Source organism: Variovorax brevis, assembly GCF_030317105.1.
Taxonomy (GTDB): domain Bacteria; phylum Pseudomonadota; class Gammaproteobacteria; order Burkholderiales; family Burkholderiaceae_C; genus Variovorax; species Variovorax brevis.
On record NZ_JASZYG010000016.1, the window covers coordinates 57,672 to 115,342 of the forward strand.

The following is a 57,671-nucleotide window of genomic DNA, read 5'->3' on the forward strand; positions in this document are numbered from 1 at the left end:
AAGCTCTCGATGACAGCGCCGGGCACCGATTCCCTCACGGCTTGCCGAGCGACCTCGCTGCCGTATGAAACCGCTGCAGCGGGCGAGTCGATACCCGCGTTGACCAGATCAGCGCTGGCCTCCCAAGTTAGGCCCAACTCATGAAAACGGCCAAGGCTATGTGCCAATTCGCCCATCAGTTCCTTGGCAGTAGCGGCTTCCCTGGCTTCGATGACCACATCGCCGGATTTGAGCCGGGCACCAAGTGATTCTTCGGGAAACTGGGCTTCGACGCGGGCCTGCCATTCAAAGGCGCGCACGCTGGCTGCATCGTCGACGCTGACGCCCTGGCCTCGCGCGCGTTCACTGAGCTTGAGCCAATGGCTCGCTGGCCAAGCGGCCATTGACCCAACGTGATCGGCATCTGAATCGACGCGCTCGATCAGCAGGCTTGCCGCCGCGTCGTCGCCTCCGGTCAGGGTGAAGAGTTGGATTGCCAGCACCAATGCGTCGACTTGTGGCTTGTTGACCGAATCGCAGTCAACGATGCGCCGATATGGTTCGAGATCGTCGAAGCGGATTTCTGCATACACCTCTGACCCCTTCAGCGCGACCGCCTTGTCGATCAGGATTCGCGTTCCTGCGAGCCGCAGCACGCGGGCGTAGGGGCTTGGATCAGGTCGATTGGGGTTGATCGATCGCAGTTGTCGAAGCTGGCGCAAAGCCTCGATGACAGCCCTTCGCTGCACCTTGTCGAGACCGGGGATCAACGCGTTCCTGATTCCCCAATTCAGCGTGTCCATCCATTGGGTTTCCGGTTGCCCGACCACCTGTTCCGGCTCAATGCGACCGCGCGCCTGTGCTTCGGCAAAGAAGAACTGCCACAGTCCATTTTCCGTCAGATGGGGGACATCGACCTCGGAACGCATCCGACGGTCGAACTGGCAACCAAGCACCCACTGCATAAGCGGCTCGGTTGCAAAGGCCGTCTCCCGCGCAAGAAATTCGAGGTCACTGCCGACGATGTCGATGTCTTGCGGCGGCAGCGGGCCCCCGGCGCTGCCCTGGCCCTCGAGCAATGGGCCCACCGCGTCTGACAAGCGGGTCCACAGGTCGACCGGGTCGGGCAGGACGAGTTCGAAGTCCACCTTCTGGTCGCGCACTGCGCCGGGCCGCTCCTGCCTGGCCAATGCAGGCTGACCAACTTCCTGCCTGACTTCCACAATGAGCCAGGGCGCAGCGCGGCGCGGGCGGTCGCCGGTGATGAACTGGGTCAATTCGTAGTCGATGCGATAGCTGCCATCGGCCTCGGTCTGGACGCGCTCACCGAGCTGCTGCGGCTTTCGCAGATCGCGGTCCCATGCCTCGACGATCAAGCTCTGTGGCGCGTGGCCCTGCGAGTGGACTACGCCGCGCACGACCCAGTCCACCCGGCCCATCTCGACGTCGAGCCGTGTCCCCGAAGGCAGGCCATCGACTCGATGCGAGCGGCCGATGACTTCTCCGCTGCGACTCAAGGCCCGCACTATGAAGCTGGCCCTTGTTGAGGCGCCGTCCGCGGCCTGCAACTCGGGTGCAGGGATATGCATCCGGTACTTTCCCATGGCATCGGACACTGTCTCGGCGATGGCGGACTCAGAACGCACGTAGTCGGCATAAGCGACAACGCGGACACCAGAAACGCGCTGGACATTGGCGCGACTCCTGCCGGATGCATCTGACAGCACCAATGCGCCGAGGAGCTGAAACGTGCCTTCATCATCAAACGCTTGACGATCACGCAGCCAAGTATTCAAGAGTTCGGCTGTGGGCGCGTCTACATTTGATTCAATGCTCATCCCGGCTGACGCACGTATGCTTTTCACACGTTCAGTGGTCACCCTGCCGTAGACGCCCCGAGCCAATTCGTCCTCGAGGCCGGCGAGAATCTCATCGTTCAATTGCGCGCCGAGCGGAATCACCTTGACGTTGACCAGGAACACTAGCGCTTCGATGAGATTCGTAACCTGCGGGCCCGTGTCATTGGGACGCAAGGGCGAGGCTATAGGGTGCATGGTCGACCTCCTTTTTTGTGGTGGCAGGCGGCGTGTTGAGCTTGCGGCAAAACTAACTCGTCGAAAGCCTGACCAAGTAGTGCAAACCGCGCGGCGTCGATCGTTTGTTGGCTCAAGGGCTCGGTGCGTGGCGCCATGGCCGGCCCCAGAAGCGTCTTGGCATTGCCGTAGCGGATGCGATGGATGTAGCGATGGGCAAGGCGTGAAGGGTCGTCGGCAACGCTCCGTTGCTGCTCGTGGGCCTGCGTGAGATTGAGGACAGTGCCGTCTTCGGCCTTGCAGTCATAGACGACGGCATTGCCCTTGTCGTCACGCGTTTCGCCGATGAGCCAGCTGAAGATGCGCGAGGGGTCGGCCGGATCGACGATGCGGTGTGAAGCGTCCTTGCCGTAGACGCAGAGAACGTTGTCAGGGGAGATCGACCGCCAACGCGTATCGCCATCGCTGCGGGTCCATCGCTCGACGCGCGCGAACAGGCCCTCGATGCGCGGTCGGTAGCGGCGAATCACGTAGTTCGGCACAGACTCGCGATCGTCCTTGATCGCTCCCGCCGCTTCGAGCACCGGGACGAGATCGTCAGCGCCTGAGATCAGGAACGTGTCGGTCGCATCCCGGTAGAGCGGCAGCCCCTTATCCGTCTTGCGCGTGATGGCCGGAAGCGCAAGGCTCCAGCCGAATCCGAAGGGGCCATTGCCTGACCCTGATCCGTAGCTCAGTGCGAGCTGAGGACCGAATCCGCCGCGGTTTGGCGAGGCGGGCGGCGGAATCGAAAAAGTGGAAGAGCCCGTGACCGGATTGGCGGCGAACTTCTCGCCGATAGCGCGGATGGCGCCACCGCCCTTGGGCATCGAGAGTTCAGGCGGTTTCACCAGAAAGCTCTGTTCGGTGTCCTTGGGACTTGGGACCGCGGATTTCTCCATCGTCGCGCCCTCCTCGGACGTGGGCCAATGTAATGCAACACGAGCTCGGAGACGTCAATAATTTGATGGAGATATTGGTTGCACGCTTGTGGCGCGTTGGCGCACTGCTGAGGGGCATTCGAACGACTGCCTTCCACCCGGCTCTGGTGCAAAGTTTCGGAGTAGCGGAGTGACGTCTCCAGTGAGAGCCGGCTCCGCTTGTCTGAACACGCATCGGCCTGAGGTAAGTGGATTGGCTGCGGTTTGACTCTTTCAATCTTCAGATGCTATGGAGGACTCCCTGCCACTGGCGAGCCCCCTGTTTGCGCTAGAACGGGAGTTCTCAGTCAACGAAACCGAAGGAGCGCAACATGGCTGCACCCGAGACGGACCTTCAAGGCAAGGACAGGACGACTGCATGTGAGCTTTACATGAGCTTGGAGCTCGGTGACAAACACTGGAAGGCTGACCCTCGGAAACGGCAGCCACCGCCCGAGCCGCTGTACGGTGGCCGCGGGAGATGAGGCCTCGGTGCTGGAACGCATCGGCAAGGCCAAGCAGCGTTTCGGACTGAGTGCGGAGGCGGCGGTGCACAGCTGCTATGAGGCGGGCCGCGACGGCTGGTGGCTGCACCGGGGGTGTCCGAATTTTTGTGTTCGAGGCGGTTGGTGATTGGCTCTCGACTTATTTCTCTTCTGTCTTCAGGCCCCTGCCAGGCCGCCGGAGGCGCCCCGGTTGAGCCATGTACTCATGGTTCAACCTCCTGATTTTGCGTTGCCTTGGCCCGCGTGCGTGAATCGCTCTTCGTAGAGGATCGCGAATTGATTCATCGCCTCCTTCCAGTTGTGCGCCGCTCGCCCCCAGTCGGCCGTGATGTTGCGCAGCGCCAGCCAGATCAGCTTGGAGGCCGCGTCATCACTGGGGAAGTGCCCGCGCGACTTGATGATCTTGCGCAGTTGCGCGTTGATGCTCTCGATGGCATTGGTCGTGTAGATCACCCGGCGGATCGAAGGCGGGAACGCGAAGAACGGGATCACCCTGTCCCACGCCCGGCGCCACGCCGCCACCACGGTCGGGAACCTGACACCCCAAGGGCCTTGCGCGAAGGCGTCCAGTTCGGCCTGTGCCGCCTCGGCGCTGGCAGCCGTGTAGATCGGCTTGATGGCCGCCGCGAGCAGCTTGCGATCCTTCCAGCTCGCGTAGTCCAGCGAGTTGCGAATCAGGTGCACGATGCACGTCTGCAGCGTCGTGGCCGGGTACACCGCCGCCAGTGCCTCGGGCATGCCCTTGAGGCCATCGGTGACCGCAATGAGGATGTCGCCCACGCCCCGGGTCTTCAGGTCGTTGAACACCCTCATCCAGAACTTGGCCCCTTCGGTGCCCTCGATCCACAGGCCCAGGATGTCGCGCGTGCCGTCGGGCAGCACGCCCAGGGCCAGGTAGATGGCCTTGTTGCGCACCACCGCGTCTTCCTTGATCTTTACGCGCAGGGCGTCGAAGAAGACCACCGGGTACATCGGCTCAAGAGGCCTGGCCTGCCAGGCGCCGACCTCGGCCATGACGGCATCGGTGACCGAGCTGATGAACTCGGGCGAGACCTCCACGCCGTAGCTCTCCTGCAGGAAGCCCTGGATCTCGCGCATGGTCATGCCGCGCGCGTACATGGCCACGATCTTGTCGTCAAAGCCGGTGAAGCGGCGTTCGTGCTTGGGGATGAGCACTGGCTCGAAAGAGCCTTCGCGGTCGCGCGGCACCTGGATGCGCAGCGGCCCGTCGCCGGCCAGAACGGTCTTGGCGCTTTTGCCATTGCGCTGGTTGGCGCCACTGGTATCGGGCTTGCTCGCGCCGCTGGGGTAGCCGAGGTGGTGCGACATCTCGGCACCCAAGGCGCGCTCGATGAGCGCCTTCTTGAACGCGGCTGTCGCCTCGAGGACGGCTTCGCCGGTCATCGGCCCGCTGACGAACTGGTCAATCAGCTCTTTTGGAATCGACGGCAGCGCCGCCATCCTGGCGGCGATCGCCGCGTTTTTCGCTTTTGTTTTGCTTACTGGCATACATGCTTCCTGTCGTCATGTTATGCCTCGAACACAAAATTCAGGACAGGCTCGCTGCACCGCAAACAGGCACAAACGCCGGCGAGCGAACCTCGACGACTTCGCCGCCGGTGGACGGCGCAGTACCCTTGTCCTTCTGACGCTCGCGTATCCAGGTGCTGAGCTGGTTCGCGTTGACGCCGCACTCGCGCGCCAGCTTCGTGACCGACACGCCCGGTCGCATGCACGCCTCGATCAGCTCGCGTTTGGCGACCGGATCGTAGACGCTGCGGCCATCGCGCTTGCGACTGATCACCAGCCGTTGCGCCAAGTCCCCGACATCGAATTCCATTGACATAACAAACCCACGTAGTTAGGTGGGTTCGTAGACTCTCAGCATCTCTCGCGACCTTCAAGGACGTGGTTTGCTGACCGCATACCAACGATCTGGGGTCTTTCGTCAAGGGGTGGGCCCACCCTCACGACCTCATCATCGAGAAGCAAATCGCAAGTCGATACGGAATGGCTAGGCCGATGTTCGATCCGAGCGCGCCCTGCTCCCGAATTGGTTGAGAATATCTACGAAGTAGCGCTCTGAAAAGCCAAAAATAAAAGCCCAAACGAGCGATTTGGCGTAGTCGGTTGGTCCAGAGGGTCTCCAGTAGCCCAGAAAGGTTGGCAGCGTCATGCAACCGTTGCCTCCCTCTGCGCAGCGGAATGCAGGGAACGTTGACCCCTGAAGCAGCCCTGCTGCGAACATCCCATAGCCGGCCACAGCAGCAATGAGTCCTATGAGCGGTGGAATGGACGAGTAAGCAATCAAGTATGGATTAAATGTTCCAAAAAGAACTACGTACTGCGTTCGCGGAAAGATGTCCTCAAATGCGTACAGTCGCCGCAGGCAACTCACGAACCCTCCCATAGCACCCGCCATCGCTACAAGAAGCAAAACTGGCGCTTGTCGATCAGCATCATCTGGTTTGCCTGGATGCAAAGTCGGGTCCGCGAGTATGACAGCGGTGGCAAGCAAGGCAGCCACTGCGGCAGTAACGACGAAAAGCCACAGGACCATTAAACGATGTGCATCGAGTTGATCTTTCGGGAAGGGGTCGATTTGGGCGGTTGGAGTTTGCGAGTCAACTTGCATGCTGGTCTCCAAGGCTCGAGTAAACCCAGGAATTCCGGGCGCATGAATACTGTGACCGTCGTTGAATGGATGCGCAAGCGGTCCCTAAGATGCCAACGAACCGCAGTCAATCACCAAATCGCGATGCTGCCGCCGTCGAGAAGTCAATTACCGCACTCAGGCGCAGTCCTCTTGCCTTGGTGGCGACCTCCAACGAATGTCCCGCCCTGCTCGCGCAACTTGAGGCCGTTCAAAGGCAGCGGAACAGCCTTGTGAAGGGCTCGCGCAAGTCAGCGTCAATGCCGTAGGTGCAGGGTGGCAGAGCGGTGTCGGACTGCGCCTGCACAAGTGCGCGGGGCCGAGCGGCCCATAACGGCTCTGGTGCGAATTTTCGACGTGGCCGAATCGCCGCGCGAGTGCGTCGCGCCGGTCAGGCAGAAAGCACAGCATTCCAAATCGCAGGCGCAGCTTAGCCTCGAAGACGAAGCCGGGCGAGATTGAACTGTCCCTTGCGAATGCGATGCAGCAATTCCACGCCGGCGTCACCGCCGCTCTGTCGAAGACTTTGAAGCCGAGCATGGGGTTGATGCGCGACTTCACGCCCCGATGGTCCTGCTCGATTATGTGGTTACCTGGCATGCTTTGTCTCTCCCGCCTTCCCGGCGTACGGGTCGATGCCTCCGGCGGAGTATCGTTTCCGCACCGGGATAGGGGCGACGGGAGCATGTCTTTCGGGCAGGCCGGAGTACCTGATGAGCTGCGAGCTCGGGTTGTTAACTGGCTGCCCCTTCGATCTGCCCGGTTGCGCTGCGAGCGCGAATCCGTAGGTGTCGTGTTGCCCGCGAGCTTCCGCCGTGTGCTCATCACTTCAGGAGGCGCCTATGAGAGTCATCGCCTTGGATGTTCATCGCAACTTCGCGCAGGTCGCGATCCGCGAGAACGGCCTCGTGAAGGATCACGGCCGCTTCGCCATGGCCGGCGATGCAGTGCTGATTGTTGCCGCTACGCTGACCAAGGAAGACGACGTCGTGTTGGAGGCGACCGGCAACACGGCGGTCATCGTCCGGCTGCTGACGCCCTTCGTGCATCGCGTGGCCATCGCCAACCCCATGCAAGTGCGGGCAATCGCCTGGGCCAAGGTGAAGACCCTCAAGATCGACGCCGCGACGCTCGCCCGCCTGCACGCGGCGCAGTTCCTGCCCGAGGTGTGGATGCCCGCCGAGGAGGTCGAACTGCAACGCCGCTGCATTGCCGAGCGGGCCAGCTCGTGTCGCAGATGACCCGGCTGAAGAACCGGATCCAATCCATCCTCCACGTCAACCTGATCGCACGCGAGACGGGACGCATCTACAGCAAGAAGGGGCGAGCGCGGTTGGAGGAACTGCCGCTGCCGCCGGATCAGCAGCGCGTGGCGCTGCGCCATCACGATGAGCTCGACCGCCTTGCAGTGGAGCTGGCCGTCATCGACAAGGAACTCGCGCAGCGCGCGCTCGACGATCCAAACGTCAAGCAGCTGATGACGATCGGCGGAGTCAACTCGATCGTGGCGGCCAGCGCCATCGGCGACATCAAGCGCTTCTCAAGTCCCGAGAAGCTCGTGAGCTACTTCGGCCTGAATCCGAGCGTGCACTAGTCCGGCGACCACCCCGCCTACCACGGACACATCATTCACCAAGGCCGCGGCCACGCCCGCGGGATGCTGGTCGAAGCAGCCTGGGCTCTGGCGCAAGCCCCGGGGCCGCTGAGTGCCTTCTTCCAGCGCATCAGTCTCAAGCGAGGCAAGCAGGTCGCCGCTGTCGCGCACGGTCCGTACTACCAGGTCAGCTACACGCGCAAGGGCAAGAGCAGCACCAAGTTCGTTAAGCAGAAGGAGTTGCCCGCGGCGCGCAAGCAGCTCAAGAACTACGAGCGGATGAAGCTCCTGACGGATCGCTGGATCGACCTGGCAACAGAACTCTCAACTCTCCGGCTCAACAAAGAGATCGATTGAATCGCATCGAGAACTTGGCACTCTCCAGGATCTACATGGGAGAATCGCAAAAGGCCGATTTTACCTGACGGGGTTCATCGCGGAGTTTCGCGATGGCAGTCTCGCAACCATCGAATCACTGTTCCGAAACTATTCGCCTGAATACTACGAGAGCGTCAAGGCGAATGATCGGGCCAACACCGGCACCGGTCGATTCGCGTTCTGGCTGACTGGCGCGCTGCGTTGCCCCTTCGGCGAACTGATCGAGTACCACCACTTCGCGTACTTCAGCATCTTCGAAGTCGAGCTCATGCTCTTCTTCCAGGACGGGTTCCTGGTCGGGCAGCGAATCATCCACCACGAACGCATCAAGCACGAACCCCGCGTTACCGAGTCGCCCTGGGACAGGGTTGTGCGACGTGCAAAGACGCGCCATCTTGTCCATGCGCGCCCGCCACCTCGTCACGAACAGCAGCAGGCGAAACAATCTTGAACCACGGACCCATGCTAAGAATCCATGGAACGAGCTGGACGCCCGAATGCATGGCACAGTTGATGAGTGATCTCAAGGTGCCCGTCGGAGGCTGAAGTCCTTGGGAAGCGCCGACGAATTATTCATGCGCTCCCATCCTTTGATGCGGTGCATCGGAATATGCAGCGGCCAATCAGCAGGCAGTGCCATCCTTCATGACCAGTCCACCGCTTCGGTGGACGGCGCGTATTCCTCGGCTGTTCCGTTCACAAGCTTGTGCGTGATTTTAATCATCTGGTCTTGCCCAATGGCCTCCAGAACGTCGTCGAGCAACGCTGCGTCGATGTCCGCAAGTTGCCGTGCCAACCCGTCTTGAACTATCCGAACCCGCGCCCCCCTATTTTCGGAAGGATTGCTGGATAGTTTGCTCTTCGCTGTCTCAATGATCGCGTGGTTGCCAAGCGTCCTGGCTTCTCCGAGGGAGCCGAGATGACTCCGCAATTGCAGGATGCTGAGGGCGGCTTCATAGCTCATGAACATGTCGTTCACGCGCGGATCACACTTGTAGTAGCGAAGGAGCGCGCTGCCCTCTCCAAGTGAGGGCCTCCACCCGCACCACGATTCCGTCCGCCTCGAGTTGGCGCAAGTACCGGTGGACTATATCCGCTGGTTCTTTTTAAGAGCCGACGCATCCCAATTCGATAGTAGCGGCGCGCAATGTCGCTGGCACTTTCGGGCGACGCTTCGGAGGATCGGATGGATTCCAACAGCTTGAAATATGCCGTTGCCACCATGGTGCTTCCCCTTTCATGCCTATGATCACTGGACGGTTATCCAAAGTTTGACATGGACGTTACTGGGACAGTGCAACCCGTTGGGAATGGAATCGTCCATCTTCGGAGTCGAGCGTATTGGCCGCGCCGCATTGACACTGGTATGACCGACTGAGCTCGTTTGGCAGAACGTGACCGGTCATTTCGGTCATCGTGACCGACGCCGATGAGGGCGTCGCCAAATGTCGTTTCGGTATCGTGACCGCCCGTTTCGGCGATCGTGACCGCCGGTCCGGTGGCGGGTGCTGCGTAGGGGGTGAAGTCTAGGGTCGGTGGAGTGGGGTCAGGTCAGGATTTGGCCTCCTGAAGCGTCTTTTTCGACTAACTCGCCACACCTGCGTTGCGTCCCGTGCGACGGGATTCACCGTCGAGCGTGAAGCGCAGGCCATTCAAGGACGACCTTACGTCTTCGCCCGGTGGTTGCCGCACGCCCCGCAGCAGTGCGCCGTGCTCCAGAAACGTGCGCCTTTCCTCCTGCAAAATAATGATGTCGCGGAACTCTTGAGCGCAGTACATTGCCCCACGTCCGAGGAGGGCGTGACGATGGAGAAATCCGCGGCCCCGAGTCCTAAGGACACCGAGCAGAGCTTTCTGGTGAGGGCGCCAGAACTCTCGTTGCCCAAGGGTGGGGGCGCCATCCGAGGGATCGGTGAGAAGTTCTCCGCCAATCCCGTCACCGGCACCGGAGCGATGTCGGTACCAATTGCACTTTCGCCCGGCCGCGGCGGCTTCGGTCCTCAGCTGGCGCTAGGCTATGACTCGGGGGCGGGCCACGGCGCGTTCGCCTTGGGTTGGCAACTTGCGCTGCCAAGTATCAGTCGCAAGACCGACAAGGGGTTGCCTCGCTACGGGGATGAGGAGGAGTCCGATGTCTTCTTGCTTTCGGGAGTGGAAGATCTGGTCCCGGTTCTCGACGCCGGCAAGCGTGTTGTCCAACTGACGCGGCTCGCGCGCAAGGACTACAACGTCCGTCTCTACCGACCGCGCATAGAGGGCTTGTTCGCCCGCATCGAACGCTGGAGCGAAATTGGGAAGCTGGAAAACGCCTTCTGGCGCACACTCAGCCGCGACAACATCGCCACTTGGTATGGACGCGACGAAGAAAGCCGCATTGCCGATCCGGACGACCCGACTCGCATCTTCCAGTGGCTGATCTGCCAGACGCACGACGACAAGGGCAACGTCGCCGTCTACGGCTATGCCGCGGAAAATAGCCTCGGTGTTGACACAGGCGCCACATGGGAAGCCAACCGCCGGCCCCAGGCCCGGCAGGCCAACCGCTATCTGAAGCGCATCCTGTACGGCGGTGCGACACCCTACTTGCCGGTGCTCGACCCCGAGCTGAATGAAGTCGACTTGCCCGGCGATTGGATGTTCGAGGCCGTCTTCGACTACGGCGACCACAGCGGCCCATATCCCACGCCCGTTCCTGATCGGACCACGTCCGCCAATCCCTGGCCGGCACGCGTGGACGCCTTCTCCACCCATCGCTCCGGCTTTGAAGTTCGCACGTATCGGCTGTGTCGTCGTGTGCTGATGTTCCATCACTTCCGCGACGCGCCCGGAGTTGGAACCAATTGCCTTGTGCGTTCGACCGAGTTCGAATACGAACTGCCGGATGCACCAATAGATGTGACCCGTTCCGGCTACACGGTGTTGCGCGCGGTCACGCATCGGAGCTATCAGCGCAAGCCAGGGTCCAACACCGATTACGAATGGCGCGGAGTTCCCCCGGTCGCCTTCACCTATAGCCGGCCGGTGGTCGACCCGACCGTGCGCGCCATAGATGCCGGCCAGCTGGACAACCTCCCGGTAGGCATCCAAGGCCCTGGATACCAGTGGATCGACCTCGATGGCGAAGGCCTGTCTGGAGCGCTGGCTGAGCGGTCCGGCGCCTGGTACTACAAACCCAACCTTGGTGGCGGCCGCTTCGGCACCACGCGGTTGGTCGTAGCGCAGCCGACGATGGCCCTTGCGGCTGGCAGCCGCCACCAGTTCATGGACCTCGCCGGCGATGGCGAGATCGACGTCGTGGATTTCAGCGGCCCAGCACCGGGCTTCCATGAGCGCGATCGCGATGAGGGCTGGAAGCGCCACGTCCCCTTTGTCAGCCTGCCCAATATCGACTGGCAGGACCCCAATTTGCGCTTTGTGGATCTCACTGGCGACGGTCACGCGGATGCATTGATCACCGAGCAGGAAGTTTTCACCTGGTACCCCTCGCTCGACGAGCGGGGGTTCGCGGCCGCCGAGCGCACACGCCAGGCGAGGGACGAAGACGCCGGACCCCGGCTTGTGTTCGCTGATGGCACCCAAACCATCTTCCTTGCCGACATGTGCGGCGACGGCTTGACCGCCCTCGTGCGCATCCGGAATGGCCAAATCTGCTACTGGCCCAATCTGGGCTATGGCCGTTTTGGCCGCAAGGTGACGCTGGGCAACTCGCCGCGGTTCGACCACAGCGACCTCTACGACCCGCGACGCATCCGGCTCACCGACATCGACGGCAGCGGCCCCGTCGACATCATCTATCTCGGTCGCAATGGCGCTCAGCTCTACTTCAACCGCAGCGGCAACAGCCTGAGCGATGCTCGTCTGGTCGATCTGCCCGTCGCGACCGAGAACCTCGGCGCCGTGCAAGCGGCCGACCTGCTGGGTAATGGCACCGCCTGCCTGGTGTGGAACTCGCACCTACCTGCCGACGAACGGCGGCCCGTGTGCTACATCGACCTGATGGGTGGCGCCAACGAGACGCAGGAGGAGCACTGCAGGCATGAGAAGCCACACCTGCTCATCGAGGTGAACAACAACCTCGGCGGCAGCACCGAAATTGAATACACGCCCTCGACCCGCTTCTACCTGCAAGATCGGCAAGCCGGCACGCCGTGGATCACGCGGCTGCCGTTCCCCGTGCATTGCGTCAGCAAAGTCACCGTGCGCGACAGGTGGCGCGGCACCGCCTTCAGCAGCACCTACAGCTACCACCACGGGTACTTTGACGGCGCCGAGCGCGAATTCCGCGGTTTTGGTCGGGTTGAGCAGATTGACGTGGAGAGCTACGGAAAATCAGCGCAACACAATGCCGCCAGCCCCTACATCACACAAGACCAAACGCTCTACCAGCCCCCAGTGAAGACCATCACCTGGTACCACACCGGGGCAGCAGCAGACCGGCAGCACCTCCTCGATCATTTCGAGCACGAATATTTTCCGCGTCGCTTTGCCGAACGATTGCCCGACCCCGCCAATGAGCCCAATGCCTTTCACGAACGAGTGCTCCCCGAGCCCCAGATCCCGCCCGACCTGACTGCTGTGGAATGGCGTGAAGCCTTGCGTGCCTGCAAGGGTATGGTGCTGAGGCAAGAGGTCTATGCACTCGATGTGGAAGACATCGCGGCAGCCCCTGCGCGGCACACCCCCGTGCGGCTCTTCTCTGCCGCCACGCACAACTGCCACATCCAGCGCCTGCAAGCCCGGGGCGACAACCTCCACGCCGTGTTCCTGGTCACTGAGAGTGAGGCGTTGAGCTACCACTACGAACTGGCGTTGCCCAAAGACACCAGCCAGCTCAAGCCCGACCCGCGCATCGCCCACACCCTCAACCTGCGGCATGATGAATTGGGCAACCCGCAGCAGTCCATCGCCATCGGCTATGGCCGCTGGCAACCCGGCGACCACGGCACGCTGCCTCGCTCCGACCTCATCACGCAAGTTCAAGGCGAAGTCCACGTCGCCTATTCCGAGACGCGCTACTCCGGAGACGTGGTCCTTCCAAAGCGCCCTGCGGGAGCAGTGCAAGCCGTTCGCGACCACCGCCTGCGTCTGCCCTGCGAGGTACGCAGCTACGAGATCACCGGCCTCGCCAAACCCGCCAACACCTACTTCGACATCGCCAGCTTGCGCCAGCACGCGCTGTGCGAGGACTCGACCTACCTGCCGGTTGTGCCCGTTACGCTGCCGGCGCAGTCGGCCATCGTCGTCACGCCACTGCAATACCACGAGCAACCCAAGATGGGTGGTCCGCACCGTCGCATCGTCGAACATGCGCGCACGCGCTTCTTCGACGATGGCGACGACATCGAAGGCACGCCGAAGACACCCACCGCCGCTTTGACTTTTGGCCAGCACGGCCCGCGCGGCCTCAAGTACGAAGACTACAAGCTCGCCCTGACCGACGAGTTGCTGCAAGCCGTATTCACCCAGGGAGACGCGGCCGGGAACATCGATGACAAATTGGCCTGGGATCTGGAACCTGGCACCGTGGCCCGCAGCCTGCTCGATACCCCCGCCATCAGTGGCTACATACCGGGTACGCAGATTGACGCTGCCCTCACCGGCCAATACTGGATGCGCTCCGGCACTGCTGGTTTCGATGCCGACGCTGCCCGGCACTTCTACCTGCCCGAGCGCTACACCGACTCCTTCAACAACACGATGGAGCTGCACTACGACGCACTGGACCTCTACGTCGAGTCTAGCAAAGACGCGCACGGTAACGAGACGCAAGTTCAGGACTTTGACTTCCGGGTGCTCACCCCACGCACGATCATCGACACCAACGGCAACCACACCCAGGCAGCCTTCGACATCCGCGGCCAGGTGGTCGCCGTGGCCGTCAAAGGCAAGCAGGTGAACGGCCGGTGGGAAGGCGACCACCTGGACAGCTTGACGACGGCGCTGGTCAATGTACCGCCCACTCAGGTCATGTCCTTTTGCACCAGCCCAGGCTTTGACAATCAGAAGCAAACCCAGGCTCGACTCTGGCTTGCGGATGCAAGCACCCGGTTCGTCTATCACTTTGGCGAGGGGGAAGACGCACAAGGCCACATCACCTGGGCAACCTGCCCGGCAGGCGCCTGCGCCATCACGCGTGAACAGCACGTGGGCCAGCTCGCAGCTGGAGGGCAAAGCCCTCTGCAAATCGCCCTCGAATGCTCTGATGGCAGCGGCAACGTGCTCATGAAGAAGGTGCAGGCCGAGCCCGACCCGCAGAGCACCGCCCCCGATCCTCCGAGGCGCTGGATCATCAACGGCCTGACCGTGCTCAACAACAAGGGTAAACCGGTCAAGCAATACGAACCCAGGTTCGTGGACGATTTCGGCTGCCAGATGCCCGAAGCCAACGGTGTGACGCCCGTGATGTACTACGACGCCGCAGGCCGCCTGGTCCGCACCGAGTTCCCCGACGGCACCTTCAGCCGCGTGGAGTTCTCGCCCTGGAACGTCAAGACCTTTGACCAGAACGACACCGTGCTTGGAAGCGCCTGGTACCAGACACGCAACCAATACCCACCCGCAAGCCACTTGCCCGTCAGCGCACCCCCGGACCAACGCGCCGTCTGGCTCGCCGCACGGCATGCCAACACACCGGCACTCACCGTGCTCGACAGCCTGGGCCGCGAGGTCATAGCCATCGCTCACAACCGGGTCAAAAGCCCGAGCGGCATGCACACCTTCGACGGCCGCCGCTGGAAAGACGAGCACGCCCTCACATACACGAAGCTAGATGCCGAGGGCAAGCCGCTGTGGATCCGGGACGCACGGGGCAACCTGGTGATGCAGTACCTCACGCCCCCCAAGCCCACCTCACTGCCGGTGAGTGCAACCCAATGGCTCGCCGCAGAAAACGTCCCCGCCACCGCCACGCCCTGCTACGACATCGCCGGCAACCTGCTCTACCAGCACAGCATGGACGCGGGCGACCGCTGGATGCTGATGGACGCCGCCGGCAAGCCCATGCTGGCTTGGGACTTCAACGAGCGCCAGGACGATGGCATCAACGTCTTCGACGAACGACGCCTCATGATCGCCGACTACGACGGGCTGCACCGCCCCACCGCACTCTGGCTGCGCACGTGGAGCCGGCCCAAGGGCTCTGCCCAACCCTTCATCGCAACCCCGAAGGAAAAGGTCGAACGCTTCGAGTACCAGGACGCCCAGCTCAACGACTCCGCCAACCTCAACGGCCAAGCTGTGCGCCATTTCGACCCCAGCGGCCGCGTCGAGACCTTGCGGCTCGACTTCAAGGGCAACGTGCAGGCAGTGCGGCGCAGGTTGGTCAGCGATGCCAAGGCCTCACGCATCGACTGGGCCGCCGATGTCAACCCTGACGGCACGTCCAAGTTGGAGGGCGATAGCGAGAGCTACACCCAGATCACCGAGCACGACGCGCTGGGCCGAATGACAAGACTGTTCAACTGGCACCGCCCAGGCCAGCCTGTGGCGGTGTACGAGCCCACATACAACGCACGCGGCGCGTTGTTCAGTGAAGACCTCGTCGTGCGGGCGACCAAGACTGCAAACGGCTATGACCCTGCCTCAGGCAAGCGGACCACAGCCATTGCCGCCATCCACTACAACGCTAAAGGCCAGAAGACCGATCTTGCGCTCGGCAATGGCACGCTCACCCAATATGAGTACGACACAGACACCTTCCGCCTGCGACAAATTTTCACTACCCGTCCAGCCGACAAGCGCCTCTACTCGCAGCGGCGTGCCAACCTGACGGACCCTGGTGTGGTGCAGGACCTGAACTACACCTACGACCCGGTAGGCAACATCACCGAGTGCGAAGACCAAGCCTACAAGCCGGTGTTCTGGAACAGCGGCATCGCCGAACCTCGCAGCCTCTACGAGTACGACGCCCTTTACCGCCTGGTTTGGGCCCAGGGCCGCGAAACAGCACAGGGTGGCGACGCGGCGCGAGACGGCACCGAGCCCGCCTATGGCAACGGCTTCCCGGTGACCAATCAGACCCTGCGTCGCTACACCCAGCTCTACGAGTACGACGCGGTTGGCAATTTCATCACCATGCGACATCGCGTGCCCAGCGACACCACGAAGAGTTGGACTCGCCATTACGAAACCGCCGTCGACAGCAACCGCCTGCTAGCCACTTGGCAAGGCAGCAACCGAGCGACCGCCGCCGTCGCCGACTTCCTTTACGACCTTCACGGCAGCATGCGTAACCTCGGCCCCGTGGGCGCGCAACACCACTTGCGCTGGGACCATCGCGACATGATTCGCAGCATTGACCTCGGCGGCGGTGGCGGGGCCTGGTACCAGTACGACAGCGGCAAACAGCGGACACGCAAGCGCATCGAGAACCAGAATGGTCTCGGAGGCTACTGGGAGCGCATTTACCTGGGCGGCTACGAGCTCTACAGGAGGTACAACGCTGCCAATCTGGTAACACCCGTCGAGGAGATCGAATCGCTGCATCTGTTTGAAGGCGAACAGCGGGTGTTATTGGTCGACGACGTGATTCGGGCAGATGCCAATGCGCAGCCTGGGCCGAACGGCCTGAGCATCAGGCCGAAAACACTCTTTCGTTACCAATACGGCAATCACCTCGGCTCCGTCGGCGGTGAACTGGATGAAACCGCACGAGTAATTTCTTATGAGGAGTTTCATCCGTACGGAACGACCGCCTATCGGTTGATGGATTCATTCGCCGAAGCGCCAGCGAAACGATACCGATACACCGGAATGGAGCGGGATGAAGAGAATGGGCTTGTGTATCTTGGCGCTAGGTTCCTACAGGGAAGCCTCGGTCGTTGGGTCAGCGGTGAGCCAAGCGTGCGCGAGCGTATGCTCGCCTCTGCGTATTGCTATTGCCACTGTTCTCCAATTAATCAGTCAGATCCACAAGGCCTGGCGCCTGGCAAGGCCGTCGAAGACACTATTCAGGAACCGGATACCAGCGGCGTTCAAGTGCCAGGTTTCCTCAAGACCAAATCGCTTGGGGTAAATGCTTCTAAATTCCTGATCGAAACTGACTTGACGGCAATGAGTGGCACTGCTCGCGGTGCCGCGAACGTCGCGAGCGAATTCGAGATTCCTTCCCGTACCTTCCTCGGTACTGGCGGTACGGGAACCGCCATAAGCGTTACTGGTGCACTACGAGGTATAGGTCTTTCAAGTGACATCCGCGTGGAGCACTTCAGCGAGTTCTCTTCGCGTTTCGGTCGCCCGAAAGCTTTCAGCTTGTTCGTCATACATGAAGAGACCGTTGCGCAACTCAGACAGCACGGCCAGCTACCGTACACCCTCATCGGCGAACAATTGGAAGAAGCGGCGCGCGGCGTCGGCCTTCGAGTCGGAAGTTGGAAAGTCGAGCCAGGTTCCCATGGCTTTGGTTACAACGTATCTGGACGCTTTCAGGCGACGTGGCTCGGTACGGCTCGGTACGCTGCTTCTCAGGCGTTCACTGGAGCGCAATTATTGGCGGGCAAGTTCATAAAGGCCTTTGGCGCGCAGCTTATTCCTGGATATCAGGAAATATCGCAATTCGGTGAAGGTGCTCGCTTTCCGTTCCTTAGCGGCGGATGGTTCCTTCTAAGATATGCATTGCGAGCTGCGACAAGCGGCGGATCGCTATCCATCGGCCAAGCAACAGCGGCACTAGCCAGAGGATCGAGGGCGCTTGCAGCCTCTGTCGCGACAAGGGCGGGCGCGACAGGAGCCGCAGTGCTAGCCGCAGCCGGTTCATTTGCGCTTCTTGGCTTTACGGCGCATGCTGCGGCAACAGATCAAACGGGACCAATTGACATTGCCGACCGATACTACGGAACCGGCTTCGGCAACATGCGTGGCTGGTTCGAGCGGTCGCAATCGGTACCGCGATGGATGAAGGACCTAGATAGTTGGTCCGTAGACACTGCCGGGGCCATCGCACACAAGATGGGACTTTGGTGACGACTCCGCACGCTACACATCGCTTCCTCCATTTATTGAGAATCCCAAGCTCGCACGCGGGCCAGGCGCTCCCGAAGAAACAGGGTTGCGCTACAAGGTGAACGGCAGCCGTGAAGAGTACTAATAGTATGTCTGTTGCCGTGAAGGAGAGTGTGCAAAAGTGTGGGAGGCTGATTCCGAAGGTCACGCATCCGAACTCTCTGGGACTAACTGCCTTATGGCGGATGGCACGAGAGCCGTGTGCCCGTCTTCGACGCCTTGGCCAACGCCACCAGTCGACCTGGCGACAGCTCGCCGTTGAGAGCAGCGACGCGGACCTGCGCCAGGCAATGGGCCCCTTCGTCGGTCCATCGCATTTGCTGCTTCTTCGCCATCCGATGGCTCACCACCAGGTTCACTGCCGACTCTGCGATGCTGCTGCTGATAGGCAAGCCCCTTCTGTGACGCGCCCCGTAGTTCACCAGTGTGCCGGCGTTGTTCTCGATGTAGCCAGACACGCGCTGGAGATTCCACCAGAGCGTCGAGTATTCGTAGCCCTTCCTGGCCATCAACGCGGCATCGAGCGCTTTGATGCGCGCCACGGACTTGCCGCCCTTGCCGTGCCAGACGAACCATTTGGCGCTGCGGATTTCGCTCTGCACCCAAGCTCGCTCCAGCGGTTCGATCATCGCGCTGCCGAACACCGAGTTCTCCGCCGCCTTGAACTTCATTGCGATGTGAAACCAGTCCAGTATCCTGCCGCGGGCAAGTTGGCTGCCCTGCACTGCCTTGGCGAACTCGCCCGCGTCATCGCTGATCACGGTCACCCGCTCGTTGGGCCCGACACCGCTTCGGGCGAGGAACTGATCCAATCGCGCGGCCCCCGAGGGCACCTGCTTGTGCACATACGCATACACGCGAGGGCCACGGTCGGCAAACGAGGCTCTCCCCGCAACGATGTTCACGTGGCGTTGCGGGATCGGTGCCGGCGACCAAGGCGACCGAAGCTTGGCTTCGGCGCGCGCAGCTTGGCGGCCCTTGGGGCTGCTGTGGTGTTTCAACCATGCCGAATCGACGCTGACGCATGCGACGTTGGTGGATTCGCGTCGTGGGACGATGATGTCGGTGATATCGGCCGCCTTCGGCTGTTGCGCGATTTCGCGCTCCACCTCGGCATCGAGTTGCCTTGCGACCGCGTGAATCCTTTGCCGTGTGCCGCTGAATGAGATCTGCCTGTCGAGCGGAAGGACCTCCTTGAGCAGCGCCGTGGCCTGCCGGTAAGGCAGATGGGCGGCCCATTCCACCTGAAGGTATTCCAGTTCCGGTGTCACCCGCTTGGGCAGCGCCTTGCAAAGCGGGCTCATGGAACTGCGTGCTGTCCCCGGCGCCGCACGGCAGGGACACGACCACAATCTCGGGCTCCTGACGGCCACGTTTCCATACACCGTCCGCACCACAATGCTGCGACTATCCTTGTGGCTGAGCGTCGTGCCGCACCGGCGGCAGTTCGTCTCGCCCGACATCCACCCGTCAACTTGCTGCGAGACCAATACGTCTTGGGCCCGGGCCAGCAGGACACGGCCTTCAGCAAGGGTGAGGCCCAACTTGGAAAGACTGCGGTCGCCCCGCTCGAGCACAGCCAACGTCACGGCACCGTCCACTGCGTCGCCGATGTCGCCGGCCTCAGCAATTCGTGCCTCAATGATCAAGCGCATGGTTTGCCTCCGACCGTTCGATGGCCGCCAGAGTAGCGAAGATGGCCGCCTCATGAGCAACTCGAAGCAAGGCCGCCGTCCCTTGCAGCCTCCCACACTTTTGCACACTCTCGACTCCGCCGATGCCGAGGAGATTCGTCGCCCCTTCATCCGTTCTCGCTGGTAGTCCACCAAGTCTTTCCTGTTGTTCTCAAGGAAGCCGAGTAGCGCCCTGGCAGCGCCGTGAGCGGTCTCTGCACACTGCCTGTAGAAAGGTTCGAGTGCCTCCAATTCCTCTTGCAGGGAAGCCACCAGCGTTCGAGTCATTTTGATGGCGGCTTCTCCCGTTCCTCTCCACAGCGCATTGCGGATCTTTTTCCAGAGCCGCTCGCATCGTGAGATCAAGGGTGGGCGTTCGCCAGCGAAGTACCACCGTGCGTAGATTGGGCCCTTCACTGCATGCAGCTTCATTCCTAGATGGAACCAGTCGAGGATCTTCGGCGCGACGCGCGGCGCGACCGAGGTCACCAGTGAGCGCATGCCCCTTGCGCCGTCAGTGACGACATCGACGATGTGTGGATGGTGTCCAGCCGCTTTGCTCGAGTGCAGCAGCGATCAGCACCATCGTGAGCGTTCGCCGCTGAAGCGCACAGACGAAACGCCGGCCCATTGAGACCGTCCAGCTCGACACGACCTGCAACGACCTCGAACTTGGCTGCATCCTGATAGGCGATGCTGCCGCTGGCGCAGACGGCCGACGACTACGAGGCGCTACTGCCCTGGAACATCGCGCTGCCAACCTCGTAGCCCAACCCCTGCACATTGACGGCCTACCATGAAGCTGTCCCGCGCCAAGCTTCGGAGACTGATCGGGGACGCGACCGTCGAGGCGTACAACGACTCCGAGCAGCGTGTCGGCTTCCTGATCATGATCCAGGAAAACCTCCAATTGCCGTTCAAGACCTATGTGCTCGGTATCGAGGTGCTCGTCGAACGGGTCGACATGACCGCGAGCGAGCAAATCGTCGCGATGTGCCGCAACGGGCGGACGCGGCAGCGAATTCAGATTCTCGACCTACCACTTCCGAGTCCATTGCCCCGTGGGCGTGGAGTGGATCGAGGCCTCCGTCATTGGGACCGCAGCGTCAACTAGACCCCTTCGCCAGGCGGCGCAAGGACGGGGTTCACTGATCGCTTACCTTCAATCAGGCGGAGCACGATCTGAACGAGCATCACCATGGCCTCATCGTGCCACGGTGTTCGGTCCGAGCCAACCATCTATCGGTGAGACGACGGACAGAATTTTTGCGGACCACAGGGGGCGTCCATTACTTCACGCGCGCCGGCCGTGGCGGGCCGCAACCCCGTGCTGTACAAGCTACGCATCTCCCTCAGGTCTCAGGGCGATTGGACCAACCTACAGGTCCTCGAGCAAACCGCGGTCAAGCGCGAACTGGTGGCGGAAGGTATTCGGGTGGCCTGCAGTAAGCGCGATCGTGTTGAGCAGCCTCTTCCACTCACTGGCGTTAGGACCGAAGCGCTCGGAGAGGTCCCGAACCTCGTGAACGTGGCCCCAGTGCGGTAGCGCCATGAATTCATTGACGACTCGGTTCACCCGAGCGTGAAAAGAGGCGTTACCTGCCATGCGGCTGATCGTCCATACCTCCACGAGACCAGTGAGATCGAACTGCTGCATGCCCATTAGCGCGACGGTCGGACGAACGAAGCGAAGATTCAGAATGAGAATGAGCGCGTGGTCCTCTTCGTTGCGGACCGCATCAGCTTCATCGAGGATCGCCTCAGCGAACGGCACAAGTTGTTCGGCCGGCACGGCGTACTCTTGGCTGTGGATGAGACGTTCGAGCGCGGTGTGTTCTTGCTTAGCTCCGCCTGCCGCACCGCAGTTGGGCTGTTCCGTCAAGATCGTGTAGCTCTTTCCGACCTCGGTGCCCGGCGGCCGTTGAGTAATGTTGGTAAAGAGATTCTGGACTGCATCGAGGATCTGACGGCCAGATATGAAATAAATGCCGATCCGCCACAGTGCACTGAGCAAATCCGGCAAAGCATTGGCCAGTGCTTCGTCGACTGCCGCCCCGTCCCCTGAGGCGGAGGCACTGATTGCGGCGACGATGTCGTCCACGCTGCCGGTGAGCCGCCCGATGGCATCGATGTCCTCCTCGAGTTCAAGAAGCTCGCCAATGCGCCACAACTGACCTGTGAGGATGATCTCAGTGATGGCGCGACTTCGTTCCAAAAAATGAAAGCCAAGACCGTTCATGACGAAGGCCAGCGCTCCTGAGCCAAGGCCTATGAGGCCTGCAGGACCCAAAAAGGCGGCAGTGCCGAACAACGTGGTCCATAGGGCTTCGGTCAGGGTCCCCGCGCTGCCAGACGGCCGGGCCCTCTCGCGTATGGGCGCGGAAGTGGGCGTGCGCGTAGTGACCCAAGCCGGGCGGCCTATAGAGGGATTGACGGAAACCTCGTAGTACCACGGCAAGATCCCTGTGTTCTCAAGAATTTCCGTTCGGATCTCGGCCTTGACCGCCTCCCAGCTCATGGTGCGGGTCTCCTCCTGCAGCATATGCAACGGGACGGCCTCAATAATCATTGAATAGACGATGCCAGCCTGCCCCATAGCGACAAGGCAGGCGTTGAACAAGTGGTCGTCGTATCTCAATTCAAGGCAGGGATCGAGCACCCCGCGTGCCATGAGGTCACGCATGGCCGCCTCGTTGGTGACGGGCTTGTTCCTGCGCTCGATCCACCACTGCTGCCCGCCGTTCGCCACGAGGTGGAGCGCCCGGACGAGATCCGGGATTGGAGGGAGGTCGACGGTTGCGCCATGAGTGCCGGTGTTAATCGCGCCTGCGAGCGACTGGCCGCGCGAGCCGCCGAGATTAGGGATAGCAAGAGGCAACGTAATAAAGGGGGCGCCGGGAAAGGGTGGAGGGTCGAGCTTGCAATTCAGGTCCCAGAGCTTGATTCCGGCCTCAACATGAACGAGTCGGGTCCAGATGGGCAATGGCGGTGCGGTGTCTGGGTCGAGGCCGTTTGCCGTTGCGACCATGCGGTCGATGCGTTGGCGGGGCCAATCGGGCAGTACAGACTCGAGGGTGTCCAGGCGGGCTGCTCCCAAGACGTCGGAGCGTATGTTGTTCAGCCCGGACGTGTCGATGACCAGCGGCGGGATTAGTGGTGTGGAGGCTTGCGGGACGGTGCATTCGGTGTAGGACCAGCGGGTCCCTTCGACACCAACGCGCACCCCCCTGCCCATGTTCATGCGCTCTGCCGTACGAACAGCGTCGACCAGTCCACTCAGGGTGGTGGGGCGTACTGTGCTCGTCACACGTCTGGTCACGTTTCCGTGCCAGTTTTCGTAGGGGCTTACGATGCCCAATGGCACGAAGCCGTCGGACGGTTGCCTCTGAATTCCCACTCGGAGTTCCCGTTCGTCCTGCCCACAGCGGCTTCTCGCCACCAATGTGGCGTGGAGGCTCCCGTCGCCTACCAGATCGGGGATGCGCAAGACCTCGCTCCCGGCTCTGGGATCGAGGGTCAAGGCAACTCGGCGGCGCAATACCGGGTCGGATGCCCCCGGCGGCCGCTCGGTGATTTCAACTGAGAGATCGACTGCGCGGGCGTTGCACACCTCCCAAGCCAGTTCTACCTCCTCCCCTGAGTGAAGGCACTTTGCTGGACGGTGCGTAAAGGCCCAGATCTTCGTGCGACCGCCCAGGAAGATTGGTGGGTGCGCGGGACGGACATTGAAGTCCAGATCTACACCGCAAACGTTGACAGGCTCCGCAGCAGGCACCAGTAGCTCCAGCTCACCGCAAATGGCGTCGTATGGGACTAGCACGTCGATGTGGGTGTCACTGAACGCCGAGGCTGTCACAAAACGGCGAGATGGACTACCTTCAACGGCAAAACCGACCATCGGGTCGAATCCCCCCGGAGAAAGACCGGTCCCGTAAAGCGTCAGGGTCTCGCCAGGGCACGCGTCGGAGGGCTCAACTCGCTCGATGACGACCTCCGCGGCGCTCATCCTCTCGGCGACGGCGACGGCGATGTCCGGGATGGCTTCTGGGCACCAGTCGTCAACGGGCACTTCGATTGGATCGTGCCAATCCCCAGGGTCGGGATACGGGATGGGATTCCCCTCGGGAAAAGGTGAGGGAAAGGGGTGAAATCCGGGCATGCAAAAGCCACCGAACTCGCCCAAGGTCAGTTGAAACAACCTTGCTGCCCCTGGCACACCGAACGAGGCGGCACGAGCGTCCCGCAAGAGGGGCCGGAGCTGGGCGATCGCCTGCAACTGGCCATGCACGGCCTGCAGTGCGCGCCAAAGCCGGGTCAAGTCGTTTCCGCTAACTAAGGCCGCGGCGGCGACCATCGTTACGACGACCTTAGCCTCGACGAGACGGTTTCTGTCAATGCGCCGCTCGTGGGGCGGGTGCTTGCCATGTGCCAACTTGATGAACAAGGCCTCTAGCTCTTGTGCAGGAGGCGGCGTTCGTGTTGGATAGCGCGCGGCGTTCCAAGCCTCGAAGTGCCTCAGGTGTTCCCGAAAGCGCGTTGCAGCTCCGGCGCGAGCTTCGAGCACGTCCTGCGCCAAGTGGAATAAGTCTGGCAGCGTCGCTATCGGCGGAAGACGACACGTCAGGCTCTCAAGAGCCAGCGCTGCGTTGGCCAAGACCGAGTCCTCAAGCTGCTCAATTCCCAAGGCAATGGTCTTCAGAACCTCGGCGCGAAGCACGGGCACATTCTCCGCGTTTCGAACCGCGGAGGCGGCGAGGACGTCCTGCGACACCTCGATACGGGTTTCCCACGGCCCTGAACTTCCCAAGGGCATAGTGGCAAGGACCTTCCCCGCGCGATCAGTCACATCGATCAAGCCACCTTGTCCGTCGTACGCCAAGCTGAAGGTAGCATCCTCTCCGGTTCTTACGACTTCGGGCGATGATTTATCTCCTATCACCAGGCGTACCCAAGCGCCGATGACTGGGAGGCCGGTCTCCTTCACGTAAACGGATCCTTTCAGCTCATGTGACATGCTGACCTCCTATATTTGTACCCATCGACGTTTGTTAATCGTGGTGACTATCGAGCGCGCCAACCAGGGGGACAGTGCATCCGACAACATCCCAATGGCGCTGCCGGGCGGCGTGATGAACCAGTACAGACGCAAGGGCCGGTCTGTGATGTGTCGACTCGATGGAGGCGCATTTCTATGCGTGCGGGTCTTCGCTACACGATCTGAATGACCGCGTCGTGCCGCAGCTGGCATGGCGCGTTGAACTGTAGATCTAGTTGATTGGTCAGTACGAACCCGCCGATGGTGTGTGCGGCTGTGAACGGATCGGTGCCTTGTGCGACGGTATTTACGTCTTGGGCGAACACGAACAAGTACCACGTGCCCGGAGCGTCGGCGGTGCCATTCTGATCGTGCATTGACTTCCGCTTGAACTGATAGCCGCCGGTGTACCACCCGTCATTCGGGTCCTTGTCGAGCGTTCGGCCATCGTCAATCAGCGTAAAGCGGTGCGCATCGCCATGCGTGTTGACCAGCACCGCGCTGACGTACAAATTGATGCCGCGGAAGACAGTACTGTCAGGCTTCTGGAAGCGTGCGCGCACGACCAGCGCCCCCCTGATTCGATCGTGCACAACCGGAGCTTCAACCTCGTAGCCGTCGAGCCAATGAATGTTCTGGCGATGATCGGAAGCACCGAACGTATACGTCCCGCCGTCCGTCGTGCGCACGTACTCCCATTTGCCTTCAATTGGGAAGTTGCGTCCCAGGCTCGGCGGAGCGATGTAGTCGACTTTGAGGCGAACGCGCTCGCTCAGGGTCACCTCGCCAAGCTTCGGCGGCGTCGCGTCCTGGCCCCGGTAGTGAAGGTCTGGCCCATCGGATGCGATGGCCGCGGCGGCGACGATGCCGACGGCGGCATACAGCCCTCGTTCAATCCAGTCATCAGTGTCGGTTGCCGATGTGGAGATATCCGTGCAACACGCGACTGACGGATCGGTCTCCTCGAACGTGCCACTGACCGAGACAAATCCACCATCCAGCTCGCCGTCGCTAAAGTAGTCCCAAAGAAGAGCGCCCGCGAGGAGCAGGGCAGCAAGAATTGCCAGCGCGATCTTGCACCACGGATCTTCGTAGGGGAATGGTCCACGTGTGCCTTCGTAGGGTGGGTTCGGAATCCAGTCGTATGTGACGTCTTTGAGCAAAGCGATGAATGGTCCACGATCTCTCTTGTGGCAACGTTCCCCGTGAGCTCCGACAATGGCACTGTGGATGATGACCTTCATCGTGCCTTGGGGCATCACGACGCTAAAAGTCTTCGTCGGCTTCTGATAGTCAATTCGAGTGATGAAGATCTTCTTTAGGATGCGGCGAAATGTCGCGCCGTCGGCCTCGACGATGAGGCTCACCATAGCCGCTCCAGGTGACGCAGCATGAAAGTCGGCCAGGAACCTGACTGTCGTCGACGCGCCAGCTAGAAGATTGCCAAGACTCACTACATTGGGCGTGTAGGTAATGCCGGGATCGGAGATTCCTTCGACGTAAACGCGTACGTTCGCGAGCAGCGCACCCGACGTGTTGGACAATGAGGCCTCCATGTACTGCGGGCCCATATTCACGACGAAGAACCCGTCCGGGTTCATCAGATTGGTCGGCGGGCAGACCGCGTAGGGTCGAAAGGGAATCGCAGCGGCCACACGAGCCATGATTGGTTCCTCCTCACCTACTTAGTCTTACGTGGCCACTCCGGAACGGCGAGAAAGCCCAACCCGCCGATCGGATTGCCGTTTGAATGCTGCTCGATGAGGAACAGTGCAGCTGTGCCGTCAGCGAACTGCTCGGGCCTACGGATGACAAGCGCAAGCCCTTGGTGCTGCCCAGGCGCGACCAGCACCTTCACCTCGTGCTGCCCAATGTCCTCGGTCTCTTGTCCGCAGCGATAGACCTGAAGGCCGAAATCTTTTACGTCATTCGCTTCCTGCGGAAGCCGGTCGAAGCCAAGCGAACGCTGAAGACCCTTCAAGAGCCCGAGCTCGGCGCGCTTCACACGCACGACGACGTGGTCCGCGCGGAATCGCTTATCGTTCGCGATGACGAAGGGATGGATGATCATCATGCGTGCCGCCCCAGCCCCGACGGAAATGTTGCGTTGCGCCGTGTGACGGTCGGATGCTACATTGAACGGATCGTTCGCCCCTTGGGCCGGCGCGGGATCCGAGGGTGCGAAGGACTGCGCAAGCAGACACTCATGGCCGCTATTGACGAACTGAGGGATCCAAGGCGTCACGCACAGGACGTCTTTACTCTCCGCAGGAGCGAGACTGACGGCGCTGGCTCCGATCAACGTCGCGGTCGTCGGCGTGATCACCGTCGACGGGTCCGCCCAGTAAAAGCGCACAGAGGCGTTCATGACCGGCGTCGTGCCGCGATTGCGAACGCGCGCCCAAACGTACGCCGAAGTGTCGGCGAAAGGCATTCCGGCCGGATCGTTTGGGTCGTCGCTTGGCACTACCCAGATGTTGGGACTCAGGTACCAGGGAATTCCATCATCGATGCACAGTTCAACAGCCATGGACGTATGCTCCATCTCAAAGGTTTACGTAGGGCGCACTGACGCTGTGCATGAGCTTGTCGCCATCTGAAAGTTGCTCACGCCGAGTGCAGTTGACTTCTGCATGGGATCGTCCTCGCACTATTCTTCGCGCTTCGCTTCGCTTCGCTTTGCTCGCGATACTGGCCATCTGCCAGAGACCCAGGCCGAGACCAGGGCAGTATCAACGACTCATAACTGTCGCAACCGTGAACCTCCCGAAGGAATTGGAGAAACGCATCAGGAGTTGTCATGCCGGCGTCCTCTTGTTCCAAGGGCGCACTGAAGATTCGCGCAAGAAAAAAACCTTCAATAACCATTTGCATGACAGCCTTCCGGCGAACGTGGGCTTGATTCTCCCGCGACTCCCCGGAATGTGTGTGCCCCCGCTTTGGCCCGCTCTCCTTCACGATCATCAACGCATCGCTCGCCCGCTGCGACGACGCGGCGCTGAATAAATCACTGCTTCCCTAGAGGGTGTCCCAAGAGGGATTAATCTGCAGCGGCCCTACTGGCCTTAGATAGCCTCGGGTTGCGCTTCCGCTCACTCCGAAAGGAAGTGCGATTCCCGCGCCTGCGGAGAGCGGAACATCCTGCGCACCCACCCGCGGATTCATGGCGCCGAACTCAATCCCTATTCCGCTAAGCTGATTGTCTACAGGTCGCCCTGTCCTGGGATCGAGGGACTGCCCAAATGCGATGCTTCCCTGCACAAGGAAGGCCTCACCCTCGAAGTCAAGCAGAGTTACTGGCCGACGCGTGTAGAACTCGTGCCAACCTGCACCACGGCCCTCTGATCCGGAGCCAGATGGTACGTTTGGCAGAGGCGGCGCAGCCAATCCCGAGCCACCTCCGACATACGCGTAGCGCACCCAATATCCCGTGTCGTCGCGAAAAACAAGCTCGACTGCATCCCCCATCAACACTTCACCGGCGCCGACGATTCCACCCACCCATTTGACCCAAAAGTGCTGCCGTTGTTGCACCGCCCGCTGCACGGCCGCCGGAACTCGACCCACCACCGTCGTTTCATCAAGGCGGATGGGACCCATGCCGCTAACAACAAGTTCAACCGCTCGCGCGCCCGGACTGTCGTCCGTTGGACCGCCACTTGCCCAGGCCTCGCCGACATCCGCTTGCCCGGCGTCACGAGGACGTCGAACCTGCGACGGGCTGATGTGACACTCACGCACGAGGAAATCGCGAACGCTATCTTCACGACGCCTCGCTAGAGCCCGATTGGAAGCTTCGCTTCCCAGATGACTCGTCAAGCCTCTAATCCAGAAATGCAATCGCTGTCGAGTGAACCGCCGCAACCATGCTTGATGCTCCGGCCTCAGATCCTCACTTCCCGTGACGAAACCGATCAACATGGCCGATCGGTCGTCTTGTGGATGCAGCGGATGTCGTGTGACGGTCGCAGAACTGGCTTGTCCCGCCGCCTGATCAGAGACCAGAAGGCTCTCGTCAATCCACTGGCCTGTACCGATGCGAGCCCAGCCTTCGCGGCGTTCAAATACCTCGACAACATCGCCATTGCCGCGAGTACCGACTACTGCACGACCGGGCGATGGTCCACCTCGAACATTGGCCCTTTGGCCTCTGGTTCTAACGCGCCATGTCATGCTGCGATCCTACGAACGAGGTCAGGGCCGGACCGAGCCGGCTCAAGTTCGAGTTGACGATGTTCATGATCCCTCTCCCAAACAATCAGCTGATTTGACAATGGGTTGCCCAATGGGTTGCGCAAGCTCTGGTTGACCGTGACACCAGCCACGCCATTCGACGGCTTGAGGCGTGATCGGCCGATATTGCGCGCGGGCAAGCTGCATGAAGACATGCGGTCGGCAGCATAGCCAGAATTGGGCGTCGGAGTGCTGGTCGGACGCATACCTTGTCCTCCTCGTATATGGCTGTGCGAGGCACGGCCTTCGAAATCAGTCTAGCCGCCGCCTCATGCGCTGGCCGTGAACACAACGTGGAGAATTCGTGGATTTTGGAGCATCATCGGCGCGAGAACGATCGACTACGGGAGATGGCAATGTCCTTGGACGAGCACCTGCACTTTTCTCCTTTCCGTCTCGACCTTGCCAACGAGCGCCTCTGGCGCGGCGCGCATCCTGTGTCGCTTCGGCCAAAGGCCTACGCCCTACTGCGCTACCTGGCCGAGAACCCTAACCGGCTCATCCCGCAGGCAGAGGTGGTCGACGCGCTGTGGCACCACCGCTATCTAAGCGACAGCCTATTGCGGGGCTACGTGCGCGAGCTGCGTTGCGCATTGGGAGACGACGCCAAGGCGCCACGCTTCATCGAGACGGTCAGCGCACGCGGCTATCGATTCTTGGCCGCCGTCAATCGCGCCTCGCCGGTCGTCGCCGGTGACGATGTCGAGCCTTTGCGGGAATCCGACCGGCCGGCGATTGCAGTGCTGGCATTCAGCGATCCACAACACGATCCCGATGGAGAGTTGCTGGCGCGCGGCGTCGCCGAGGACTTGATCGCCGAGCTGGCGCGCAATGTCGACTTGCGGGTCGTCTCACAGTATTCGAGCTTCGCTTTCGCCAGCACCGGCGCCTCGCTTGAAGAGACGGGAAAGCGATTGGGTTGCCGTTACCTTGTCGACGGCACCGTGCGCCGCGAGGGCGAAACCTTGCGCATCGGCATCTCGTTGATCGATAGCCACGATGGACGGATCGTCTGGTCTTCGCAGCACACCACTGACAACGCGAACGTACTGAGAACGCGTGACGAACTCGTTTGCCGTATCGCCGGGACAGTGCTCTCAAGGGTACGACACACCGAATACCGTCGGGTACTGACGCGGCCGCCCATGACGCTCGATGTCTACGACCTGACGCTGCGGGCTATGTCACTTAGGCTTCAATTCCGTGCTGAAGCAACGCGCCAGGCAAGGGCTCTGCTCGGGCGTGCGCTTGCGATCGATGAACGCTACGCACCAGCATGGCTTGCCATTGGATGGATCAACGCCATGGACGCCGAGTTTCGGATCACCGGCGAATGGGACCGCAGTCGCGCGCCTACATTCCTGGCACAAGTGAAGCGCGCGATCGCGATCGACCCGGAAGTGCCTGCCGCATACTTGGCACTTTGCCAGACGCACTTCACGGCCGGCAACTTCGCCGAAGCGCTTGCGGCAGCACAGCGCGGCACCACATTGGGGCCGAGCGATGCCGCCTGCTGGTGCCATCTATCAATGTCGCAGCTCTCGATGGGTCAGATCGAGGCGGCGCTACGCAGCAGTGAGAGGGCGCTGGCCTTGACACCACTGCCACCTGCCTGGATGTTGCTGGCCCACGCCGGAGCCTTGTGGGCCAACCGGAGCCTCGAAGCGGCGGTGCAAGCGGCCGACGAGTGTGTGACGAAGGCTCCGTCCCTGCTGTCCGGCCGAGTGTTCCGAATATGCGGGCTGGTCGAGTTGGGACGCATCGACGAAGCTCGTCGAGAGGCGGAGACGCTCATGGCCGTGCTTCCGAAATTGACGACAGATTCGTTCCAGCGTGGGTTCGCAGATTCTGCCAAGACTTTGAGGGAGCGTAGTCTCGCAGCCGCACTGGCAACAGCCATTCCGATGCCGCCGCCGGCTGCACTGCCGTTTTCGCAGCTCGCTGCGTGCGCAGGCATCGGCCTTCGATCCGCTGTCGAGCGCGACACGCGTTTCGGCACTGTTGTAGGTCTTGACGAATCGGCCATCAGCGGCACCTACGTCTGGAAGGGCGTGCCATTCGCCAAGCCTCCCACCGGTGCATTGCGATGGAGGGCGCCGGTGGACCCCGATGTGTGGGCGATGCCACGGGCGACTCAGCAGTTCGGCAACGCCTGCGTTCAGTCTGGCCGCATCTATGGTCACGGTCCCGGTGCAAACAACCGTCACGACGCAACCATCTGCACGACGCTGAACCAAACGGTCGGCAGCGAGGACTGCCTTTACCTAAATATCTGGCGACCATCGACTGACGAGGCTAACCTGCCCGTCATTGTCTATCTTCACGGCGGAAGCAACGTTTCGGGCTACACGGCAGACCCGATCTACGACGGAGCTGCGCTCGCGAGGACGGCGAATGCCGTCGTGGTGACGGTGGCCTTCCGTCTCGGCGTCCTTGGCTTCCTCCACCTATCGCAACTGAAGGCGGGCGTCAATTCGAACGAAGGCTCCGGCAACTTCGCGCTGCTAGACTGCATGAAGGCGCTACTATTCGTAAACCGCGAGATCGCGACATTCGGCGGGGCCCCCGACAATGTGACGCTCATGGGCAATTCAGCCGGCGCCATCAACGTGTATGCGCTGCTGACGTCACCGCTAATGGTCCATGCGAACCCCAAGTTGTTCCATCGCGCGGTACCGCTCAGCGGCGGTCTATCTCTCGCGACCAATTTGCCGTCTGGCATGATTCCAACGCTCTATCCAGCATCGACGGCGCTCGCTCAAGCCAATGCGCTGCTGTACAGCCTGTTGATTGCCGATGGGCTGGCCACTGATACGGCATCGGCACAGGCGTATGCTGAGAAGCAGTCCGATTCACATGTCGCACGGTACATGCGTTCAAAGAGTGCCGACGCGCTGCTTGGAGTGGTGCTTACGAAACTGGCCCCACTTGGGCTCTCCGGCTCGGGCCCGATTCCCGAAGGCACTGTGCTGCCCCTCGACCCAATCGCCGCAATCAACGCGGGCAACTACGTGAAGGTGCCCATACTGGCGGGGAACACACGAGACGAAGCCAAGCTCTTCCCGACGTTCCTCGCACTGTCGCCTGCGCTGGGAGGCCTGAGCGGTCGCCTCGTCAGCGACGCGACGCTGTTTTCCACGCAGTTCAATTACGACCCTGAAGCAGCGCCGACCGTGACAATCGATCAGTGGATACCTGCGGAGTATCTACCCGTGACCAAACCAGGAACCGGCTTCAATGCGAAGACGGATCTGCTGAACCAGCTCTCTTTCATCGCAAGCCGCGACAACATCCTGGATGCGCTCGAGGCGCAACAACGGGATGTATGGCACTACCAGTTCAACTGGGACGAGGAGCCGGCGCCGTGGGACGACATCTACGGTGCCGCCCATGAGTTCGACCTGCCATTCGTCTTCGGCAACTTCGGCCCGTCGATCATCTCGAACGTCATGGTCACCGCAGCCAATCAGCCGGGGCGCCTGGGCCTTTCGGACGCGATGATGAAAAGCCTGGGGGCATTCGCGAAGAACGGCGACCCAAATTGCACAGTGCTGGGCGTGACGTGGCCCGAGTGGCCGGGTACGCTGATCTTCGATGCGACCAAGACCGAGCAGGTCATTTCGGCCGGGGCTTTACGACCCGACAGGTAATGCGCAAAGCTGCAGCGCCGCCCAGATGCGCCGCCTCTACGACCAGCAGCACGACACCCGGATCGACCCCCCGGTCGCTTAGAGGAAGGCCGCTGATGTAGTCATGGGCGTCTCCGCGTGTGACTTGGGGCAATACCAAGCTAGCTCCCGTGTACGCCGTGGGAATGGCGCAGGCAATGCACGCCTGAGTGCCATCATTTCGCTCCCATCTTGTTATGAGAGCGTGCCGCCAACCGATTGACTTCTGAAGTCGCGCGTTCGACTTCGGCGAAGCTCGTCTCCACTTGCTGCAGGCGGCGATTGAACAGATCAGCATGGGGTTCTTCGTCGAACACCACTTGACCGTCCTTCACGCGAAGCTGATGCCGCCGCGCCTCCACGAAGTCGAGAACCTCCTGTACGGCGCGGATGTTGGATCGCTGCGCCGCGTCGAGACGATCCATCACCAGCTGCACGTCTGCCCGTCCATCCGCCATCCCGCGCAAGGCCTCCTGCATTTCCTTGGGCCCAAGGCTCGATGCCGTGAGGTGCCGCTCCAGATCGGCGAAAGACTTCCGCAATGTTGCCCGCCGCACGTCGAGAATATCGGACATCCGCTTCAGCTTGGCGCGCGTCGAGTTCACCGCATCCGTGCTCGAAAGCCCCTCGGCACTCAATCCGTGCGAGAGATTCAGCGCATGAAGGCCCCTGTCAAGTTCTTCAATACGCTCGTTACGGGCTCGCACAATCGCCTCCATCCCCGTCCATGCTTCCTTCGACCATCCGGTCGCGACCGATGCGGGGAAGAGCAGTCCCGATACGAAGACGCTGACTCCCAGCAGCAGCCATGCCCAGGACTTCAGCGCGGGTGGGCACCGGCGAACGACCAACCACCATAAGATTCCAAAGAGGCCAAGCATCCCGAACATCCTGCCTATCCATCGGCCCAGCGTGTACGGCGACAACGAGCCGGCCATGAATGCGAACACCGGCACCGCTGCCCCGATGCCGAACAGCAGATATGCGGCGACCCTCACTAGGTCGACGCGGCGCGGAGGTGAAGCGGCGCCCGGCATATCCGATGGAGCATCTCCGTACGGCGGCGCCGGCAGTGACGTGAAGGTTTTTTGCGGAACGCTTGGCATGTTGTCCTCCAGACCTGAAACTGCGGAAGTGCAACCAGGGGGCTACGATCCTTCGGGCTCCGACCTTGGCATGCATCCATGGTCAAAACGACCCAACGCTGATTTTTTCAAAAGCCATGTTCGCAAATGGCAGCATTGGTTAGCTCGTGAGGAGCGGCCGTCCCCGAGGCCCGTAGAAGAAAGCGAATCTGACACTCCTGCGCAGGTAAATGTGTCACTGCGCCTCTTCGGGACTGCCCTACCGGCCGCAATGCCGCATCCAGCCTCGCACGGCGCGGTCCGCGAAGCAAATTTGCCTCACTGGCGTCGGTCGGCATGGCTGCGAAGGAACTGTGTCACCGATATCCCGCAGCCACAGAGCCTCCGATCATCCCCTGCCCTACCCAAGTGCCGCTCGCGTCACAGCGATGCGTCGCCTGGGCGTCAGGGGCACGCATGGCAGCGCAGAGGCCCTGTGCCCATAGTGCCCTCTGCAGTGCCGGCAGCGAAACGGCGCGTCCAGAAGTTCCGCGTCAAGCCAGTAGTCCAACGCTCTCCCGCAATGAAGGCAGGCCACAAGCAGCGGCCTCTGATGAATCGGGCATCGCGCGCCCCGCTGTCCGCAGCGAGTTCAGCGGCGCCAACGGTGCGAACCGCAATATCGTCGAGCTGCGAAGGGGGCCACGCTCGTCGATGTCGTCACCGACGGAGCGCAAGCGCCTGAGTATCTCAAGTCGGCGGGTTGACGCGCTTCCCAAATTGAGACTTGCCATCGGCCGGTGCATCGCTGCTCATTAAAGGAGGCTCCATTATCGCGACCCTTGCCAACCATCCCTATTGTGAGTTTGAGCGCGCTGGCTGGGCACGTGCGGCAGGTGCCTATGCGGCGTCATTTGAAAAGGCGACAGCACTGTTCGCGCCGCCGCTGTGACCTGCTCGATGTGGCGTGCGGCACAGGCCTTGTGACCTCGGCGGCCGCGCAGCGCGGCGTCAGGGTCGTGGGCGTCGATTTCTCGCCAAACATGGTCGCCGCAGCAAGCGAGCTTTATCCGACTTTGCAGTTTCGGGAAGCCGACGCTGAAGACCTTCCTTTTGCCGATGGCGCGTTTGACGCGGTCGTCATCAAGTTTGGCGTGCACCATTTCCCATTTCCGGTGCAAGCCTTGCGAGAGGCCCACCGCGTCATTCGCCCAGGCGGGCGATTGGCACTTACCGTCTGGGCCTCACCGCAGGAGTATGCCCTTCAGAAGATCACGCTTGGCGCATTGCGAGATGCCGGCGTCGCCGGTGCTGTGCTTCCGACACCCCCCGGAGGCGCGGTCAACGAAATGAGTACCTGCATCGATCTTCTGCGCGCATCCAGGTTCGCGACGACGGCCTCTCAAACGCAGAAACTCGACGCTGCGCTTTGGCTCGAGTCTGAGCAACATCTCATTGACATGCTCGTCCACGGCACGGTGCGGATGTCTACGGTGATACGGTCTCAGCCACCCGAAATGGTGGACGCGATCGGCGTCGAAATCCGGAAGGCTGCGGCGGCGTATCGCGATGGTGACGGTCTGTGCATCCCGATTACCGCAAGACTCGCGGTCGGAACCAGGACATAGGCGAGCACGCCCACGGCGATAAAGAAGAGGCTGGGCCGCCCAAGCCGCGCCCGCGATCTGGAATGCAGTGCCTTCAATCTGACCGGCGCAACGCACTCGGGGTTTATTCGGCGCACGGAAAATTTGCACCGGAGCCAATCTGCGCACCTGAATGCGTCATTGCGCCCGCTCAGAGCCATCCATCTTGGTGCGCAAAATTTTCAACGCAAATTTGAGGAGGCAAGGCGTAAAAGCTAGGCGCAGAATCCTTTGTGCGCTTTTCGTCCGGACTCCATCCGCTTTGAATCCGCGCAGGAGAAATCTGCTTTGCCCGACAAGCGCGCGCCCGCTCCCGATTCGAAGGAACACGCTGCAAGCGACCCTTCGTTTTCCGTCTCTGCCCCGCAGCTGTCGTTGCCAAAGGGTGGCGGTGCCATCCGCGGGCTCGGCGAGAAGTTTGGCGCGAATCCTGTGACCGGCACTGGCACGATGAGTGTGCCGATCTTCGCAAGCCCCGGCCGCTCCGGCTTCGGGCCGCAGATCTCGCTCTCCTATGACTCCGGCGCCGGCAACGGACCCTTCGCATTGGGCTGGAACCACTCGGTGTCCAGCGTCTCGCGAAAGACCGACAAGGGCCTGCCCCTGTTTCGCGACGACCATCGCGACACCGTGCGCCCGGACGTGTTCCTGCTCTCCGGCCACGAAGACCTCGTGCCCGCGCTGGTCCAATCCCCCGGCGGCGATTGGAAGCTGGAAGTCATCCCTCCACGCATCGTCGGCGGCGCCACTTATCGCATCGAACGCTTTCGCCCGCGCGTTGAAGGCCTGTTTTCGAGAATCGAGCGATGGACCTGCGAGTCAACATCGGGTGATGTTTTCTGGCGATCGATCACCAAAGACAACATCACCAGCTGGTACGGCAAAACGGTCAACAGCCGCATCGCCGACCCGATGGACGCCACGCGTATCTTTACCTGGCTCATCTGCGAAACCCACGACGACAAGGGCAACGCGATGGCGTACGAATACAAGGAAGAGAACTCCGAAAGCGTTGACCCGCTTCAGGTTCACGAACGCAATCGCACCGCTCAGACCCGAGGCGCCAACCGCTATCTCAAACGCATCCGGTACGGCAATCGCACGCCCTGGTTTCCCGAGCTGACGCCGGCCTCGGCGTGGCCCGCGCTTCCTGCAGCCAATCAATGGCACTTCGAACTTGTGTTCGACTATGGCGAGCACGACATCTCCACAACCACGCCCGAAACCGAGATCCGGAAGTGGCCCGTGCGGGCCGATCCGTTTTCATCGCGTCGATCGCGTTTCGAAGTGCGGACCTATCGCCTGTGTCAACGCGTGCTGATGTTCCATCGGTTTGCGGAACTTGGCAGCACGCCCTGCCTCGTGGCCTCGACCGACTTCACGCACCAAGCGACCCCGCTCGCCAGCTATCTCACATCGGTCGCGCACAGCGCCTATACAAGACTGGCCAACGGAAGCTACTTAAAGAAGTCGACGCCACCGTTGGAGTTCACCTACTCAGAAGCGAAGGTCGATGAGGCGACGCCGGTTCGCACGCTCGATCGCGACAGCGGCATCAACCTGCCGGAAGGGGTTGATGGCGGACGCTACGCCTTCCTCGACCTTGATGGTGAGGGGCTTTCCGGCATCCTCACCCAGCAGGGCGGCGGCTGGCTCTACAAGCGCAACTTGAGTCCTGTCGCCCAAGTGGAGGAAGATGGACACAGCGTGACAGTGGCCCGCTTCGCCCCGGCGCAAGGCGTCGCGACCTTTCCCGCGCTGGCCGTGGCACCGGGCTCAAAGCAGATGTTTCTAGATCTTGCGGGCAACGGCTCGCTGGATGTTGTCAACTTTCACGGGCCGAACCCCGGATTTCACGAGCGCACGGCTGGCAGGAACTGGGACGCCTTCCTCCCCTTTCGTTCCTTGCCCAACGTAGACTGGAACGACCCCCACCTGAGGTTCATCGACCTCACAGGCGACGGCCTCGCGGACCTCGCCATCACCGAAGACGATGCGCTACTGTGGCATCCCTCCCTGGCAGAAGATGGCTTTGGTGCCGCGAACATCGTGAAGCACGCGCTCGACGAAGAAGCCGGACCGCGGTGTGTCTTCGGTGAAGCGGAACAGTCGATATTTCTTGCGGACATGAGCGGCGACGGCCTCGCGGACATCGTGCGCATCAAGTACGGCGAGGTCTGCTACTGGCCGAACCTGGGCTACGGTCGATTCGGCGCCAAGGTCACAATGGATGGGATTTCTCGCTTCGACGAGGAGGACCGCTTCGATGCTGCGCGCATCCGGCTGGCGGACATCGACGGCTCCGGCGTCGCGGACATCATCTATCTGGCGCCGGATGGTCCTCGCCTTTATTTCAACCAGGCGGGAAATGCGTGGTCGGCACCCACCACCTTGCCGCAATGCCCCAGGCTCGACAACAAGTCCACCGTGTTGACCGCCGATCTGCTGGGCAACGGTACGGCTTGCCTGGTCTGGTCATCGCCTCTCGCGCCCTACCTGCTGCGGCCTCTGAAGTACATCGAACTCATGGTGCACAAGCCGCACCTGCTGACGGGTGTCAGGAACAACCTCGGCGCAGAAACGCGTGTGCACTATGCGCCTTCGACCCGCTTCTATCTTGCCGATGAAGAGGCTGGTCGTCCGTGGGTCACGCGCGTTCCGTTTCCCGTGCATGTCGTCGAAAGCGTGGAGGTGTATGACTGGATCAGCCGCAACCGCTTCAAGACCCGCTACGCCTATCACCACGGCTACTTCGACTCCACCGAGCGGGACTTTCACGGCTTCGGCATGGTGGAGCAATTCGACACCGAGGCGTTCGCCACGCTCACGAAAACTGGCGAGTTACCCACCGGCGACAACCTCGAACAGGCTTCGCATGTCCCGCCAGTCTGCACCAAAACCTGGTTCCATACCGGCGCCCTACTCGCAGGCGAAGACATCAGCCGCCACTTCGCGCAGGAGTACTTCGGTGCGCCGTCGCGTGCGGATGCCAACTATGTGGCGAAGTTCGGCGAGTTCCTGAAGACGCTTCTGCCGGACACCGTAGTTCCCACCGGATTGACGCCTGAGGAAGAGAGGGAGGCCTGCCGGGCGATGAAGGGCGCGGTGCTGCGGCAGGAGGTGTATGCGATCGACGGTTCGCTCAAGGAGGGCATGCCCTACAGAGTTTCCGAGAGTGGCCATGCCATTGAGCGCGTGCAGCCCATGGCCTCGAATCGGCACGGCGTCTTCTTTGCACACGCGCGCGAAACCATCAGCTATCACCAGGAGCGCAATCCGACCGATGCGCGCGTCGGACACGAACTGGTGCTGGCAGTCGATGACTTTGGCAACACGATGCGAACAGTGACGATTACCTATCCGCGTCGTAGCCCACCTGCCAGCCTTCCAGAACAAGGTCAAACCCACATGACGCTGCAAGTCAGACGGGTCGTGAATCGCGCGGACGAGGCCGATTGGTACCGCGCCGGCGTGCCGATCGAGGCGCGGACTTTCGAAGTCGTGAAGCCGCCACCGCTGCCGGCAGCAGGCCCCGCGCTTTTCGGCTTCGACGACGTGAAGGCACTGGCCGAATCGCTCTTTGCGTCGACACAGAGTGCGCCATCCAGCAGCCAGATCACGCCCTATGAAAACTGGAACTGGCGCAAGGTGTGGAACCCGGCCTCACAACCGGGCGGCCCCGGCGTCTCGAAGCTGAGGCTCATCGAGCACCTGCGCTCCATCTACCGCAAGGATGATTTGTCGGGGCCACTTGCGCTGGGCCAGGTCGAATCGCGCGCCGTGCCCTTCGAAACCTACAAGGTGGCGATGACACCAAGTCTGCTGGCGCAGGTCTATGGGCCACGCGTGACCATCGGCATGCTTGCCAACGAAGGCCGCTACGTTCACAGCGAAGGAGATGGGGACTGGTGGCTGCCCTCCGGCCGCGCATTCTTCTCGCCCGGCGGCAATGACACGGCGGCGCAGGAATTGGCGCATGCACGTCAGCATTTCTTTACACCCTGTCGCTTTCGCGATCCGTTCCACACGGCCACCGCCAGCACCGAAACCGTGGCGACCCACGACGTGCACGACCTTTTCGTTGTGCAGACGACGGACGCTGCAGGCAACACCGTGGCAGCACAATTCGACTACCGGGTGCTGCAGCCCTCGCTCGTGACGGATGCGAACGGCAACCGCAGTGCGGTCGCCTTCGATACGCTGGGCCTGGTGGCCGGAACGTCCGTCATGGGAAAGCCGGCGGAAAGCTTGGGCGACGCGTTCACCGCTTTCGATGCGGACCTGACAGAGGCGCAACTTCAGGCGTTCTTCAATGCGCCGGATCCGAGGTCCCTTGCTGCAGGCCTGCTAAAGGCGGCGTCCACGCGCATCGTCTATGACGTGGACCGATTCAGGCGCACGCAGCTATTGAATCCCCTGGATCCAACGAAATGGGAACCCAATGTGGCCGCCACCCTGGCAAGGGAAACGCACAACAGCGAGCCATTGCCGCCACAGGGACTCAAGGTGCAGGTGAGCCTGTCGCACTCTGATGGCTTCGGACGGGAAATCCAGAAGAAGATCCAGGCGGAGCCCGGCCCTGTCATCGACGGCGGGCCCAAGGTCAACCCGCGATGGGTCGGCAACGGATGGACTATTTTCAATAACAAGGGCAAAGCGGTGCGGCAGTACGAGCCCTTCTTTAGCGCCACGCATCGATTTGAGTTTGCGCACCTCGTCGGGGTCAGCCCCGTGTTGTTCTACGACCCGGTCGAGCGCGTGGTGGCGACGCTGCATCCCGATCACACCTTCGAGAAAATCATCTTCGACGCGTGGCAGCAGACCACTTGGGACGTGAACGACACGGTCAAGCTCAATCCGAAGACGGACCCCGACGTCAGCAGCCTGTTCACCCGACTGCCTGACGCCGATTATTTGCCGACATGGTTCCAGCGCATGAGCGCGAGCCTGGATAGCGACGAACGGAACGCCGCGCAACGAACGCAGGCGCACGCCGACACGCCGGCCGTCGCGCACTTCGACGCACTGGGCCGGCACTTCCTGACCATTGCGGACAACGGCACGCAAGGTCGATACGAAGCGCGTGTCGAGCAGGACATCGAAGGCAACCAGCGCAGCGTCACCGATGCGCTGGGGCGGATCGTGATGCGCTACGACTACGACATGCTCGGGGGGCGCATCCGTCAGGAAAGCATGGAGGCCGGCGGGCGCTGGATGCTCAGTGACGTCGCGGGCCAGCCCCTTTACGGCTGGGACAGTCGGGATCACCGTTTCCGCTATACCTATGACGTGCTGCATCGCCCGATCGAAGCTTATCTGCTCGAGGGCACTGGCGCGGAGTTGATGACGGGGCGGACGGTCTACGGGGAAAGCCGGCCCAACGCGCAAGCCAACAACTTACGCAGCAAGTTGTTTCGACGCTTTGACCAGGCTGGCGTCGTCACCAACGCCGACTACGACTTCAAAGGCAATCTATTACACAGCCAACGTCAACTCGCCCAAGCGTACAGCACGACGCTTTCGTGGTCGGGCACGGTACCGCTAGAAACACCTGTCTATACCAGTCGTACGCGCTATGACGCGCTCAATCGGCCGATTCAGTCGATCGCACCGCACAGCGACCAGCCCGGCTCCACGGTCAACGTGCAGCAACCGACTTTCAACGAAGCGAACCTGCTCGAGAAAGTCGACGTATGGGTCAACCAGGCCAGCGAACCTGCCGGCATCCTTGCCGCCGCCACTGCGGACCTGCATGCTGTGGAGATCATCGACTATGACGCCAAGGGTCAGCGCACGTTGATCGTCTTCGGGAACGGGGCCCGCACCTCGTACGTTCATGACCCACTTACCCAGCGGCTCAGGAGCCTGTTGACCCGACGTGGCGTCGAGGACCTGCAGGGCCTGCACTACACCTACGACGCTGCCGGCAACATCACCCACATCCGTGACGACGCTCAACAAACCATCTACTTCAAGAACAAGCGCGTCGAGCCATCGGCGGACTACACCTACGACGCAATCTATCGCCTGGTCGAAGCAACGGGGCGCGAACACCTGGGCCAAGCGGGCGGGTCGCCGATCCCCCATTCCTATCGTGATGCGGAGCGAACACGTTTGCTGCATCAGGGCGACGGCGGCGCGATGGGGCGCTATGTGGAGCGCTATGTCTACGACGAAGCGGGCAACTTCAAGTCGATGAAGCATGTCGGTTCCGATCCGTTTAACCCTGGCTGGGAACGTGGTTACGAGTACAGCGAGCCGAGCCAAATTGAGGCCGGGAAAGTCAGCAATCGCTTGACGAAGGCATCGACGGATCCGAGTGCACCGGAGATCTTCAGCGTCATGGGCAACGGCTACGACGCACACGGGAACATGCTGCGCATGCCGCAGCTGCAGGAGATGCGGTGGGACTTTCATGACCAGTTGCGCATGACAACAAGGCAGAAGGTCAACGCCACCGACGCCGATGGCAACCAGCACCAGGGCGAGCGCACCTGGTACGTCTACGACACGACCGGCGAGCGCGTGCGCAAGGTGACCGAACTCGCCAGCGGCGCGATGAAGGATGAGCGCATCTACCTCGGCGGATTCGAGCTCTATCGCAGCGCTGGCACAAATCCGGTCGTGCGTGAAACGCTCCACCTCATGGATAACAAGCAGCGGATTGCGATGGTCGAAACGCGCACGGCAGGAACGGAAGCGGGCGTGCCTGCGCAGCTTGTTCGCTTCCAGTTCGGCAACCACCTTGGATCTGCGAGTCTTGAACTGGACGATCAGGCGCGAATCATTTCGTATGAGGAATACATGCCGTACGGGAGCACGTCGTATCAGGCAGTGCGAAGGCAGACGGAGACGCCGAAGCGATATCGATTTACGGGCAAGGAGAGGGATGAGGAGACGGGTCTGAACTACCACGGCGCGCGGTATTACGCAGCCTGGTTAGGAAGGTGGAATGCCGCGGATCCGATCGGGATTGAAGGCGGAGCGAATGTCTACGCGTATGTGAAGAACAACCCGACTGCATCGGTTGACTTGACAGGGACCGAAGACACTTCTCCCACACCCAAAAAAGAGATGGGTGTTCTGGACAAGGTGGGCTTGGGATTGCGCTTTGGTTTTGTCATGACAACGCACCTCACTCCCGAGGAATTCGGCCAAAGAATGGTTGACGAGGCCAAACGCTTGACGGTGGATCCCGTCAGGACGATTTACGGCGAGCACGGGATGGTTGCCAAGGCAGCGCAAAAGGCCGCCGATCGCCTTCAAGGAGTTGAAAAGCCTGATCAGAGTTATGTCACCAAAGAAGAGCATGCAAAGCAATTCGGCGCAATTATCGACATTGCCTCAACACTTTTTCCTGGGATCGGCAGGATCAAGATCGCACTTCCCGGACCGCCGATGGTCACTGCCGAAGCCGGTGCCGTCGTCCATTCGACGGCGGCCGCAGCGGCAGTGACACCGGCGCCGTTTGGCGCCGGGTTTCTGGCAAACGCCGCGGCCCAAGGCGAACCCCAAAAGTCAGCGCCCCCGGTGCCCCCTGATTCACCAGTTCATACAGCGGGTCGCCAACAGGCGAGTGCCACTTACATTCACAACAAATACGGACAGGAAGTGTTGGGCACAACGATGAAGGGTAAGACTTTTCAGGTGGCCGGCTCGAAGCAAAAACTCGGCTCCAGAATCGTTGATCACTTTGACGAGGCCACCCGAACTGCCTACGAGATCAACACAACCCCTTGGAAGACGATGTCGGCTCAAAAGCGGACATTCAAACTCAGCCAGGTTGCCGCAGACCTCGAGTTGATGAACCAGAAGACGCCGCAGCTCAACAAGGTTGTCTGGATCGGAAGCGAACCGCTTCCAGACACAGGTTTCGGTCGACAACTGAAAAAGGCGTTAGATCGCGCAGGCATCGAGTACAGAAACGTTCCGATGTCGGAATCGCTCAAGAAATTGCAGCCCCGTGTGAGATGAGATGGCGCCAGGCAATTCAAAGGGATGCGATGAGAACACGTTCGCCCGACCGAGTTTCTTCATTGAGACGGCGTTCGGTTGGATTGAACTTGGAAATCCGAGGAATCTTCCCATCCACAATCCCGACTTGACTCTCGGGTAGACAGGGTTTTCAATGAAACTCGATACGCGGGAACTCGCCTTCATCCAGCCGCCTCAAACGGGCCCCGACGTGGACCGCCTGCACGAGGAACTGGCTCAATTGGGCGACGACTATCGAAGCCTCCTCCAGCAAGACGTTGATCCGCCCACGAGTCAGCGCCAATTCGGCAGCAACACGCAACTGGCTGTCGCGACGTTTCAGCGGAACAACGAGGAGCGCCTGAAAGCGATCGTTGTGGCCTCGCTCGACGGCACCCAACAGGTCAACTGGACCGGTGTTTGGGGTGTCGTCGACCCGGCCACGGCGCAGCTGATCAACGAAGAGGTGGACCGCCTCGGCGAAGACGTCGTCCAGGGCCACGTCGAGTTTGAGGACGGAACGCCTGCCGAGGGAATCCGCGTCCTCGTTCATGACCGGGACATCGGCGCGGTCACGCAGGCGCTCAGCCCCTCGACGGTCGAACCCACCAATGCGAAGGGCGAGTTTCCGCAGGTGCGATATCGGCCGAAGACCTACGAAAGCGGCGAAGGACTCCGCGGCCGCGGCACCGATCTGGTGTTCGCTGTGGCCAGCGACGGACACCAGCGCCCCGTCGAATTGGTCGCGGTGTATCGCCAGATCGAAATCAATGGCGAGATGCAAGAGCAGCGCGTCGATGATCTTGAGCTTGGGCTTCCGGCGGTGCACGTGCAGGTCGTGCGCCTGATCGTGCGGCGCGCGGACCACGCACCGCCTTCAGAGTACGAGCGGCTGATGGCGGCTTTGCGGCCCTTGCTCGTCAAGGAATACTCGCCCGACAAATTCGACGAAGAGAAGCATCGCGACCTTAGCTTTGCAGCGCGCGAAACCGGCGAAGACAAGACGCTGATCGAAACCGTCTCGCAAAGCTGGAAGCTCTCGAAGGCCGCCGACCTGCCGCCCGAACTCTTCTATGGCTTGCTCCGGCACGGCTCGCCCACGACCGTGCAGCCGATGCCGTCCGACCTTCCGACGCTGTTGTCCTTCGGACGTGCAGCGTGGGAAGCCAAGCTTTCCGAGGCCTTTGAGCTGAGCCTGATGCCGGCCTCCAGGAAGCTGGAACGGCCCAAATGGGTGAGGCAGCTTCAACATCTGCGCGCCCAAGGCGCCTTGCACAACGCACCTGACACCGAGACGGCGTCGCTCGCCGATGTGCTTTCCCACGCCGGCATACCGACCGATGCGCGAAACGCTTTCACGGCGATGTTGGTCGACCATGACGGGCCCGGCGAAACGCTCTGGACGAAAGTCAGCGACCAGCTGAAGTGGACTGAGGCGCAGATCCAATTGGTGCAAGCCACCCTGAAGCTGGCCGAAGTGGTGTCCTCGCACAAGCCCCTGATCGACGCGCTGTTTGCCGCTGACCCGTCTGCGAGTGCGAGGAAGCTTGCCACCTGGGAGCGACGCAAGCTGGAAGAGCTCGTTGCAAAAACCGGTGCGCCGACAGCGTACACGGGGGCAAACGCGCAGGAGCAGGGCCAGGCCTATGTCGATGACATCGAGGCGCAGTTGCGGCTGCTTTATCCGGCCGCGTACGTCGCCAAGGCTCTCCCGCACGTCATGGACCAGGACATTCGCCGCGCCGGCGATTGGCTGCAGGGCATGCTGTCGCAATCGAGTGAGCCGGTTGCCGGCGTGCCCGCCTTCGATCTCATGACGATGCCGGCCACTGGCTATTTGCGTGAACACGGCGATCGCTTGTTCGCCCACGTCAACGACGACCAGCGTGCTCTCTTGTCGACCCAGCTCAAGCGCGTGCAACGGGTGTTCCAACTGAGCGAGACGCCCGAACAGATGGCGCAGCTGATGGGACAAAAGCTGGAGTCGGCGCATCAGATCGCGCGCTGGTCACAAGAACATTTTGTGCAGGAGTACGCCAGTCGCATCGGCGGCCCGCAGGCCGCGGCTGCGGTTCATTCGAAGGCGAAATACATCCACGGAACCTTGCTCAATCTCTACATCGACAAGCGCAAGGTTTTTCCCGCAGTGCCCCCCGCCATCGACATCCCGAAAGTCATGAACACGACGGGCGCGTCGGTTCACATCCCGTCTCTGGATGAACTTTTCGGCAGCGACGATCTCTGCGCCTGCGAGTCTTGCCTGTCGGTCCTCAGCCACGCAGCCTATTTCGTGGACCTGCTCCAGTTTCTGGATCTGCAGATACCGGGGCAGACCACGACGAGCCTCACGGCGCTATTGACGCTACGGCCCGACCTCGCGCACATCCAGCTGACCTGCGACAACACCAACACCCGGATCCCCTATGTCGATCTGGTGAACGAGATCCTGGCCAGCTATGTCGCGCACGATGTGCCCTTTCCCTACAACGACCCGGTGGATGGCGTGACGAATGGCACGGCCGGGGAATTGCGCGTCAATCCCATTTCGCTCACCGACGCGGCGGCGCAGGCAGAAGCCACGGCCCACGAGAGGCTTCAGCTTGCGGTGTTCCCCTTCAACCTGCCCTATCACCACTGGCTGGAGGTCATTCGGCTCTACCTTCAGCATTTCGAAATTCGGCGTGAGTCGCTCATGCGCCGATTCCAGACGGACTCTGATTTGGGCACCGAGATGGCCATTGCTGCCGAAAGGCTGCGCCTCTCGCCACAGGATTTCGAGGTGATCACCGTGGCCGACTTCGACGGTGCCGGCTCCAAGCTGGCGCCCGTGCTGGAGAACCTGTTCGGCTTCATTGAAAACGCGCCGCCTGCCACTTCGCCTGCCAATCATGTCGCGCCGGAGTTCAGCGGGACGGCCGATACGCGCACCCCGCAGATCAAGGCCCTGCAGAACTTCCTGAAGAACATCTCGACGTCAGCAGGTCTGACAAAGCCGATACGCGCCGCCATCGACGTCCGCGGCGTTTTCAACGCGCCCACCGAAAAGGCGGTCCAGGCGTATCGCAACGACCAAAGCCTGCCCAGCGCCGGAGGAACGGATGCCGCCTTCTGGGGAGCACTCGCCGCTGGAGGCCATCGCGCGCTGTCCGTGATGATGTCCCACGTGCCGACGTTCCTGCGGCAGACGCAGGTGACGTATGACGATCTCGTTGCGCTGGTGACTTCGCAGTATTTCAACCCGCTTTTCAACGACAAGGTCTTCTTTTCGAAGATGGGCATCACGCCCGAAGAGATCATGGCCTTCGTTCAGTCGGGCCTGACGACGCTGCCAACCGCCATGCAGGCGAAGGTGGCTGCCAGCGGCATGACGAGCGCTGCCTTCCTCAAGCAGCTGTCCACCTTTCACAAGGTGCTGGTGCTCGACAGTCCACCCGGCGCGCTCTGCGACATCGACCAAACGACCATCCGGCACATTGACGGCTCGCTGTTGAGCGAGTCGGAACTGCTTGCGCTCCAGCAAGCCATCCGCTTGTGGAAAAAACTGGGATGGTCGCTGCATGAAGTCGACTTGTTGTTCTCCCGCTTTCCCTTGTCCAGCGCCTTCACGCTCATTTTTCGCGTGGCAGACGTGAAAGGGCTGCTCGACGATCTCCAGCTTCCCGTCGATCAGTTGATGGCCTTCTGGGGACGCATCGATACATGGGACGAAAAAGACTCGCTGTACGAACGGCTCTTTCGTAGCAAGACGGCCCAGTCGCTCGACCCCCTTTTCAAGCTCAACGACGAGCGCCGCGAGATTGACGAATTCGTCAAGGCCGCCACGCCGCCGTTGCTGAAGGATCACGCGCCCTTGCTGCTGGCCGCCTTTCGCATCAGCGCCGCCGACCTTGCGCGGCTGCTGCCGACCTTGCCGAACGGCAGCTTGAACCTTGATAACGTGTCGTCCTTGTATCGGATCGCGGCGCTGTCCCGTGCGCTCGACATGTCTCTGGCCGATCTGCTGGCCTTGAAGGAACTCTGCGGCATTGACCCGTTCGATTCGCCAGGCGCGGGCGCTGAATCGCCCGCGACGGTGTTTGTTCGCCTGGCGCGCATGGTGCAGGCGTCCATGTTCACGGTCACGCAACTGGACTACCTGTTTGCGCATCGCATCAGCGCGGACGATGGCGAACTTCTCACGGCCGACCAGCGACGAGACCTGACAGGTACGTTGCGTGCCGGCCTGGACGACATCCAACGGGAATACGTCGTCGTCGACGATCCGCTTGGCGACAAGCTGGTGCGGCAGCTTGGCGCCGTTCTCTTGCCGCCGGTGGCCGAAACGCTTGCGCGCATGGTCTACGGAAGCATCGTGTATTCGCAGTCGCTACCGGACTTCATCGACGCCGTTGCCTACCCTGCACCGGTCGCCAACAAGATACGCTATGACGCGGATCGGCAAGCGCTCTTGTTTTCCGGCGTCATGACGACGACAGAGCATTTGGCGTTGACGAATATCACCTTCCTCAATACCTTGCCGTTTGCCTTGCGCGCCCCATTCAGTGATGCCGTCGGCGAGGTTTACGGCATGCCGGAATTGTTTGCGCGCGAGAAGCTGTTCGACCTGATGGATGCTGCCGAATTGGTGCTGTTGCTGCGCAACACCTCGTCCCTCGGCCCGGACGGCGTGGTCGACCTTGCCGCAGTCGGCGTGAAGGTCAGCGCCGTGCTTGCACGGGTTCGGCGCTTTCTCAGCGTAAGTCTCGTCAAGCGAACCCTCAGCAGTGCGCTCGGGATGGAAGGGCCCGTCATCACCGCATTGCTGCAAGACGAAGCAGCCTTGAGTGCACTCAATGTCGCAGGGTCGCCGGCGGCTATTGAAGATTTTCTGGGTCTTGGGGGCGTCGGTCTGGACGCAACCTATTTCGCCAACCCGACCCCTTCTGCCCCACCCGTGCTCCAGCAAGTTGAGCCGGGGATCGACTACACCGGCACGACACCCTTGCCGGCGGGCGTCGGGCCCGGCCCGTTCAGGGCCCGCTGGACCGGTTTTGTCTACGCACCGCTCACGGAAGACTTCAGCTTCGTGATTCTGGCGCGCGACGGCGTGCGCGTGGAGATCAACGGCGCGCTGGTGCTTGACGAATGGAAGGCGCAACCCATCACAGAACACACGGTGCCGATCACCTTGCGCAAAGGCAGCCTGAATGAGGTCGTCATCGAGCATGCCCACTTCGCGGGCACGGTTGTCTTCGAGTTGCGCTGGCGCAGTCCGTCCACGAATCTCGCACTGGTGCCGCAAGACGTGTTGTACACCGCGGACACTTTGGCCACGCTCGTTCGCCCGCTCGAGCGGATGGAAAAGATCGCCACCATGGTGAAGGGGTTCGAACTCACCGGCCCCGAAGTCAAGGGCGCCAGTCAGCTGGGCTACGTCGACTGGAATGACACTCCTGTCGCGGCGCCAGCCACCCCGGCCGTGCAAAAGCTCTTTGGGCAATGGAAAGCGTTGCGCGACTTCGCGGCCGCGCGCGATGCGATCTCAAGACGTGAAGGTGCCTTCGTCGACGTACTGGCAGCCGGCACGCTGGACGTCGCGCTCGACCGCTTTGCAGCCATTACGGGCACTGACCGGACCGATTTGCAGCAGTTCGCGGATGCTTCGACGCGCCATCCGTTCAACACGGTGACCCTGACCTACGAGACGGTGCCGCCGGCCGTTTCAGACCTGACGTGGTGGCAGCACTTGCGCGAAAGCTGCTCTGCGCTTGTGCGCAGCGGGTGCTCCGCCGCGCAGCTTGTCGAGTGGGGGAAGATCAAGGATGCCACCTTGACGGCGCCGAGCCCGCCGGTCACCAACTGGTACGCGATGTCAGTTGCGCCAACCGCCAGGCTTCGGGCCCGGGCGATGGGAGAAGACCTCAAGCGATTGGTGAAGGCGAAGTACGACGAAGCAACGTGGCGCCTTGTCGCGCGCCCGATCAACGACGATTTGCGCGCGCGCGACCGGGACGCGTTGATTGGCGCTGTGATGGCCAAGCCAACCATCCTCCAAGAGCACTTCCAGACGGCCGACGAATTGTTCGAGTACTTCCTGATCGACGTGAAGATGGATCCGTGCATGGAGACCTCGCGTATTCAACAGGGCATTGCCACCGCCCTGCTATTCACACAGCGAGGTCTCATGGGCCTGATGGAGGGCTTCACGCCACCCGTCATGGCGAAGCACTTTGACCGCCAACTCCACGAGCGAATGCAGTCCTTTGCGTTGTGGCATCCCAGCCGGGAAATCCTGATCCACACCGAAAAATACATCCGCTGGGACTTGCTCGATCGCAAGAGCGAGCCCTATCGCGAGTTCGAACGCGACCTGCGCAAGCAGGACCTGACGCAAGTCAACGACCCGAAAGCGCCGCGCGGGAAATGGGCCGAAACGGCGTTCATGAATTTCCTGGAAAAGATCGACGAGGTGGCCAAGCTCGAGATCTGCGGCCAGTATCACGATGACCCGGAGGATGTGCTGCACGTTTTTGCTCGTACGCAAAACGCGCCGTACAAGTTCTTCTATCGACGGGCGGACCAGTTCGAAGGCGTCGGGCTCAATACGGGTGTCTGGACTGCATGGGAGCGGTTTCCCGTCGACATCGACTACATCAGAAACCAGGACGAGCCGAGCTTTTTTCCGCTTGGCGATTGGAGCGGCGTGCACCTGATGCCGATCAAGTGGAATCGCCGCCTATACCTGCTATGGCCAAAATTTCGCCTGGTACCGTTCGAGGATTACAACCGGGACACGCCACGCGAATTCGACCGGCAGCACTGTTGGGAGATCACGCTGGCATGGAGCCAACTGTGGAACGGCGCCTGGTCGTCAAAACAGGAGTCGATGTCATCGGTTGTTTCGCGACCGTATGTTGCGCCGCCGGTGGCTGCCGCGAAGGACCCCGTCCCCAAGGTCACGCAAGTCGACACCGTGCCGACGCCACGATTGGTCACCGTTATCCATGCCTTTCCTTTTCCGCACACGACCACCCATTGGGAAACCCACGACGAGGACGTGCCCGGACGCGCCATCAACGAGCTGGTCCCCGGGGATGGGCTGCTGATCACCGCCAAGGGCGACTACGCCGTGTTCGAGCGCAAGACGACCACCACGTCCGCCGTGGCATGGCTGCCCGATCCCTATTCGCACTTTTTTGATGTACAGGTCACCGGTGACCGGCTCGTCGTCGCCGCAGCGGTGCGCTACAACGTCCAGAACGTGGTGGCCGGCAAGAAGAGGAGCCAGGAGCGCGTCTCCTTTACCGTCAATCAAGGCAACAAGTTGACCTTCAGGGATAGAACGCACGAAGCCGTGGAGTCACCGCTCGTGCTCAATCGTCTTTACTACGGAGACTTGGGCGCATTCGTCTTGGGAACCTGCAAGGTCCGCGACGTCGAGACGTTTTCGCAAGAGACCGCCGAAAACTACTACACCTTCAAGACGCCCAAGTTGGGCGGCAATTTTTATCAGGCCTGTCGGCATGGGGACTTGATCGGCAGGTATTTTGCAGTGGGCACGCCTGAGCAGGTCATCCTCGGGCGGACGCTCATTTCCTTCACTGTTCTGGGTCGTCAAAATCTCAGCGGATTCCAGCCTTCGGCGCCTTTCTTTTTTCAGGACCGAGACCGCGTGTACCTGGTCACGCCGACGCGCGGGAAGACGCGGCCTACATTGGCGGCAGGCACCGGCGCCAAGGTGACCGGCACGACAGGCAAGACAGGAATCCTGGAGCACGCGACCTCGGCCACGTACGCGATCGAGCCGGACTACCAGTTCCAGTTGCACTGTCATCCTCAAGTATGCGAGTTCATTCACGTCCTAAATCGGGATGGCCTATTACCCCTGCTCGCGACGTCGACACAAAAGCAAAAAGACACCACGCCGCTTTACTTCGACGACAACTATTGGCCGACGCCGCGCGTGGCAAAGCCGTACCCTGACGAGGAGGTCGACTTCTCGCGCGGTGGAGCCTATTCGCAATACAACTGGGAGCTCTTCCTGTATGCCCCGATGCGCACGTGGTTCGAGCTCCTGAAGAGCTATCAATTCGCGGAGGCCGAAGCCTTCCTGAAGGCGGTTGCGAATCTCACCTCAGCGGATGTCAAGACACCGCTGTCCGATCGCGTATGGCAGTTCGTGCCATTTCAGACCACAGACGCGGTACGCATCCAGGACACCCTTGGCCTGTTGATGTACACGGGAAGCGACGCCGGTTTGCTCGCCAAAAAATCGGAAGTGCAGGCAACCATCCAGGACTGGCTGGGAGACCCTTTCAATCCCCACCTGATCGCGCGCCGCCGGACCTCGGCCTACATGCAGGCCGTGTTGATGGACTGCTGCCGCCACTACCTCGCCGCGGCCGACTTCGAGTTCACGCGCTACACGATGGAGTCGATCCCGATGGCGCTCCAGTACCTGATCATCGTCCTGAAGATCATCGGCCCGAATCGGCCGGGCCCGACACGGGTCGCGGGCAAGATGGCGCCCGAGACCTACCACACGCTCAAGACGAAGGGCCACCTCAGCCCGTTCTCGCAATTTTCACTGGCGCTTTCGGATCTCGAAACAGAGTTGCCTTTCACACACAGCGTGCCGACGGTGGCCGGATCCAGTGGCCCGGTGGGTTCCATTCAGGCTATGTACTTCTGCATTCCGCCCAACGACGAGTGGGCGAGCATGTGGGACACCGTGACCGACCGGCTCTACAAGATCCGCCACTGCATGAACATCGACGGCATCGTCCAGGAGTTGCCGCTCTATCCAACGCCGATCAACGCGATGCTGCTGGTCGAGGCCAGGGCGATGGGACTGGACATCACCAACGTGTTCGATGATTTCCGCGCGCCGCTGCCGCACCATGAGTTCTCGGTGATTTTCGAGAAAGCGGTGCGTCTGGCGGAGGACGTGCGCTCGTTCGCGCAACGCTTCGAGACGCTCGTTGAAAAGAGCGAGTCGGAAGGTCTTGCCCAAATGCGAGTCGAACAGGAATCCAAGTGGCTGAAGGACTATTTGCGTCGCGAAATGGTGCAGAGCATCCAGTTGCAGGCCGCCATGCGGGAGTCCATCGAAAAAACGCGCGAGGCCACAGAGTCGCGCTTTAACTTCTATGACCAGCAAATCAAGCGGGGACTGCTCGAAGACGAAAAATCGCAACGCAGCGACATGGGACAAGCCCACACATGGGAGACCATGGCGCAGGGCGCCGAGATTCAGTCCAGCGTTGTCGGTCTCATCCCCGATGTGACGGCAGGCACGGCCTCGGGTTCGACCTTCGGCGGCACGCACATGGGCTCCGCCTATCGCGCGATCGGCGGCATGTTCCGTGCGCAGGGCAGTCAAAACTCCTACACCGCCACCATCGCGGCGCTCAACGCGCAATGGGAGCGACGTCAGGACGAATGGGCATTCCAGCGAAGCACGGCGGCGGTCGACCTGAAAAAGGTCGATGTCGATTTCCTTTCCGCCCGCATCCAGGAAAACATTGCGACGCTTCGAATGGAGAACCACGACAAGACGACCGCCAACACCGAGGCCGTTCTCGACGTCTACAGGCAGCGCTTCTTCAATTCGGAGAAATACAGCGCTGTGGCCGAGGACCTGTATCCCGACTACTTTCAGCTCTTTCAGCTTGCCTACCAATACGCGCGGCAGGCAGAGGCATGCTGCAGGTTCCAGTTCGGATTGCCGCACCTCAATGTGATTCAGTCTGGCAACTGGATCAACGCACGCAAGGGCATGCTGGCCGGAGATAAGCTCCTGCTGGCCTTGAAGCAGCTGGATCGGGTGCACCTCGATGCGGACAAGCGCGAATACGAGATCAGGCACGACGTCTCTCTGGTCATGCTCGATCCGGTCGCCTTTATCGAACTGAGGCAAACCGGTGAGTGCGAATTCGAGATTCCCGAGACATTTTTCGATGCGCACTATCCGGGCCTGTTCATGCGCCGACTTCGCAGCGCCAGCGTCACGATTCCCTGCGTGGTGGGACGCCACACCAACGTGAATTGCGTACTGACCTTGCTCAAGAACAAGACGCGGATCACCAGCGATATCGGCACGACCTATGAAGAAGACGTGACCAAGGAGGATCGGCGCTTTGTGACCACTTTCGCAGCCACGCAATCGATCGTGACCAGCCATGGCCAGGACGATAACGGCCTCTTTGAGGCCGACCCCAGGGACGGACGCTACGTTCCGTTCCGGGGCGCCGGTGCGATGAGCCGGTGGCATGTGCGCTTGCCCATCGAGACGAATGCGTTCGAGCGGAGTTCGCTGAGTGACTTCATGCTCCACCTGCCGCAGACGGCGCGCGCCGGAGGCCAGCGCCTTGAGGAACAAGCTTGGAAAGCGCGCGAAAAGGCCCTCAAGGACGTCAACGGATTGCCGCAAAGAAAGCTCTTTCGAGGCAGGTTCGAGTCGCGCGATGTTTGGCACCGCTTCTTGCATCCGGACGGCACGACAGGCAACCAGGTTCTCAGTATTGAACTCAGTTGCGAAGCTATTTCGACGTTATTCAAGGAGCGGACGGTGGCAGTATCTGAGGTCGACCTGTATCTGATCTTCAAGAACCGGGCCCACAACGCCGTCTACCGAGCCGGCCCCGGATTGATCTCCGCGAAGGCCTCGCATCGCGCGGGCACGGTGACGACAAGCGCACCCGCCACCAACCTCACCAGCATCGAAGCGTTGACCGCTGGCACGCCGATTGCCTCGTTTCCGCTGGCGTTCGACATCAAACCTGGCGTGGTCAGCACCTTGGCGCTGGAACTGCCGGAGACGGCCATCGCGGGCATCGCGGCGCCGCTGATCGAGCCCATTCCGGGAAGCACCCATGTTCGGCTCGCTACGGCTGCCATCGACGATCTTTGGGTGATCGTGAAGTACACGTTGAAGTAAGTGAACACACGGACGTGTGATTCTTCGTCGGACTCGCGGAGGCGGCGAGCCGCCGACGATGCGCCGCCGAGGGTGAGTGGAATGGCATGGCAGTCCCCTTCGGACCGGCGCGAAGCGGCCGCTGCGGCGACAGATTGTCATTGCTCGCAGATGCGCGTTTCTCTTGGCCAGGGGCGGGCTTTCCTGCGGTTGAGGGCGTTGAACATAACCCCCAAAGTCATTCGACCGGGTGCTACGGTGTCGGTCATCGTCTCCAGCGCGTTGGCCGAACTCAGCCCCCGAGCGGGGGCGCACGGTTGCCCGCATTGCCCCTTCGCACGCAGTGAAGCCCACGGGCAAGAGGGTCGTCGCCGCGAGCCCTTCCTTCGCTTGGAAATCGCCAACCCATACCGTCGCCTGGACAACGCAACGCAGGCCACGCATCAGGGCGCAGAGCTCGCCAAGCGTATTGGCGAACGTTCGCGTTGACCCAGCAAACTCAGCTGACGGCCAAGACCCGACATTCGGTGAAGTGGGGCGATTCGCCACATGGCAGACGTTCTACCCCTAGCAGCCCAAAGTGCTGCAGACGAACACGACCCAGGGCCGATTCAGGGCGGTAACAGTGCCCGCCGGGCGGCTGCGACGAGTTGCTGGGTCAAGCCATCAAGAAGCGCCGAGGCTGCACGGGCCTGTTGCCAGTGCAATGGAATGTCCAGCGGCGTCTTCCGCACAAGCTCGACGAGCGACCCGTCCTTCAGGTGGGACGCAATCAACGCCTGCGGGTGAAGTCCCCAACCCATGCCGGCCAAGGTCGCGGTCACGAACGCTTGGGAAGAAGGGAGGATGTGCCGGGGTAGCTCCACGTGCCGATGGCAAAGGCGCTGTGCCCACTGGGCCTGCAGCTCATCCTTTGCGTTGAACACGAGGCTGGGCGCGCGGGCCAGACTGCCCGCGCCGACGCCGTCGGCAAAATGACGAGCCATGAAATCCGGACTGGCTGCGGGCACATAGCGCATCGCGCCCAGCGGCCGGCTGTTGCATCCGGCGGGGGCACGGCTAGTGCCGGTCACGGCAGCCAGCACCGTGCCGCTGCGCAGCCATTCTGCCGTGTGGTCTTGGTCATCCACTGCTATCTCCATGAGCACCGGCGCTTCTGCCGCGAAGGCGGCAACGGCCGGAGCGAACCATGTGGCCAGACTGTCGGCATTGACCGCGACGGGTAGCGGCACCCGTGCAATCCCCTCTGCCGCCAGCGCTGGAACGGCTCCCTCAAGGTCTTGCTCCAGCAGGCGAACGCGGTCCACGTGCTGGCATAGGCGTCGGCCGCTTTCCGTGGCGCGGCAGGGCTGTCCACGCACTACCAGAGCGCAACCGACACGCTCCTCCAACAGCCGAATGCGCTGAGAGACGGCCGATGGGGTCACATTCAGGGCGCGGGCTGCGCGCTCGAAGCTTCCTTCTCGCACGACTGCGGAAAGTGCGGCGAGTGCCGAATAGTCCAGCATCAAGTAAGTATTCCTAAACTGGATTTAGGAAAGATAGTTTGTCTTCATTCGCTCGCGCGGGCAAGCTTCGCCCATGCCGAACATTTCAGACTTTGCTTCGCTCGCGCTTCCGGTCTTCATCCAGGGCTTGGCCCTGAGCCTGGGGCTCATCGTTGCCATCGGCGCCCAGAATGCCTTTGTCTTGCGCCAAGGCCTACGCCGCGAGCACGTGGGAACCATTGTGGTGTTCTGCGCGGTGGCAGACGGTGCGCTGATTGCCGCGGGTGTCATGGGCATGGCGCAGGCCTTGGGTGAGCGTCCCGGGCTGGCACGGGCGCTTGCGCTGGTCGGCGCGGCTTTCTTGGTGGTCTATGGGGTCCAGGCGCTTCGCCGTGCCCGCCATCCGCATCAATTGCGGGCAGCGCAAGGGGATGCGGCCCTCGGCCGGGGTGCGGCCGTAGCGCAGGCCGCTGCCTTCACGCTGCTCAACCCGCATGTCTACCTGGACACCGTGCTCTTGGTGGGCAGCATCGGCGCGCAGCAGCCCGGGGCGCTACGAGGGTGGTTCATCGCCGGCGCAAGCGCGGCCAGCATGTTCTGGTTCGGACTTCTAGGCTATGGCGCGCGCTGGCTCGCGCCCTGGTTTGCGCGTCCGCGAGCGTGGCAGACGCTGGACGGTTTGATTGGCCTGACCATGATGGTGATGGCTGCGCTTTTGGTTGGCCGCGTCTTCACGGGCTTCTGAGGCTCCAGAGGTCAACCTCCTTCTGTGGAATGACATGTACGTTTCCAAGCATCACCAACCGAAAGATCAAGAGTCCATGTTCTCGCTCATGGAGTCCCATCCCCTGGGAACATGGGTTTGCCAGGTCGACGGCGCGCTCGTCGCCAACCATGTTCCGTTCCTGCTGGATAGAAGCAGAGGGTCGTTGGGCACCCTGATTGGCCACGTCTCTCGAGCCAACCTCGTTTGGCGCGAACTGAGTTCCACCTCCTCGTCGTTGGTGATTTTCCAAGGGCCGCAGGCATACATCACGCCGGGGTGGTATCCAAGCAAGGCAGAGCACGGGATGGTAGTGCCCACCTGGAACTATGCAGTCGCTCATGCGCACGGCACGGCGCGCGTTGTCGAGGAGCGCGGTTGGCTACTGGATATGTTGAACCGGCTGACTGACGCTCGGGAGGCGAAGCAGGAGGCGCCGTGGCGGGTCGCCGACGCCCCCGCTTCGTACATCGACAAGCTGCTGGGGGCCATCGTCGGAATCGAGATTCCGATTGACAGGATTGAGGGAAAACTCAAGGCGAGCCAAGACGAATCGATGCAGGATAGGCGCGGCACAGTGGCGGCCTTGCAGAAGAGCCCCCGCGAGGAAGACAAGGCGATGGCAAATCTGGTGATGAAGGCCATGGACACCGACGCATCCACGGGATGTTGAGCGACTTCGACGCGGATTCCGTGATGGACGCTCGGCGAAGGCGCCGAATGGCTGCTTCCAAGTAAGTGCTACTTCCGCAGCGGGCCCAACCGAAACATACGTGGCGAGCCCGGTCGTGCTCTCGTCGCTGACAGCGCCTTCGATGCCACGAACAACCTCCTGTACTGCATGCGGCGCGCTCGCCAGTCGATCACGGAGGCATGTTGACAACAACGCCCCAGTTGGCGAGACGACCAGGTGCTGCTAATGCCGCGTTGACCTGCAAGGCCGGGCTTGCTGGCGAGGAGCTTGCAACCGCCCGGGGCGTAATCGACGTGAAGGCGCGCGCGTGGGCCGCCGGTTGCGCCTGGGCATTAGTGACGCGCCCCACTCGCTGACCTCAACACCAACACAACTCGAAGCAAGGCCGCTGGGCCTCGAAGCCTCCCACACTTTTGCACGCGCTCCTTCACGGTTG

General features: G+C 61.5%; 24 protein-coding genes and 1 pseudogene (1 of these 25 only partly in view). 11 read left to right on the forward strand and 14 right to left on the reverse strand.

Annotated features, from left to right (window positions below):
- The 6 genes and pseudogenes from QTI66_RS31785 to QTI66_RS31810 all read right to left on the reverse strand — a co-directional run.
- Nucleotides 1-2,033 carry the beginning of a Tc toxin subunit A-related protein gene (locus tag QTI66_RS31785; protein ID WP_286564348.1) on the reverse strand. Its footprint begins 7,936 nt before the window's first position, so only the first 2,033 of its 9,969 coding nucleotides appear in the window; its start codon is at nucleotides 2,031-2,033; the stop codon falls past the left edge of the window.
- Nucleotides 2,021-2,953, reverse strand: a complete 933-nt coding sequence (locus tag QTI66_RS31790; protein ID WP_286564350.1) for a SpvB/TcaC N-terminal domain-containing protein — start codon at nucleotides 2,951-2,953, stop codon at nucleotides 2,021-2,023. The genes QTI66_RS31785 and QTI66_RS31790 overlap by 13 nt, the downstream gene beginning before the upstream one ends.
- 734 nt (nucleotides 2,954-3,687) lie before the next feature.
- The gene (locus QTI66_RS31795) at nucleotides 3,688-4,986 is read right to left on the reverse strand and encodes an IS256 family transposase (protein ID WP_286564351.1); all 1,299 of its coding nucleotides are present in this window, start codon (nucleotides 4,984-4,986) and stop codon (nucleotides 3,688-3,690) included.
- 40 nt (nucleotides 4,987-5,026) lie between these two features.
- Nucleotides 5,027-5,317, reverse strand: coding sequence for a transposase (locus QTI66_RS31800; RefSeq protein WP_286564353.1), 291 nt, complete (start codon nucleotides 5,315-5,317; stop codon nucleotides 5,027-5,029).
- 174 nt (nucleotides 5,318-5,491) lie between these two features.
- Nucleotides 5,492-6,112: a hypothetical protein gene (locus QTI66_RS31805; protein ID WP_286564355.1), complete on the reverse strand. Its 621-nt coding sequence runs from the start codon at nucleotides 6,110-6,112 to the stop codon at nucleotides 5,492-5,494.
- Nucleotides 6,113-6,560: 448 nt separating this feature from the next.
- Nucleotides 6,561-6,739 (reverse strand): annotated as a pseudogene (locus tag QTI66_RS31810) (IS6 family transposase); the annotation flags it as partial.
- A gap of 233 nt (nucleotides 6,740-6,972) precedes the next feature.
- On the opposite strand from QTI66_RS31810, the gene QTI66_RS31815 reads away from it, so the two are divergent.
- From QTI66_RS31815 to QTI66_RS31825, 3 genes are all read left to right on the forward strand, one after another.
- Nucleotides 6,973-7,371, forward strand: coding sequence for a hypothetical protein (locus QTI66_RS31815; RefSeq protein WP_286564357.1), 399 nt, complete (start codon nucleotides 6,973-6,975; stop codon nucleotides 7,369-7,371).
- The gene (locus tag QTI66_RS31820) at nucleotides 7,368-7,724 is read left to right on the forward strand and encodes a transposase (RefSeq protein WP_286564359.1); all 357 of its coding nucleotides are present in this window, start codon (nucleotides 7,368-7,370) and stop codon (nucleotides 7,722-7,724) included. Before QTI66_RS31815 ends, QTI66_RS31820 begins: the two co-directional genes overlap by 4 nt.
- A 63-nt stretch (nucleotides 7,725-7,787) precedes the next feature.
- On the forward strand, nucleotides 7,788-8,081 hold the full coding sequence (locus QTI66_RS31825; protein WP_286564361.1) for a DUF6788 family protein: 294 nt from the start codon (nucleotides 7,788-7,790) through the stop codon (nucleotides 8,079-8,081).
- Nucleotides 8,082-8,196: 115 nt separating this feature from the next.
- On the opposite strand, the gene QTI66_RS31830 is transcribed toward QTI66_RS31825, so the two are convergent.
- Both QTI66_RS31830 and QTI66_RS31835 read right to left on the reverse strand, forming a co-directional pair.
- Nucleotides 8,197-8,505: a hypothetical protein gene (locus QTI66_RS31830; protein WP_286564362.1), complete on the reverse strand. Its 309-nt coding sequence runs from the start codon at nucleotides 8,503-8,505 to the stop codon at nucleotides 8,197-8,199.
- Nucleotides 8,506-8,745: 240 nt separating this feature from the next.
- The gene (locus QTI66_RS31835; protein WP_286564363.1) at nucleotides 8,746-9,066 is read right to left on the reverse strand and encodes a hypothetical protein; all 321 of its coding nucleotides are present in this window, start codon (nucleotides 9,064-9,066) and stop codon (nucleotides 8,746-8,748) included.
- A 746-nt stretch (nucleotides 9,067-9,812) separates the two neighbouring features.
- Here QTI66_RS31835 and QTI66_RS31840 point away from each other — a divergent pair.
- A complete protein-coding gene (locus QTI66_RS31840) occupies nucleotides 9,813-18,062 on the forward strand; it encodes a SpvB/TcaC N-terminal domain-containing protein (protein ID WP_286564364.1) in 8,250 nt (2,749 codons plus the stop codon).
- 215 nt (nucleotides 18,063-18,277) lie between these two features.
- Here the strand turns inward: QTI66_RS31840 and QTI66_RS31845 are convergent, their stop codons facing one another.
- Nucleotides 18,278-20,275 carry an ISKra4 family transposase gene (locus QTI66_RS31845; protein ID WP_286564365.1) on the reverse strand — a complete coding sequence of 666 codons (1,998 nt, stop codon included), beginning with the start codon at nucleotides 20,273-20,275 and terminating at the stop codon, nucleotides 18,278-18,280.
- Between the two features lie 295 nt (nucleotides 20,276-20,570).
- On the opposite strand from QTI66_RS31845, the gene QTI66_RS31850 reads away from it, so the two are divergent.
- Entirely contained in the window at nucleotides 20,571-20,888 is a 318-nt protein-coding gene (locus QTI66_RS31850; protein WP_286564367.1) for a hypothetical protein, read from the forward strand.
- A gap of 264 nt (nucleotides 20,889-21,152) precedes the next feature.
- Here the strand turns inward: QTI66_RS31850 and QTI66_RS31855 are convergent, their stop codons facing one another.
- From QTI66_RS31855 to QTI66_RS31865, 3 genes are all read right to left on the reverse strand, one after another.
- A complete protein-coding gene (locus QTI66_RS31855; protein WP_286564368.1) occupies nucleotides 21,153-24,788 on the reverse strand; it encodes a D-arabinono-1,4-lactone oxidase in 3,636 nt (1,211 codons plus the stop codon).
- A 194-nt stretch (nucleotides 24,789-24,982) separates the two neighbouring features.
- Nucleotides 24,983-26,473 (reverse strand): hypothetical protein, encoded by a 1,491-nt coding sequence (locus tag QTI66_RS31860; RefSeq protein WP_286564369.1) that lies wholly within the window; start codon nucleotides 26,471-26,473, stop codon nucleotides 24,983-24,985.
- 17 nt (nucleotides 26,474-26,490) lie between these two features.
- Nucleotides 26,491-27,339, reverse strand: a complete 849-nt coding sequence (locus QTI66_RS31865; RefSeq protein ID WP_286564370.1) for a hypothetical protein — start codon at nucleotides 27,337-27,339, stop codon at nucleotides 26,491-26,493.
- Nucleotides 27,340-29,398: 2,059 nt separating this feature from the next.
- Here QTI66_RS31865 and QTI66_RS31870 point away from each other — a divergent pair.
- Complete coding sequence (locus QTI66_RS31870) at nucleotides 29,399-32,692, forward strand: carboxylesterase family protein (RefSeq protein WP_286564371.1); 3,294 nt, start codon at nucleotides 29,399-29,401, stop codon at nucleotides 32,690-32,692.
- 194 nt (nucleotides 32,693-32,886) lie between these two features.
- Here the strand turns inward: QTI66_RS31870 and QTI66_RS31875 are convergent, their stop codons facing one another.
- A complete protein-coding gene (locus QTI66_RS31875) occupies nucleotides 32,887-33,816 on the reverse strand; it encodes a hypothetical protein (protein WP_286564372.1) in 930 nt (309 codons plus the stop codon).
- Between the two features lie 860 nt (nucleotides 33,817-34,676).
- On the opposite strand from QTI66_RS31875, the gene QTI66_RS31880 reads away from it, so the two are divergent.
- The 3 genes from QTI66_RS31880 (at nucleotide 34,677) to QTI66_RS31890 (ending at nucleotide 54,312) form a co-directional block, all read left to right on the forward strand.
- Complete coding sequence (locus QTI66_RS31880; RefSeq protein ID WP_286564392.1) at nucleotides 34,677-35,402, forward strand: class I SAM-dependent methyltransferase; 726 nt, start codon at nucleotides 34,677-34,679, stop codon at nucleotides 35,400-35,402.
- A gap of 306 nt (nucleotides 35,403-35,708) precedes the next feature.
- Nucleotides 35,709-43,394, forward strand: a complete 7,686-nt coding sequence (locus tag QTI66_RS31885) for a SpvB/TcaC N-terminal domain-containing protein (protein ID WP_286564373.1) — start codon at nucleotides 35,709-35,711, stop codon at nucleotides 43,392-43,394.
- A gap of 154 nt (nucleotides 43,395-43,548) precedes the next feature.
- Nucleotides 43,549-54,312, forward strand: a complete 10,764-nt coding sequence (locus QTI66_RS31890) for a Tc toxin subunit A-related protein (RefSeq protein ID WP_286564374.1) — start codon at nucleotides 43,549-43,551, stop codon at nucleotides 54,310-54,312.
- 590 nt (nucleotides 54,313-54,902) lie between these two features.
- Here QTI66_RS31890 and QTI66_RS31895 read toward each other — a convergent pair.
- A complete protein-coding gene (locus tag QTI66_RS31895; RefSeq protein ID WP_286564394.1) occupies nucleotides 54,903-55,799 on the reverse strand; it encodes a LysR family transcriptional regulator ArgP in 897 nt (298 codons plus the stop codon).
- A gap of 73 nt (nucleotides 55,800-55,872) precedes the next feature.
- Here QTI66_RS31895 and QTI66_RS31900 point away from each other — a divergent pair, with 73 nt between their 5' ends.
- Together QTI66_RS31900 and QTI66_RS31905 are read left to right on the forward strand one after the other, a co-directional pair.
- Complete coding sequence (locus tag QTI66_RS31900) at nucleotides 55,873-56,523, forward strand: LysE/ArgO family amino acid transporter (protein ID WP_286564376.1); 651 nt, start codon at nucleotides 55,873-55,875, stop codon at nucleotides 56,521-56,523.
- Between the two features lie 34 nt (nucleotides 56,524-56,557).
- A complete protein-coding gene (locus tag QTI66_RS31905; protein WP_286564378.1) occupies nucleotides 56,558-57,214 on the forward strand; it encodes an FMN-binding negative transcriptional regulator in 657 nt (218 codons plus the stop codon).
- The last annotated feature ends 457 nt before the right edge of the window (nucleotides 57,215-57,671 follow it).

Bases quoted from the DNA above. Each gene is read 5' to 3' on its own strand.
- QTI66_RS31895 (WP_286564394.1), bottom strand. From the start codon at position 55,799: ATGCTGGACTATTCGGCACTCGCCGCACTTTCCGCAGTCGTGCGAGAA.
- QTI66_RS31890 (WP_286564374.1), top strand. From the start codon at position 43,549: ATGAAACTCGATACGCGGGAACTCGCCTTCATCCAGCCGCCTCAAACG.
- QTI66_RS31825 (WP_286564361.1), top strand. From the start codon at position 7,788: ATGCTGGTCGAAGCAGCCTGGGCTCTGGCGCAAGCCCCGGGGCCGCTG.
- QTI66_RS31860 (WP_286564369.1), bottom strand. From the start codon at position 26,473: ATGGCTCGTGTGGCCGCTGCGATTCCCTTTCGACCCTACGCGGTCTGC.
- QTI66_RS31800 (WP_286564353.1), bottom strand. From the start codon at position 5,317: ATGGAATTCGATGTCGGGGACTTGGCGCAACGGCTGGTGATCAGTCGC.
- QTI66_RS31835 (WP_286564363.1), bottom strand. From the start codon at position 9,066: ATGAGCTATGAAGCCGCCCTCAGCATCCTGCAATTGCGGAGTCATCTC.
- QTI66_RS31870 (WP_286564371.1), top strand. From the start codon at position 29,399: ATGTCCTTGGACGAGCACCTGCACTTTTCTCCTTTCCGTCTCGACCTT.
- QTI66_RS31830 (WP_286564362.1), bottom strand. From the start codon at position 8,505: ATGGACAAGATGGCGCGTCTTTGCACGTCGCACAACCCTGTCCCAGGG.
- QTI66_RS31795 (WP_286564351.1), bottom strand. From the start codon at position 4,986: ATGCCAGTAAGCAAAACAAAAGCGAAAAACGCGGCGATCGCCGCCAGG.
- QTI66_RS31805 (WP_286564355.1), bottom strand. From the start codon at position 6,112: ATGCAAGTTGACTCGCAAACTCCAACCGCCCAAATCGACCCCTTCCCG.
- QTI66_RS31865 (WP_286564370.1), bottom strand. From the start codon at position 27,339: ATGGCTGTTGAACTGTGCATCGATGATGGAATTCCCTGGTACCTGAGT.
- QTI66_RS31850 (WP_286564367.1), top strand. From the start codon at position 20,571: ATGAAGCTGTCCCGCGCCAAGCTTCGGAGACTGATCGGGGACGCGACC.
- QTI66_RS31880 (WP_286564392.1), top strand. From the start codon at position 34,677: ATGCGGCGTCATTTGAAAAGGCGACAGCACTGTTCGCGCCGCCGCTGT.
- QTI66_RS31875 (WP_286564372.1), bottom strand. From the start codon at position 33,816: ATGCCAAGCGTTCCGCAAAAAACCTTCACGTCACTGCCGGCGCCGCCG.
- QTI66_RS31790 (WP_286564350.1), bottom strand. From the start codon at position 2,953: ATGGAGAAATCCGCGGTCCCAAGTCCCAAGGACACCGAACAGAGCTTT.
- QTI66_RS31820 (WP_286564359.1), top strand. From the start codon at position 7,368: ATGACCCGGCTGAAGAACCGGATCCAATCCATCCTCCACGTCAACCTG.
- QTI66_RS31900 (WP_286564376.1), top strand. From the start codon at position 55,873: ATGCCGAACATTTCAGACTTTGCTTCGCTCGCGCTTCCGGTCTTCATC.
- QTI66_RS31815 (WP_286564357.1), top strand. From the start codon at position 6,973: ATGAGAGTCATCGCCTTGGATGTTCATCGCAACTTCGCGCAGGTCGCG.
- QTI66_RS31855 (WP_286564368.1), bottom strand. From the start codon at position 24,788: ATGTCACATGAGCTGAAAGGATCCGTTTACGTGAAGGAGACCGGCCTC.
- QTI66_RS31905 (WP_286564378.1), top strand. From the start codon at position 56,558: ATGTACGTTTCCAAGCATCACCAACCGAAAGATCAAGAGTCCATGTTC.
- QTI66_RS31845 (WP_286564365.1), bottom strand. From the start codon at position 20,275: ATGCGCTCACTGGTGACCTCGGTCGCGCCGCGCGTCGCGCCGAAGATC.